56 protein-coding genes (1 of these 56 running past the window's edge) are annotated in these 57,671 nt (G+C 48.5%); 24 read left to right on the forward strand and 32 right to left on the reverse strand.

Features of this window, described 5'->3' with window-relative positions:
• The coding region (locus tag VHA_RS19115) for a hypothetical protein (RefSeq protein WP_040528239.1) at positions 1-208 on the forward strand (208 nt) is incomplete at its 5' end.
• 213 nt (positions 209-421) lie between these two features.
• Here the strand turns inward: VHA_RS19115 and VHA_RS04735 are convergent.
• Positions 422-1,465, reverse strand: a complete 1,044-nt coding sequence (locus VHA_RS04735; protein ID WP_005502324.1) for an IS110 family RNA-guided transposase — start codon at positions 1,463-1,465, stop codon at positions 422-424.
• Between the two features lie 232 nt (positions 1,466-1,697).
• Here VHA_RS04735 and VHA_RS04740 point away from each other — a divergent pair, with 232 nt between their 5' ends.
• On the forward strand, positions 1,698-2,288 hold the full coding sequence (locus VHA_RS04740) for a GNAT family N-acetyltransferase (RefSeq protein WP_040528242.1): 591 nt from the start codon (positions 1,698-1,700) through the stop codon (positions 2,286-2,288).
• A 251-nt stretch (positions 2,289-2,539) separates the two neighbouring features.
• Here VHA_RS04740 and VHA_RS04745 read toward each other — a convergent pair whose 3' ends face one another.
• Positions 2,540-2,815, reverse strand: coding sequence for a hypothetical protein (locus VHA_RS04745; RefSeq protein WP_005502326.1), 276 nt, complete (start codon positions 2,813-2,815; stop codon positions 2,540-2,542).
• A gap of 126 nt (positions 2,816-2,941) precedes the next feature.
• Positions 2,942-3,385 (reverse strand): peptide-methionine (R)-S-oxide reductase MsrB, encoded by a 444-nt coding sequence (gene msrB, locus VHA_RS04750; RefSeq protein WP_040528243.1) that lies wholly within the window; start codon positions 3,383-3,385, stop codon positions 2,942-2,944.
• Between the two features lie 143 nt (positions 3,386-3,528).
• Between msrB and VHA_RS04755 the strand changes: the two genes are divergently transcribed.
• The gene (locus tag VHA_RS04755) at positions 3,529-4,173 is read left to right on the forward strand and encodes a hypothetical protein (RefSeq protein WP_104439892.1); all 645 of its coding nucleotides are present in this window, start codon (positions 3,529-3,531) and stop codon (positions 4,171-4,173) included.
• A 12-nt stretch (positions 4,174-4,185) separates the two neighbouring features.
• Here the strand turns inward: VHA_RS04755 and VHA_RS04760 are convergent, their stop codons facing one another.
• The 5 genes from VHA_RS04760 to VHA_RS04780 form a co-directional block, all read right to left on the reverse strand.
• The gene (locus tag VHA_RS04760; protein WP_005502333.1) at positions 4,186-5,250 is read right to left on the reverse strand and encodes a succinylglutamate desuccinylase/aspartoacylase family protein; all 1,065 of its coding nucleotides are present in this window, start codon (positions 5,248-5,250) and stop codon (positions 4,186-4,188) included.
• Positions 5,234-6,142 carry a 30S ribosomal protein S6--L-glutamate ligase gene (gene rimK, locus VHA_RS04765; protein ID WP_005502335.1) on the reverse strand — a complete coding sequence of 303 codons (909 nt, stop codon included), beginning with the start codon at positions 6,140-6,142 and terminating at the stop codon, positions 5,234-5,236. The genes VHA_RS04760 and rimK overlap by 17 nt, the downstream gene beginning before the upstream one ends.
• A gap of 4 nt (positions 6,143-6,146) precedes the next feature.
• Positions 6,147-6,638: an ATP-dependent zinc protease family protein gene (locus VHA_RS04770; protein WP_040528244.1), complete on the reverse strand. Its 492-nt coding sequence runs from the start codon at positions 6,636-6,638 to the stop codon at positions 6,147-6,149.
• A 363-nt stretch (positions 6,639-7,001) separates the two neighbouring features.
• A complete protein-coding gene (locus tag VHA_RS04775) occupies positions 7,002-7,622 on the reverse strand; it encodes a GNAT family N-acetyltransferase (RefSeq protein WP_226926490.1) in 621 nt (206 codons plus the stop codon).
• Between the two features lie 44 nt (positions 7,623-7,666).
• The gene (locus VHA_RS04780) at positions 7,667-8,584 is read right to left on the reverse strand and encodes a DMT family transporter (protein WP_081455992.1); all 918 of its coding nucleotides are present in this window, start codon (positions 8,582-8,584) and stop codon (positions 7,667-7,669) included.
• Between the two features lie 119 nt (positions 8,585-8,703).
• On the opposite strand from VHA_RS04780, the gene VHA_RS04785 reads away from it, so the two are divergent.
• A complete protein-coding gene (locus tag VHA_RS04785; protein ID WP_005502345.1) occupies positions 8,704-9,186 on the forward strand; it encodes a MarR family winged helix-turn-helix transcriptional regulator in 483 nt (160 codons plus the stop codon).
• A gap of 49 nt (positions 9,187-9,235) precedes the next feature.
• On the opposite strand, the gene VHA_RS04790 is transcribed toward VHA_RS04785, so the two are convergent.
• The 7 genes from VHA_RS04790 to VHA_RS04820 all read right to left on the reverse strand — a co-directional run bounded on the left by VHA_RS04790 (position 9,236) and on the right by VHA_RS04820 (position 16,455).
• Positions 9,236-9,700 (reverse strand): helix-turn-helix domain-containing protein, encoded by a 465-nt coding sequence (locus VHA_RS04790; protein WP_005502347.1) that lies wholly within the window; start codon positions 9,698-9,700, stop codon positions 9,236-9,238.
• A gap of 230 nt (positions 9,701-9,930) precedes the next feature.
• Positions 9,931-10,830: a mechanosensitive ion channel family protein gene (locus VHA_RS04795; RefSeq protein ID WP_005502348.1), complete on the reverse strand. Its 900-nt coding sequence runs from the start codon at positions 10,828-10,830 to the stop codon at positions 9,931-9,933.
• A gap of 257 nt (positions 10,831-11,087) precedes the next feature.
• Positions 11,088-11,618 (reverse strand): DUF4136 domain-containing protein, encoded by a 531-nt coding sequence (locus VHA_RS04800; RefSeq protein WP_005502350.1) that lies wholly within the window; start codon positions 11,616-11,618, stop codon positions 11,088-11,090.
• Between the two features lie 138 nt (positions 11,619-11,756).
• Positions 11,757-12,425, reverse strand: a complete 669-nt coding sequence (locus tag VHA_RS04805) for a hypothetical protein (protein WP_005502351.1) — start codon at positions 12,423-12,425, stop codon at positions 11,757-11,759.
• 156 nt (positions 12,426-12,581) lie between these two features.
• Complete coding sequence (locus tag VHA_RS04810) at positions 12,582-13,331, reverse strand: LytR/AlgR family response regulator transcription factor (protein ID WP_040528245.1); 750 nt, start codon at positions 13,329-13,331, stop codon at positions 12,582-12,584.
• Positions 13,319-14,338 carry a sensor histidine kinase gene (locus tag VHA_RS04815; RefSeq protein WP_005502361.1) on the reverse strand — a complete coding sequence of 340 codons (1,020 nt, stop codon included), beginning with the start codon at positions 14,336-14,338 and terminating at the stop codon, positions 13,319-13,321. Before VHA_RS04815 ends, VHA_RS04810 begins: the two co-directional genes overlap by 13 nt.
• A gap of 317 nt (positions 14,339-14,655) precedes the next feature.
• The gene (locus VHA_RS04820) at positions 14,656-16,455 is read right to left on the reverse strand and encodes a diguanylate cyclase domain-containing protein (RefSeq protein ID WP_005502363.1); all 1,800 of its coding nucleotides are present in this window, start codon (positions 16,453-16,455) and stop codon (positions 14,656-14,658) included.
• 260 nt (positions 16,456-16,715) lie between these two features.
• On the opposite strand from VHA_RS04820, the gene VHA_RS04825 reads away from it, so the two are divergent.
• From VHA_RS04825 to VHA_RS04835, 3 genes are all read left to right on the forward strand, one after another.
• A complete protein-coding gene (locus VHA_RS04825) occupies positions 16,716-18,308 on the forward strand; it encodes an ABC-F family ATPase (protein ID WP_005502367.1) in 1,593 nt (530 codons plus the stop codon).
• Positions 18,309-18,688: 380 nt separating this feature from the next.
• Positions 18,689-19,210, forward strand: coding sequence for a DUF3332 domain-containing protein (locus VHA_RS04830; protein ID WP_005502368.1), 522 nt, complete (start codon positions 18,689-18,691; stop codon positions 19,208-19,210).
• A 139-nt stretch (positions 19,211-19,349) separates the two neighbouring features.
• Entirely contained in the window at positions 19,350-19,700 is a 351-nt protein-coding gene (locus VHA_RS04835; RefSeq protein ID WP_005502370.1) for a DMT family transporter, read from the forward strand.
• A gap of 12 nt (positions 19,701-19,712) precedes the next feature.
• Here VHA_RS04835 and VHA_RS04840 read toward each other — a convergent pair whose 3' ends face one another.
• The gene (locus VHA_RS04840) at positions 19,713-20,663 is read right to left on the reverse strand and encodes a GAF domain-containing protein (RefSeq protein ID WP_005502372.1); all 951 of its coding nucleotides are present in this window, start codon (positions 20,661-20,663) and stop codon (positions 19,713-19,715) included.
• Positions 20,664-20,879: 216 nt separating this feature from the next.
• Here VHA_RS04840 and VHA_RS04845 point away from each other — a divergent pair, with 216 nt between their 5' ends.
• The gene (locus VHA_RS04845) at positions 20,880-21,146 is read left to right on the forward strand and encodes a hypothetical protein (protein ID WP_005502374.1); all 267 of its coding nucleotides are present in this window, start codon (positions 20,880-20,882) and stop codon (positions 21,144-21,146) included.
• A 193-nt stretch (positions 21,147-21,339) separates the two neighbouring features.
• On the opposite strand, the gene VHA_RS04850 is transcribed toward VHA_RS04845, so the two are convergent.
• The 7 genes from VHA_RS04850 to tnaC form a co-directional block, all read right to left on the reverse strand.
• Positions 21,340-22,386, reverse strand: coding sequence for an endonuclease/exonuclease/phosphatase family protein (locus VHA_RS04850; protein ID WP_005502376.1), 1,047 nt, complete (start codon positions 22,384-22,386; stop codon positions 21,340-21,342).
• Positions 22,387-22,519: 133 nt separating this feature from the next.
• The gene (locus tag VHA_RS04855) at positions 22,520-23,782 is read right to left on the reverse strand and encodes a quaternary amine ABC transporter ATP-binding protein (protein ID WP_005502385.1); all 1,263 of its coding nucleotides are present in this window, start codon (positions 23,780-23,782) and stop codon (positions 22,520-22,522) included.
• Positions 23,775-24,674 (reverse strand): ABC transporter permease, encoded by a 900-nt coding sequence (locus VHA_RS04860; protein WP_005502387.1) that lies wholly within the window; start codon positions 24,672-24,674, stop codon positions 23,775-23,777. The genes VHA_RS04855 and VHA_RS04860 overlap by 8 nt, the downstream gene beginning before the upstream one ends.
• Positions 24,675-24,840: 166 nt before the next feature.
• Positions 24,841-25,833 carry an ABC transporter substrate-binding protein gene (locus VHA_RS04865; protein WP_005502389.1) on the reverse strand — a complete coding sequence of 331 codons (993 nt, stop codon included), beginning with the start codon at positions 25,831-25,833 and terminating at the stop codon, positions 24,841-24,843.
• A gap of 599 nt (positions 25,834-26,432) precedes the next feature.
• Positions 26,433-27,647: an aromatic amino acid transporter gene (locus tag VHA_RS04870; protein WP_040528248.1), complete on the reverse strand. Its 1,215-nt coding sequence runs from the start codon at positions 27,645-27,647 to the stop codon at positions 26,433-26,435.
• Positions 27,648-27,738: 91 nt separating this feature from the next.
• Positions 27,739-29,202 carry a tryptophanase gene (gene tnaA, locus VHA_RS04875; RefSeq protein ID WP_005502395.1) on the reverse strand — a complete coding sequence of 488 codons (1,464 nt, stop codon included), beginning with the start codon at positions 29,200-29,202 and terminating at the stop codon, positions 27,739-27,741.
• Between the two features lie 215 nt (positions 29,203-29,417).
• Positions 29,418-29,486, reverse strand: a complete 69-nt coding sequence (tnaC, locus tag VHA_RS19235) for a tryptophanase leader peptide (protein WP_081455996.1) — start codon at positions 29,484-29,486, stop codon at positions 29,418-29,420.
• 459 nt (positions 29,487-29,945) lie between these two features.
• Between tnaC and rbsD the strand changes: the two genes are divergently transcribed.
• From rbsD to ykgO, 13 genes are all read left to right on the forward strand, one after another.
• Entirely contained in the window at positions 29,946-30,365 is a 420-nt protein-coding gene (gene rbsD / locus VHA_RS04880) for a D-ribose pyranase (RefSeq protein ID WP_005502398.1), read from the forward strand.
• Between the two features lie 34 nt (positions 30,366-30,399).
• A complete protein-coding gene (rbsA, locus tag VHA_RS04885) occupies positions 30,400-31,905 on the forward strand; it encodes a ribose ABC transporter ATP-binding protein RbsA (RefSeq protein ID WP_040528250.1) in 1,506 nt (501 codons plus the stop codon).
• Positions 31,902-32,882: a ribose ABC transporter permease gene (rbsC, locus tag VHA_RS04890; RefSeq protein WP_005502400.1), complete on the forward strand. Its 981-nt coding sequence runs from the start codon at positions 31,902-31,904 to the stop codon at positions 32,880-32,882. Before rbsA ends, rbsC begins: the two co-directional genes overlap by 4 nt.
• 115 nt (positions 32,883-32,997) lie before the next feature.
• Positions 32,998-33,876: a ribose ABC transporter substrate-binding protein RbsB gene (gene rbsB / locus VHA_RS04895; RefSeq protein ID WP_005502401.1), complete on the forward strand. Its 879-nt coding sequence runs from the start codon at positions 32,998-33,000 to the stop codon at positions 33,874-33,876.
• 183 nt (positions 33,877-34,059) lie between these two features.
• Positions 34,060-34,980, forward strand: coding sequence for a ribokinase (rbsK, locus tag VHA_RS04900; RefSeq protein WP_005502403.1), 921 nt, complete (start codon positions 34,060-34,062; stop codon positions 34,978-34,980).
• A gap of 12 nt (positions 34,981-34,992) precedes the next feature.
• The gene (locus VHA_RS04905; RefSeq protein ID WP_005502404.1) at positions 34,993-36,006 is read left to right on the forward strand and encodes a substrate-binding domain-containing protein; all 1,014 of its coding nucleotides are present in this window, start codon (positions 34,993-34,995) and stop codon (positions 36,004-36,006) included.
• 225 nt (positions 36,007-36,231) lie between these two features.
• Complete coding sequence (locus tag VHA_RS04910) at positions 36,232-36,477, forward strand: hypothetical protein (protein WP_226926489.1); 246 nt, start codon at positions 36,232-36,234, stop codon at positions 36,475-36,477.
• A 316-nt stretch (positions 36,478-36,793) separates the two neighbouring features.
• Positions 36,794-37,942 (forward strand): L-threonine dehydrogenase, encoded by a 1,149-nt coding sequence (gene yiaY, locus VHA_RS04915; RefSeq protein ID WP_005502408.1) that lies wholly within the window; start codon positions 36,794-36,796, stop codon positions 37,940-37,942.
• Between the two features lie 104 nt (positions 37,943-38,046).
• Positions 38,047-38,352, forward strand: a complete 306-nt coding sequence (locus VHA_RS04920; RefSeq protein ID WP_005502409.1) for a DUF6482 family protein — start codon at positions 38,047-38,049, stop codon at positions 38,350-38,352.
• A gap of 156 nt (positions 38,353-38,508) precedes the next feature.
• The gene (locus VHA_RS04925) at positions 38,509-38,787 is read left to right on the forward strand and encodes a hypothetical protein (protein WP_005502410.1); all 279 of its coding nucleotides are present in this window, start codon (positions 38,509-38,511) and stop codon (positions 38,785-38,787) included.
• Positions 38,788-38,899: 112 nt separating this feature from the next.
• On the forward strand, positions 38,900-39,334 hold the full coding sequence (locus tag VHA_RS04930; RefSeq protein WP_005502412.1) for a DUF4156 domain-containing protein: 435 nt from the start codon (positions 38,900-38,902) through the stop codon (positions 39,332-39,334).
• Between the two features lie 198 nt (positions 39,335-39,532).
• Complete coding sequence (locus VHA_RS04935) at positions 39,533-39,793, forward strand: type B 50S ribosomal protein L31 (protein ID WP_005502414.1); 261 nt, start codon at positions 39,533-39,535, stop codon at positions 39,791-39,793.
• Positions 39,794-39,795: 2 nt separating this feature from the next.
• The gene (ykgO, locus tag VHA_RS04940; protein WP_040528252.1) at positions 39,796-39,939 is read left to right on the forward strand and encodes a type B 50S ribosomal protein L36; all 144 of its coding nucleotides are present in this window, start codon (positions 39,796-39,798) and stop codon (positions 39,937-39,939) included.
• An 84-nt stretch (positions 39,940-40,023) separates the two neighbouring features.
• Here ykgO and katG read toward each other — a convergent pair whose 3' ends face one another.
• The 9 genes from katG to VHA_RS04985 form a co-directional block, all read right to left on the reverse strand.
• A complete protein-coding gene (gene katG, locus VHA_RS04945; RefSeq protein WP_040528254.1) occupies positions 40,024-42,198 on the reverse strand; it encodes a catalase/peroxidase HPI in 2,175 nt (724 codons plus the stop codon).
• A 287-nt stretch (positions 42,199-42,485) separates the two neighbouring features.
• Positions 42,486-43,898 carry an aspartate aminotransferase family protein gene (locus VHA_RS04950; protein ID WP_005502418.1) on the reverse strand — a complete coding sequence of 471 codons (1,413 nt, stop codon included), beginning with the start codon at positions 43,896-43,898 and terminating at the stop codon, positions 42,486-42,488.
• A 17-nt stretch (positions 43,899-43,915) separates the two neighbouring features.
• Complete coding sequence (locus VHA_RS04955) at positions 43,916-45,430, reverse strand: NAD-dependent succinate-semialdehyde dehydrogenase (protein WP_005502419.1); 1,515 nt, start codon at positions 45,428-45,430, stop codon at positions 43,916-43,918.
• A gap of 159 nt (positions 45,431-45,589) precedes the next feature.
• Complete coding sequence (locus tag VHA_RS04960; RefSeq protein ID WP_005502420.1) at positions 45,590-46,075, reverse strand: Lrp/AsnC family transcriptional regulator; 486 nt, start codon at positions 46,073-46,075, stop codon at positions 45,590-45,592.
• Positions 46,076-46,184: 109 nt separating this feature from the next.
• Complete coding sequence (gene doeB, locus VHA_RS04965; RefSeq protein ID WP_005502422.1) at positions 46,185-47,195, reverse strand: N(2)-acetyl-L-2,4-diaminobutanoate deacetylase DoeB; 1,011 nt, start codon at positions 47,193-47,195, stop codon at positions 46,185-46,187.
• A gap of 20 nt (positions 47,196-47,215) precedes the next feature.
• Positions 47,216-48,403 (reverse strand): ectoine hydrolase DoeA, encoded by a 1,188-nt coding sequence (gene doeA / locus VHA_RS04970; protein ID WP_005502425.1) that lies wholly within the window; start codon positions 48,401-48,403, stop codon positions 47,216-47,218.
• Positions 48,404-48,824: 421 nt separating this feature from the next.
• Positions 48,825-50,162 (reverse strand): IS4 family transposase, encoded by a 1,338-nt coding sequence (locus VHA_RS04975; RefSeq protein WP_040528107.1) that lies wholly within the window; start codon positions 50,160-50,162, stop codon positions 48,825-48,827.
• A 156-nt stretch (positions 50,163-50,318) separates the two neighbouring features.
• Positions 50,319-51,740: an IS1182-like element ISGho1 family transposase gene (locus tag VHA_RS04980; RefSeq protein WP_005502426.1), complete on the reverse strand. Its 1,422-nt coding sequence runs from the start codon at positions 51,738-51,740 to the stop codon at positions 50,319-50,321.
• A gap of 128 nt (positions 51,741-51,868) precedes the next feature.
• A complete protein-coding gene (locus VHA_RS04985; RefSeq protein ID WP_005502428.1) occupies positions 51,869-52,042 on the reverse strand; it encodes an ATPase in 174 nt (57 codons plus the stop codon).
• A 284-nt stretch (positions 52,043-52,326) separates the two neighbouring features.
• Between VHA_RS04985 and VHA_RS04990 the strand changes: the two genes are divergently transcribed.
• The 3 genes from VHA_RS04990 to VHA_RS05000 form a co-directional block, all read left to right on the forward strand.
• Positions 52,327-53,211, forward strand: coding sequence for a PhzF family phenazine biosynthesis protein (locus tag VHA_RS04990; RefSeq protein WP_005502430.1), 885 nt, complete (start codon positions 52,327-52,329; stop codon positions 53,209-53,211).
• Positions 53,212-53,387: 176 nt separating this feature from the next.
• Positions 53,388-54,599: an EAL and HDOD domain-containing protein gene (locus VHA_RS04995; RefSeq protein WP_005502432.1), complete on the forward strand. Its 1,212-nt coding sequence runs from the start codon at positions 53,388-53,390 to the stop codon at positions 54,597-54,599.
• Between the two features lie 4 nt (positions 54,600-54,603).
• Positions 54,604-57,671, forward strand: partial view of a response regulator gene (locus VHA_RS05000; RefSeq protein ID WP_005502445.1) — the 5' portion only. 271 nt of this gene lie beyond the right edge of the window; 3,068 of the gene's 3,339 nt are visible here — the first part of the coding sequence; it begins with the start codon at positions 54,604-54,606; its stop codon lies off the right edge, out of view.

The raw sequence follows: 57,671 nt of genomic DNA on the forward strand, positions 1-57,671 counted from the left end.
CATTCTTTTGGCTGCGCCAGCAGCCAATACTCTCGAACAACAAATCTGTCTACTTCGTTCTGTCGCTTTCGCCGTTAAGTCGTCGCTTACGGCAAACACATATAGAAGGTCTCTTACTGCGGTCTCAGCGCTGCCTGCCAGTCGTGTGACAGGGCCATTAGACATTATTCGGTTAACCCAAGCTGGCACTATTCAAAAAGAAGGCTAAACAATGGTTTTCCAGTTATCTTCAGGCTCAGGTTGGGTGTAAGCAACTTTGTTGTTCGTTTGGGGGCGCAACAATGGGGCGGCTAATCAAAGCAAAGGGGCTTGGACAACCGTTGGCACAGCAGGCCATGAGGGCTTAATGCCCAGTGAACTCAGTCAGCAACGTGCTCCTTCTCAGCACCAGTTAGACGTTCAGCTCACCCCATTGTGCGACTTATTCAGGTAAGAACTTCTGTTCATCAAACACGGTTTTATTCCTCAACATAAAGTAAACACAGCGCCCCAGCTTGTGGGCGAGTGCAGACAAGGCTTTGGCTTTGCTCATGCGTTTTTGTAAACGTGTGAGGTATTTCTTCGCTTTTTCATTGCCACGAAGGTAAAGGACAGCAGCTTCGGAGAAGGCCCATTTAAGGTGTGCGTTGCCGATCTTATTGCCGCAGGTTCCATATTGCTTTCCCGCGGATTCAGCTTTGCATTTAATTAAACGGGAATAAGACGCGAACTGCTGAACGGTCGGAAAGCGTTGGATATTGCCGATTTCGTAAAGAATGGTCAGCGCCAGAATACGGCCAATGCCAGGGACGGTTTGCAGCAGTTGGTAATCCTGCGGGTTATGTTGTTTGGCGTTCTGTTCGATGAAGTGTTCAACGCTCGCAAGTTCTTTGGTGTAAAAGGCAATCACGTTCAAATCGAGATCAATGTTGCGGTTAATGGCAGGTTTATCGAATCGGTTGCGGACTTCCTCTCGGGCATACGGATAGCGCAGCTGAAGGTTAGGCGATGGATGATTGTATTGACTGAAAGTGTTAGAAACATGCGCTTTTAAGTCTGCGCCGTGACGCATGATCTTGGTTCGACGGCGAAGTAAGTCACGGGTGGCACGCATGGCTTTGGGGTAGACGTAAGCAAGTGGGAAGTTACCGCCCCTGAGAAGAGAAGCAATCTTATAGGAATCAATGCGGTCGTTTTTAGTTTTCCCGCCGTGAATCGCCTTCATGTAAAGCGCGTGACCAAGTACAAAATCAAAGGCGTAGTCGAGGCATAGGTCACTGACCCAATACCAGCAATGCATGCACTCGACGCCGACAACAATCTGGTCTTGGTAAGGCGCGATAACATCTAAAAGCGCGTCAGGATTGGCATCGATTTTCTTGTGAAGCAGCTTGTTGCCCGCAGAATCGAGGATGCAGACATAAAGAATGCGCGCATGCAGATCGATGCCGCAGTAATAATCATGCTGTTGGTTATAGAATCTCATTGAGTCTTCTCCGTTTGGTTTCGTCGCCTTCCAGCTTAGCCGGACGGTTAAGTTGGAGGAGAAGGCTCAATGAGTATCAAACGCTTTAAGACGGATTCGCAACGCGTGGCATTTTTACCATGCGTTGATTTTAGTGATTAAGGTGGTATGTGGTAGCATCGGTATTGCGTTGCTCACCACTTAAGCGGGCGTTAGCTGTATTCATTAAAGGCAGGCATACATGGAGAGTAAAATGTGGTTTAAAGACGTGGAGTTAGAAGCTGAAAATGTAAAACTTGTGCCCTTAACTATGGAGCATAAAGATGCATTAGTGGAAGCGGCAAGTGATGGTGAACTTTGGAAATTATGGTTCACATCTGTGCCAAGTGCAGAAAGTGTTGCTGATTATATTTCCACGGCGCTAAACCATAAAGCCAAAGGGTTATCTTTACCTTTTGTGGTTATCTCTAAATCAAGCGGTAAGGTTATCGGCTCAACTCGTTTTTGTAATGCAGACTCAATAAATCAGAGGGTAGAAATCGGTTACACTTGGTATAGCAAAAGCTATCAAAAAACATCATGTAACACAGAGTGTAAGTTACTTCTTCTAACTCACGCTTTTGAAAGTCTCGATGCCATTGCAGTTGAACTAAGAACAAGTTGGCATAATCAAGCTTCAAGAGCAGCTATTGCCCGTTTGGGAGCGAAGCAAGACGGAATACTTAGAAATCATCAGAAAATGCTAAATGGTGGTTATCGAGATACTGTTGTGTTCTCAATCATCAATACTGAATGGCTCTCAGTCAAAGCGGGTTTAGAGTTTAAGCTGTCAGCACACAGCTAACACATATGAGCCCTTTTCCGGTCAATAGGCAATAGCATTCTTTTGGCTGCATTCGCAGTCAATGCTTTCGAACAACAAAGTCGTCTACTTCGTTTTCCCCAATCTAAAGTTATCCGAAGTGGACGCTTTAGAGCATAAGGTCTAACTGGCTTCTGTCCCGAATCGACGTAATAGTGTTGAGGTACTGTTTTTAAGATTAGGTTAAGCAACACCAACGTACTGTCAGTTTGTGGATGAATCAGTGCAATTGATTACTGCTCTTCCAGATCGTCCTGCCACGGCATTTCCGGTAGCATGTCCAGGTGCTCTTCATAGCGCTTGAGGTTAAACTCCCCGCCACCTTTCGCCACATCATAGATTTCAACCATCAGGGCGCAGGCGATATATTCCATGGCTTCTTCCTGGGTTGAGCCTGTCATGCGAAGGCGCATCAGTGTTTCTTTCACTTTCTTCGGGTTGTTGTCTGCCAACTGGTTTTCAACGATCTCAATCAGGTTTTCACTGGTCAGGATGTCGTCATCATTCATTACGTTACGCCTTGCATTGGAATCGGTATCAAGGCGTATGGTAAGCGATATCAGTCTGCTTTCACAGGGCTTTTCGGTGTCGGTATCCGCTGTACTTAGTACGCTCAACTTAATGCAAGGTGCAGATTATTTTTCTTTTTCCAACGCGATAGCATTGATGCAGTAACGCAGACGTGTAGGTGGGGGCCCATCGGGAAAGACGTGCCCAAGGTGTGCATCACAGACATTGCAGGTGACTTCTATACGTGTCATCCCATGGGAAATGTCCATGTTGTATGCCACCACATTTTCTTCCAAAGGCGCGGTAAACGAAGGCCAGCCAGTGCCGGAATCAAATTTTTCGTTGGCATTAAACAACCGCTCACCGCAGCAGACACAGGTGTAAATGCCGGGTTCAAACAACCCGCACATTTCAGAACTGAATGGACGTTCTGTTCCGTGTTTCCGTGTTACGTAAAACTGCTCCGGGCTTAATTTTGCCTGCCAATCGACATCTGATTTTTCCACCCGTCGCGGTGGGGCAGGATTGCTTTTTTTAGCAGTGGTTATGACAACATCCCAGTTAAGCATACTTTTCATCTTCGACCTGTTAAAAGGAAACGTAAACGGCGCAACAGCCGCCAGTCAGTAAACTAATTGACCGCAGCACCCAGCGACGCATTTCATCTCACATCCAGAGCAGCAAATTGCCCAGCCTATACTAGAGTTGGATTATGACGTTCTTACCCTGTTTTTATCACCAATCCTGCCATCCTCCAGTTCTTGCTCTGGCTATTTACCGTGCGCTACTGCTGGCCGTTGGCCTTATTGTCTTTTCTGGGTGTGCATCGGACAACACCCGATCGGTTACGTTAAGTGATTTATCTCAGATCAAAGATGGTGAAGTGATGGTGGTCGGTAAGATGTCCAAACTACCGGCTGTTGTTGCGGCGGATTTAAAGCAGGAAACGGATATGTTTACACCGTTCAGCGGCGAACGGATCCTTCTCTGGCTTTCCGGAAGTGCGAAGAGTGATGGTGAACCCATCGGTTTGTTGGCTAAGTGGGGAGAGACCTTTTATTTTGCAGTCCCCAGAAAAACGATGCGATTAACCACACTGAAACGGCGCTCAGATGAAGGTGACACATTCACTTACCTTTCCATGCCACTTCCTGAACCCTTGATATTTCTGGTACGTGCGGACGACAGGGCAGTCTATATCGGCAACATCCGGCTTTACGTTGATGAGTTTGACCAGATAGTTGCGCTGGAAGTTGTGGATGAAACCAGCGAGATGAAGACGGCATTCCGACAGCGCTTTGGCGCCTCACTCCTCCCGCGGGTTTCATTGATTGCTCCAGAATACCACTTCCGTTGATACCATAGCGGTTTACGCTACGCCGATGCCCCATTTGATTTCGTTGTTGGCATCGTCAACAACTTCATCAAGATAGGTTTCAACCTGCTGCTCGACCAGTTTGTCTGGCTCTTCGAAGAATGCGATATGGTAGATAGCATCGCCCTCGTTCACCAGCGGCAGGGTTTGTTGACCAATGATGATCCCGCCTTGCGGTGCATAAATCTGGATCTCTTCGCTGCCGACTGGGCTGCTGATTGATGCCAGGGATTGCCCTTTACTGACCCGTTGGCCCAGCGAAACGTGTGAACGCAAAATACCATCCGCTTCTGCACGCACCCAGCGGGTTGCACGGGCGATAACAGGCTCAACGTTAGTTTTCTTGCTGGTTTTGCGGATCATGCCAAGGTACTGCATGACGCGTTTCACGCCTTTAACACCGGCAGTGATGGCATACGGTTCGAAGCGCAGTGCTTCCCCAGCTTCATACGTTAGCACCGGAATGCCAATTTTCTCTGCTTCAGAACGTAAAGAGCCTTCACGCAACGCAGCATCAATAACCACTGGCGTACCGAATGCCAATGCCATGTTGCAGGTTTGCTCGTTTGACAGGTTTGCACGGATCTGTGGCAAATTAGTGCGATAGATGGCAGCCGTGTGCAAGTCAATGATATGAGTACAACGACGAACAATTTGCTCGAAGATTTGAAACGCCATACGGCCAGCAATAGAGCCGCGCTCAGAACCCGGGAAGCAACGGTTCAGATCACGACGGTCTGGGAGGTAGCGGGATTTATGGATAAATCCGAATACGTTAACCACGGGGATTGCAATCACAGTGCCTTTCAACGTGGCAGGATTTAGACGTTCTAGGGTTTGACGAACCACTTCAACGCCGTTTAGCTCATCACCATGAATGGCGGCGTTTATCATCAATACGGGACCGGGTTTCTTTCCATGAACCACCTCTGCTGTCACAGACAGCGGAGAGTGTGTGTAAAGTTTAGCAACTTCAAATTCAACGCTTGCACGCTGACCTGGCGGGATGGTTACCCCGCCAATTTCGAAGGCACTGTTTTTATTATTGGCTTTTGACACGTGTCCTTGTCCTCGGAGAAGAGACTATTTTCTCTATATGATCAATGATCAGGCCTGCTACGTCTTTACCGGTAGCAGTCTCGATCCCTTCAAGACCCGGTGAAGAATTCACTTCCATTACCAGTGGTCCACGCTCGGAACGCAGCAAATCAACACCGGCCACATGAAGACCCATCGCCTTTGCTGCTGCAACCGCTGTTTTGCGTTCCTCTGGCGTAATACGTACCAGTGATGCACTACCGCCACGGTGCAGGTTTGACCGAAATTCACCCGGTAGCGCCTGGCGTTTCATCGCCGCTATCACTTTATCGCCGATAACGAAACAACGAATGTCTGCGCCCCCGGCTTCTTTGATGTATTCCTGAACCATGATGTTGGCTTTCAGGCCCATAAAGGCTTCAATAACACTCTCTGCTGCTTTACGGGTTTCGGCCAGTACGACGCCGATCCCTTGGGTACCTTCCAGCAATTTAATCACGACCGGTGTGCCCCCAACCATGTTCAGAAGGTCTTTAATATCGCCCGGTTTGCTCGCAAATCCTGTGATTGGCATACCAATATTCTTACGAGATAACAGTTGGAGGGAGCGTAACTTGTCACGTGAGCGTGAAATGGCCACAGAATCGTTCAGGGTGTAGACGCCCATCATTTCAAATTGGCGCAAAACGGCAGTGCCATAGAAAGTGACTGACGCGCCGATACGAGGAATGATGGCGTCGAAACCTACCAGATCTTCACCCATCAGGTGGATAGATGGCTGGGTAGAGTTGATGTTCATGTAGCAGCGCAGGGCATCGATAATTTTGTACTCATGGCCGCGTGCCTCACATGCCTCGATCAGGCGACGAGTGGAATAGAGATTTTCGTTTCGGGATAAAATGCCAATTTTCATACTATTAACCTTGTGGCGCCTGAACGAGGAAGGATTTCACGGGATCAACCACCAGTCTATTTTCCATTGCAGTGCGACCCAGCAACATTCTAAATACCATGGTGTCGCGCTTAGTCAGTGTCATCTCAATCGGGTATGACAAATCACCAATCACCAATGTTGTTTCAATGACATACCGTAAAGTCTCATGGCCACCAGAGTCCCTTACCTTACGCATGTCTTTGACTTTTGCGTGACATTCTTTTTGGGTCACGTTGTCGTCTTGAATAGGGTGAATCATAAATTTCACCCATTTCTCGTTATCTTTTTCATACTCTTTGATGCCAAAGGTATGCAGGCATGAGGTTCGAGCACCAGTGTCTACCTTTGCCTTAATCGCCGAGATACCAATATCTGGTAAGGCAACCCATTCACGCCAGCCCACAAGCAGTTTATCGTTAAAATTCGCTTGGTTCGTGTCCTCGACTGCTGGTCGAGCTGTGTTTTTGTCAGTCATCGCTGTCAATGCCCCAGGTAGTGAATTTCGTACGGATGGAGTGAGTGCATGCATCAATCGTTAACGTTAACCCAAATAAACGATAGTTGCTCAGTGGGATCGTGCCGCTCACATTTATAAGAACCGATTGAATAATCAAGACTATCGTTTATACCCAAACGACCTGATATTACAGGTGGTTTGGGTGAACTCCGACGGTGCGCAATATCAGCAACTTTCTCAGCACCGCTCCAAAAGAGCGCGCAAGTTACAGCTTTGCGAAGTCAGCGACAAGTCAAATTATTGCTTGTAACCATTAAGTTATTCGATTGGCGTTGACGGTGGAATAGACGAAATATCATGTGATTGATGTTAGTGAGAGAGTCAGCTGGCGGCATAGAGCAACATGTTGCGTTGCCATTCGTACAGAATATCCAGCAGCCCCTCTTCGTGGCAGTGTTGTCTCGCTTCTTTTTCTATAAACCCGTGTTTTTGCCAGAATGTGCGCGCTGTTTGGTTTATCTCGGACGTGTAAACGTGTAAATCCTGACGGGTCGTTTCTTTAGCAAGATCAACCAGTGCACTGCCGATCCCCTGGTGTTGGTAGTTTGGGTCGACATAAAGCTGGCTAATGAAGCGATCATCAAATGCAATCATTGCTAACACGCGTTCTGTGCGTTTTTCGATGGCCAGGTAAATATGATTGGTTGCTGCCAGTATGCGATTCAGATAATAACGGTGTTGGTCAAAATCATGGGACTCGGGTATCCCCAAGGCACTTTCTTTACTGGTGCGCCACATGGAAACTGTCTGGTCTGTGTAGCGCGGGTGGTAATCAATAATGTCAATTTTTGTATTCATAATCTTTGAGCGACGTTGTCCATAACGTTGTGTATTACCCGGAGGGAGACGGGGGTAAGGTTGGACTGAACCGATGTAGTCCCCCAGGATAGAAAACACTGTAGGGATCATCAGTGTCGTTACCGAAGAGGACGCGTGTTTCAAAGCCAAACCGCTCATACAAACGTCGGGCAGAGGGAATATTCGGTTCAGTACCTGTCTCTAAACTTAGACGTGCGTACGGATTTCTGAATGGCTTTTGGAGAATATGTGCGAGCAGGTTCGCAGGGTTTTTGCGTCTTTTGCTTGCTGTGCACCATCAGTAATAGGCTGGTTACCACCAGTGCGATACCCATCCACTGGAGCGGCCCCAGAATTTCTCCGACCAGAAATATCCCAAGGGCCACAGCGGCTAAGGGATTGAGCATGCTGATCATTGCCATGCTGTCGGCACCGATTTTCTTAATGGAACGGGAAAATGCCCAGTAGGCAAACGAGCTGTTCAACAGGGATATCCAGATAAGACCAGGCAGCTCGGCTATTGTGATGGCTTTTGGGGCTCCTTCTACCAGCAAAGCAAGCGGTACCAACAGCAGCCCCCCCAGCGTCAGTTGCCAGGCAGTAAGACGAAAAATATCAGTCACCGGCCAGTCTTTCAGCCATAGCGAAGAGCGTGCAACCAGTGCCGTTGCTGTTAGTGCAGCCCCCGCACCGATAGGGTCAATATCTGCGCTTGGATTCAGGATCAGAACAATGCCGGAGAAGCCGACGATAGCCAGCAGCAACATTTTCCACTCAGGCTTTTTGCCTTCAATCAACCACTGTATGAACATCAGCATCAGAGGAAGTGTTGCGCCTAGAGTGCCTGCCACTGAACCGGGTAAGCGATAGGCAGCGATAAACAGCAACGGAAAAAAAGCCCCAATATTAAAGACGCTCAGCAGTGACATTCTGAACCAAGGTAGGGGCGGTTTTCCTGGTTTTAATAGCAAAAGCAGCAAGCCAGCGGGCAGCGCGCGCCAGACAGCGACCCAAAATGGGGACATGTCGTGGAGGAACAGGCTGACGGCTGCGTAAGTGCTCCCCCATAAAAGTGGAACAAGGGCTGCTAACAGGTAATTTGCCACGCATGTCTCCAGTTGTTTTTGTGAAAAGTATCTTTTACAAAAGATAAACTATTCGCTTTGACCCATCAGATCAAGTATCTTTTACAAAAGATAAATACAATGATGAGCAAAAAGACAGGATGAAAACTGATCATGTTGACGCAATTCTTGCGCAGTGGGCAGAACAACGGCCGGATTTAGACTGCTCGCCGATGGGGGTGATTGGCCGTCTTAGTCGAATGAAGCAGTTGATGACACCAAAGCTTGATGACGTGTTTAAACAACACGGCCTCAGTAGCATTGAATTCGATATTCTTGCATCGCTGCGCCGGGCGGGAGGGCCTGTTACTCCAACGGAGCTTTATCAAACACTGATGCTTTCATCCGGCGCAATGAGTACGCGCGTGGATGGATTGGTCAAGCGTGGCCTGGTCGTCAGGCAAGCCAGTGAGACAGACAGAAGAAGTTGTTTGGTCTCGCTGACGGATGAAGGTAATGCGTTGATTAACCGAGCAGTAGAGCAACATTTTGAAAACGAACGACAGATCCTGTTTCCCTTTACGCAGGAGGAACAGATGCAACTCGCCAACCTGCTGAGAAAGTGGCTGATCGCCAATGAATAAGTATTTGCTGTTAAATGAATCATGTCAGGTGTAAACAACCCTGTTTCACTTAATTTATTCCTATTTGGGGTGCGTGTTTTTTGCGGTAAGCAAGTGGACTTAACCCTTTAATACGGCGGAATTGGCGTGAGAAGTTGGCAAGGTTGTGAAAGCCAACGGTTTGGCTAATCCCTGCGACGGCATCATAGGCTGCGTCAGTTTGGATTTCTTTCAGCCAGCCTTTCTCGCCCCAGATAGGGGTTTCGTACATGCCGATGGCCATCACATCGAACTGACCGCCTTTGGTTGCAATGTCGGTCGTGACACGTTGGCGAAGAACACCTTCTTCCAGTGTGACCCAGTTGAGTTTGATATCAGGATTTTGTTTTTCGAACGCTTTACTCAGTTTCTGCATTTCAATCATGTGGCCATTATTCACCGTTGCAATGGTGAGCTCCGTGGCGGCGTAAGCGGATGCAGAAAGTGCCGCAAAGGCAGCGGCAAAAATCGTTAGCGTTTTCCTTTTTGATAGCATTATTTCGTCCTCTTATTGAAAAGATGTACGCCGAATGTTTGGTAACATCTGCTTAACAATAAAAGATCAAAAAAAGGTAAGAGGGAATGAATGTGGTGCGTAAAAGTACTTTTATGCTGGGGAATGATGATTTTTTTACCTGATAGATTTAACAAAGTTAGAATATTGGACGGGAGATATAAGAGCCTGTCTTCAAAAACAGACAGGCTGAGGGGAAAGAATAAACAGGTTCAGCAATGCAGGGCGCTTGAGTCGGGATCTGTGAGCAGGTCTTCAACAAAATTGACCGGAGGCTGTTTCAGGACGCGCTCACAATACATGGTCATAAAGTCCTCACGGATAAGTTGCTCCAGTTCGGTTGCGCGCTCGGTCGGGCAGAAAATGCGGATATTCACCTGTGGATCGCCAAGGTCGCTTGACGTGACATGGATATGTGGGTCTGCACCAGGGAGATCGACACCGGCATGACGTTCGATGACATGGTTATACCGGGTTGCCACTTCATAGAAGTCTTCGCAATGGTCATCAATTCTTGCCAGGAGACTGGGTACCAAGGGGTAAAGATTAGCCGTCTCTTTTACGGTGATTGTAAATTCATGATAAACATAGCGTTTCATAAAGTTCAGGTTCTTCACTGGTGTGGTGAAAAACAAGCTGTTGGGGAAGGTGACGGTTTTTCCTGTGTAGTTGTAGGTACCGTGGTGTAAGTCAATTTCCTGGATTTTAGTCGCCATCAGGTTGTGTTCAATCACTTCACCGCACAGCGTGCCGACTTCAATCCATTCACCAATCTGGAAAGAGCGGGAACTGGCGCGCTGGATAGAACCGGTAAAGCAGAGAATGATTTCTTTTGACGCAACTACCACCGCGACCGCTATTGCTGTCAGTGACAGGGCAAATTCGTTGATCTCTGAACGCCATATCATGAACATGATCAACAAAAGCAAAGTAAAAGAGCCATTTTTGGTGCGGGAAATCCATTTTCGTTGGTCTTCGCTAAGAAAATTGGTGTCTCCCCAAATAAAGTTGATCAGCAATCTTCGAATCAGCACGAAAATGACAATCACCACCAGGGTGAGGAGAAATTTATTTTCCGTAAAGAAGGAGATAAGAAACTCTAGTTGTTGCACAACGATATCCTGATTGTTTTTTGATACCTTCCATCAGCAGTATGGTCCATGGGATCCCTATGTATCCAGTCATCTGAAACCCAGCACCCTGAGGTAGTTTTGATAAAGGTCTAAACAACCTGACATTCAGAACATTCAGGTTGTTTGGGTATACCACACTAAACACTATATCTGACTGGTGCAATAGTGAAACTCACCTAATTCTTTGCGAATTTCTGGTGGTTATGACGAGGTTGCTTGGGTATATAACGCTGTGGTTATTCAGGCACACTGCTTGGCGGAAAATGTTCAAACATCGCGTGAACCTGTTGATTAATGAATGCGTTTTTGCTTGCTGGGGTCATGCTGTCTGTTAATTTGCGGTTGGAGACTGCGCGCCAAACAACGTGATTGGATATCATATCCACCATTTCTACTACCAATTGTCCATAATCGCGTTGATCTATCCTGATGGGAGTATTGTAGAGGGTGCCAAATCGTCGTGAGCCATACCCAATGCTGAAAGTAGGACCATAGGCGATGCTTTCTGTTTTTGGTTCAATAAAATAACGCAGGGAGACATCGGGTGACTCCTCTGTTTCTGATAACCCTTTGGCACGCATTTCATTTTGCAGTGCGCGTTCAATGCGACTGCCGTCGAGCGAAATCGGAGACGTATTAACATTGGCTGCAATGTTATACGTCTCAATGTCCTGATAAGGGAACTGTTGATCAAAATCGGTATACACACTTTGGGCACATCCAGAGAGAATGGCAACAAAGAGCAGGGAGAGAAAGCGAGCGGACATCGTTAATGCCTCAAGTTTGGGGATACTGATGTTATAGACCCACGCTATCAGCAAAAAGTTGCTTTATTGGTTGCTATTGGCAGTAAATTGAAGAGTGTGAGTGACAGCATATTCTCCGTATTTTCAGGCAATAAGATCTTAGGAGAGGTCATGGCCAAGTAGCGCATGTGCCTCATAAGTATAGGGATGTGTCGGAGCCAATTTACGCATTTCGTCAGCCCATTTTTGAGCCATATCCTGATTGTTCATATTAATGGCCGCCTTCACGGCACCGATATGAATCCAAGCGCGGGGACCGAAGGGGTAATACCCCAGCTCATTCGATGTCATCATGCTTTTCAACATGTTAAATCCCCGCTCTTGCTGTTCAAGTGAATCGGGCATATTAGTGAAGGAAATGGCAGCAAGAGACTGTACATAGAGTCCTTCATTGAGCCCATAATAGGGTTTGTTAAACGACTCGTCTGAGAGTTGACTGAGTGATGTATTTAGCGAGTTGATGCCCATCCTGGAGAACTTTTCTTGATTCCAGGGTAGCCAGGCATCTCTTGCTTTTATCGACATACAACTGCCGTAATAGGCCGTGAGCAGAGGGTCTCCGGGATATTGAATAAGCAGGCTTTCGACAGCATCAAGCACATGATCGTTGGCATCGTTATCACCGGCGGTTGCATCCAGAAAGGTATCCTGTAGCGTCCGAGCCATTGTGGTTGCGTTGACCTTTGCCAACCAGGTTGGTGTGTCTATTGCAAAAGCGACTAGCCCACACAGTAAAATGCGGTACAACCATTTGTCCTTGAGTGGCATTGCATCTCCAGCATTTTTTATCCTTGAAGTGCTAACGTAAACCAGTTTGTGGGAAGTTGAAGCGTGATGAGACCAACGGCCGTTTTCACTGATGAATAGCCGTTGGTTGATATAAAGTGACGATGACACCACCGAAAGACTGAAATGTTTTTTGGGTTACATCTGTTTGAAAAGCGCATTTGCACTGCGGCTGACAGGGAGCTGGCTGCGCTTTGATGTTACTTCCACCACCATTCTTCCCGTTATGTCTTTGAACACTCTGTTAATCGCAGAGACTTTAACGATCACTGAACGATGGATCTGCCAGAATGTTTCTTGGCAAAGCATCTGTGACAGGTTTCTAAGTGGTGTCCGGATAATGTACTCAGCGTCTTTGGTACACACGGTGACGTATTTGTCTTCGGCTTTGAAATACTCAACATCATCGACATGGATGAGATGAATGTCATCACCTTTTGCTGCCTTCAGCCACGTTAAGAGCGTTTTCTGCTTCTCCTTCGCTTCTGTCAGGATTTGGCTCAGCTCATCAGGGTTCAGTGTTGGTTTTGTTCGGGTTTTAAGACGGTTGCAGGTTTTAGTCAGGCGTTTTTCATCGATAGGCTTGATGAGATAGTCGATCGCACCATGTTCAAACGCTTCAATAGCATAGTGATCATACGCGGTGACAAACACGATGCGAGGCGGTTTGCTGAGACCGTTGACGGCGTCAGCGACTTCCATTCCATCCAGCCCAGGCATTCGAATATCCAAAAAAACGATATCAGGTTGTAATGTTTTGGCCAGCTCAATGGCCTCCAGGCCGTCTTTCGCACAGCCTACAACGTCAATGTCTGAAGATACTGCACCTAGCAGGCGGCTTAAATGATGTCTGAGAATAGGTTCGTCATCAGCTATTATGGCTCGCATTGAAATGAAATCCTTGTCGTGAATCCCCCGCTATGATGGGGGGTGAGTGTAAGTTGGCCTTTTTCTCCGTATAGTGCGGATAAGCGCTCCCTGACGTTCTTCATGCTAACGCCATTTCCCTTAGAATTTTCGTTGAAGCCGATGCCGTTATCAGACACTTCTACCGTGATCGTATTTTCCTGCTTGGTGAAGTTAACGTGGATATAACCGCCTTTCACTGAAGGCTCAATACCGTGGACGACGGCGTTTTCTACTGCCGGTTGAATAAGAAAAGGCGGGATTCGGGTTTGTTTTGAAAGGGAAGGGTCTACGTTAATATCAAACCCCATGCGATCAGAGAGGCGTATTTGTTGGATAGAAAGGTAACTGTCGAGCAGCTTTAACTCGTCGTGAAGAGAAATGGTCTCTTTTCTCTGTTGCTTAAGGCTGGCTCTGAGCAAGTCGGTGATCTTTTCCAGTAACGCTTTGGCTTTAGATGGATCAATATCAATCAGTACTTGGATACTCGCCAGCGTGTTGAATAGAAAATGGGGTTCCATTTGTCCTTGCAGGCTGCGTAACTGGCTGTTTATAAGTGCCTTTTCTTGTTCTGCCTGACGAATTTGAACGTCTTTCAAATCGTTTTCTGCACGCCTTGCCCGTTCGCGGGTAATAAAGAAATAGGCTGTGAATGTCGCAAAGGAGACCGTGAAGATCAGCGTAGGAAACAGCACCTCGGTGCGAAGGTATCCACGGTATTGGTAAATCCAGAACAGCATGTTCATGGTGCCTAAGATAGAGCCAACAGAAATGGATATAGCAGTTCTTTTCAGGTTGCTCCAGGAGGGAAAGCTTTGGGAAGAAAAGAGATGGAGAAAATGGAATGTGATGCCATAACCCATGGAAATCGCTAAGTGGTAGTAGTAGGCGCCGCCAATTAGGAAGGAGGTAATATAGGCAATGACAGAACAAATTCCGACGACGATGATTATTCGAGTACGATCAAGATAATGGTTTGTAGGGTTCATTGTGCTTTATCTTTTCTAACTAATTGGATGTTAGTTTTTCTTGTTTTGTCTTGAAATACCTAACCTGCCTTGATTTGGTGAAGGCACTCGAGATTTTGATGCCCCAGTGCTTGTAGCGCCTTTGTGGATATAAAAAAGAGGCGCAGCATAATTCATGCGCGCCGTTCGATAAGGTATTTCGGATGCACAGTGGCTTTTCCGTTTCATTTGGAAAAACAACCAACGGAGCCACAATAACGCATTTTTTTCATGATGAAACCAGTATGCGACGAATGAACCGAATGATAGATGAGTGGCGTTATTGGGGTGTGAAGCGCTCAGCCTTGGCTGGATAAGGGCTGGGTGGCTATCACGTCGAATCGGGTACTGTTACCGCCTTTGCGTTCTGCTTCGATGCGCATCATTTCACTGGTATTGAACATATGTTGTGGGTTGATGCGCTCATCACTGGCATCAAGCGAAGACAGTCCAATACTAAAAGTGAGTGAGCCAGTTCGTGAAAGCATAAACGGCACGTTTTGTACTTTGAGGGCATCGTGGAGTTTCTGGCATACAATCTGGGCATTTTCCTGCGTTGTATGTGGAAGAATGACGGCAAATTTTTCATCCACCAGGTGTGCCACCACATCCGAAGAACGCTGGCAGGTACTGGATAACACCTGACTGACATCAGTCAAGGCTTTGTTTGCTTTCTCATTCCCTTGTGCTGCTTTATATTCCTCAAAATGATCAATTGAAAGCAACAATAAACTGAGCGGGGTTTTGTAGCGGCTGGCCCTGCGGAGTTCTTTATCAAGCATGTCATTGAAATACCGCAAATTGATAAGGCCGGTTAAGTCATCAATCGGATTCATTTCTTCCAGTTGATGGGTAGCATCTTCCAGAGCTTCCTGATTGAGATCCAATGCATGTGTGAGCTCCTCTTTTTCATCGCTTATCTGGTGAATGGTGTCACTCTGGCGCTTTGTCAGCAGTACAAATGCCAGTACCAGTGACGCGAGTCCGAAGATGATCACCAGTGTGGTGAGCGCTTCTATTTTGTATTCCTGCCAAATGGGGGGACGGTAATTGATAAAACGTGTGCCTTCGGGAAGGGCGTTGCGATCAATATTGTGTTTGTCTAGAGCCTCTAAATCAAAAAACAACGAAGAAGGTGCAGACTGGGCGTCAGGTAACGAAGCATTGATGCCTTTGTCCAGCACTTCTAACGCCAGTTGTGCAGCCGCTTTTCCCTGGCTGTAACCGGTGACAATTTGACCGCCAACGGCACCGTGCCCTATGTGTGAATGCCAGTAGGTGTAGAGTGGGAAAGGCGTGATGGAAGACAGTAACCGGGCAGTTTCTGCTGGACTGTATTGCGTGCCGTCTGCTTTCGGAAGGGTATTACTTAGCAGGAAAACCAACGTATTGGCTGGGAACTGGCTGAGCTCATCATCCAGTGTATCAATCGATAGATTGACAAAGATCTCAGTATCTATCACTCCTACATAAGCAGGTAGAACCTGATTTCTAACAATATCGACAACACGTTGGTTATGCCCTTCGGTGTTGGTACCAACAAAAACGACAGAACTTGCCTGCGGATGTAATAACAAGGCAAGATCGACGGCATCTTTGTAGTCGATGTATTCAGAAATACCGGTCGTATTGCCTGTAGCCTGCAATTTCCCAGGGGAGTAGTCCTTTACGGCGGTGTAGAGCAAGGGCTGGTTGGGAAACAGTACGGATTGATGTTGAAGCGCGAAATCAACCGCGGCATTGTCAGAGGCAATGACAAGATCGGTGGAGGCTGAGATATTTTTCGCCGCAAGCAACCCGGCCACTTTTTCGCTGACCGAAGCGCCTTGATAGCGCAGGGTATCAAGATAGACCACAGATAAATCAATCTTTGTGCCGGACGCATCAAAGGTATCGCGCAAGCCACTTTCAATTTCATCGCTCCATCCATAACCCCGGTGAAAGGCATTGATATACAAAACCCGCTTGGCGCCCGCTTCGACTGATGCATTCGACGGTGAAATAGAGGCTATAAACAGGGTAATGAGTACGCTCACTATCAGAATCAATGTGTAGACACTGGTGTGGTATGCAATGGCCCTTTTTATCTTGTTAGTCATACAGCTCTCATGTGCGTTCTTATTATGGGTTCGGATGCTCATAAAGTGAGATAAGGTCACCCAGTAAGTGTAGTTTGGAAATAGAGAATGAGAGGACGAATGACAGGCAATGTAAGAGCCTGAGACGCTGTGCAAATTTTTGCATAAATACAAGAAGAGGTAACAACTGGAATGTGACTTGTTCTGCTGTTTGCTTGAAGTAGTGGAACGAACTCTGTACCCTTGCCGCGTTTTCCCATTCTCTGTTCAGGATTAATACCTTGCTTAGTACTGCTAATATCACCCAGCAATTTGGCGCCAAGCCACTTTTCGAAAACATTTCCGTCAAGTTCGGAGAAGGCAACCGCTACGGCCTTATCGGCGCAAACGGCTGTGGTAAATCGACGTTTATGAAGATACTGAGCCGTGAATTGGAACCGACCAGTGGTAATGTCAGCGTGGACCCAAATGAGCGCGTCGCCAAGCTGAACCAGGATCAGTTCGCGTATGAAAACTTCACGGTGATTGACACGGTTATCATGGGCCACAAAGAACTGTGGGCGGTGAAGCAAGAGCGTGATCGCATCTATGCACTTCCGGAAATGAGCGAAGAAGACGGGATGCGTGTCGCTGACCTTGAAGTTCAGTTTGCTGAAATGGACGGTTACATGGCTGAAGCCAAGGCCGGTGAATTGCTGTTGGGGGTGGGCATTCCCGTTGAGCAGCATTATGGCCTGATGAGCGCGGTGGCACCGGGCTGGAAACTGCGTGTTCTTTTGGCACAGGTGCTGTTTGCCGATCCCGATATCATGCTGCTTGACGAACCAACGAACAACCTGGATATCGATACCATTCGCTGGCTGGAAGATACGCTGAACGAACGCAACTGCACCATGATCATCATTTCGCATGACCGTCATTTCCTGAACTCAGTTTGTACCCACATGGCGGATTTGGATTACGGAGAACTGCGTGTTTATCCGGGCAACTATGATGAGTACATGATAGCAGCGACACAGGCCCGTGAACGTCTGCTGGCAGACAATGCGAAGAAGAAAGCTCAGATTGCTGAGCTGCAAACCTTTGTGGCGCGTTTCTCGGCAAACGCATCAAAAGCGAAGCAGGCGACCTCACGTGCCAAGCAAATCGAAAAAATTCAGCTGAATGAAGTGAAGGCATCAAGCCGCCAGAGTCCTTTCATACGCTTTGAGCAGTCGAAAGAGCTGTTCCGCAATGCGCTTGAAATTGAAAACCTGAGTCAGGGTTTTGACCACGATTTATTTTCCAACTTCAGTGGTATTTTTGAAGTTGGTGAACGTGTAGCAATCATTGGTGAAAACGGCGTGGGTAAAACCACCTTGCTGAATACCCTCGCAGGTGTAATGGCGCCGCGTACCGGTTTCTACAAGTGGTCTGAAAATGCCAACATTGGTTACTATGCGCAGGATCATGCGGCTGACTTTAAACAAGACATGAACCTGATGGCGTGGATGAGCCAGTGGCAACAGGAAGGTGATGATGAGCAAACCGTGCGTGGTTTCCTTGGTCGTATGCTGTTTTCTCAAGACGATATCAAGAAATCAGTGAAAGTACTTTCCGGTGGTGAGCAAGGACGTATGTTGCTTGGCAAGATCATGATGCACAAACCCAATATCTTGCTGATGGATGAACCCACTAACCACATGGACATGGAATCGATCGAGGCGCTGAACACCGCCCTTGAGCACTACAAGGGAACGCTGTTCTTTGTGTCACATGACCGTGTGTTTGTTGATTCTCTGGCGACCCGGATTCTCGAAATCCGTGATGGCAAGATCACGGATTTCAAAGGTACGTATTCGGAGTTCCTGAAATCACGCGGTATTGAAGGTTAACCCAACGCCTTCCCCTTGAAGAAACACACCCGCATTTTTGCGGGTGTGTTTTATCTGGAGATGGTACCACTATAACGTGTGAGTCATGATTTTAGAGGCATGGTGGCATACCAACCTGTTGATTAAAAAGCAAGCAAACGAACGGGTGGCGCAATATTCTTGTTGTTATTTATAGCGTGAATGGTTGGTATTTGTGATAGCCGTAGATCGGGTGAATGTCAGGGTGCTTTAACGTCTGTTTAACTGGCTTGGCATTGCCTTTACAAGAGGGTGTGAATGAGGTGTTATTAAGCCTGTTTTCGTGCAAATCTACCTCTCTTTTTTTTCTGAAAATACGCTGTATACTTCGCCAACTTTTTCAACTCACAGTGTGTAAAACGATGAAAAAATTTGCAATTAAAGCTGTTGCAGCAGCAGTGCTGTCAGTGTCGCTGACAGGTTGTATCGGTCAAATGGCAACGTCTGGCCTGGTAATGAAACTGAACCTTTCTGCAGTAGATAACCGTTATGCACGTGCGGGGCTGTACGTACTGATGAGCCCTGTTTACGGTATTGCAGCGATGGCTGACCTGTTCATTTTCAACTCCATCGAGTTTTGGACTGGCACCAACCCAATTTCTGGTAAATCTCCAGCGGTGGCAGATACCCCAATGAGCGCTGTTATTCAGATCAACCAGAAGCTGGATAAAGATCTGACAACCGCACCAGTGAAGATTTCTTCTGCTGACATCAAGCAAGTGAACGACAAATCGCTGGAAATGTCAGTGGCTTATGCAGACGGTACAACCCAGGTTCTGCGTGGCGAAAAAGAAGGCGACATGGTTAACTTTTATCTGAACAACGAATTCATCACTGCTGTATCTGTTGATGAACTTAGCGAATACGCAGCAAATCGCGTATAATCGCCATTTCGGATGACGAGCCCTGCTTTGGCGGGGCTTCGTTATTTCTGGGGCAGGATGCCAACATATTCAAACCATTTGAAATTGCAGCTTGTGTAGTGATATCACCTAAACCTGACCCTGAGGATATTCTAGCCGTATGTTGAAATTGATCACCACCTTACCGCCTTTGGTCACGTTGTCGGCCGCGATTCTCTTTGAAATTGTGGCGACGTCTATGATGCCGAAAACCCAGTCATTCACTCAGCCAGTATCGACGGTATCTGTTTTGTTATGCTATGCGATCTCTTTTTATCTGCTATCTATTACGGTAAAAACCATGCCGTTGGGTATTGCTTACGCTATCTGGAGTGCAGCAGGTATATTGTTGGTGTCGATGGTGGCTTGGTTGATTTATGGTCAACAGTTGGATTTGGCTGCCATTGTAGGAATGACAATGATTGTCGGTGGCGTCGCCATTATTAACCTGTTTTCCAACGTGATGCATTGATTGCTGAGCTTGTTACACTTTAGCTTTACGTGCCAGGTTTCTGGCTATTTCCACTAGGTGGGAGATATCATATTCACCTTCCGGCTCCACCCAGGAGACCCCGACAGAATAGTTGAGTGTGTAGAGGAGGCTTTTTTCCTTTGCATCGCGTTCAACACGTTTCTTAAATCGGTTAAGAATGTCCTGGGTGTTGGAGATCGGTGTGTTTGTCATTAACACCGCAAACTTGCCGTGCTCCAACCTTGCCAGTACATCCGATCCTCTGAAACCAAACTTCAGCAATTCAGCAAAAAAGACCATTGCGTTGTCCCTTTCTCTTTTAGGAAGCGGGTTTATTCGTGTTATTCCACTTAGGTCGAAAAATGCCAGTGAGGCAGGCAGGTTGAGCCGCTCACACATATTCAGGCTGTTTTGGCTGAGTACTTCGAAACCATCTTCATTCAACAACCCCGTGAGCGGATCCTGCATAGTACAACTCTGCATGGATACCAGTTCGTTTTCCACCAACGCAGCGATGTCTTTCATACAATTTATCTCGTCGACATCAAAGCTTCTCGGTTCGTCATCAGCAAGGCTCAATGTGCCAATCAGGGCACCGTTGCGGTGGCGGATTGGGTAGCCGGCATAAAAGCGGATACCGGGCTTTCCGTTGACCATTGGATTATCGGAAAAACGCGAGTCGGCGTGAGTATCCTGCACCACAAGGGGAGTGTGCGCTAAAATCGTATGGGCGCAGAACGTGATGTCTCTGGGGATTTCCTTGTCTAAAGGGCCAATGGCGGATTTTACCCATTGGCGATTGGTGTCGATAAAACTGATAGCGGCAATTTTTGTTGCGAACATCTGCTTTGTCAGACGGGTCAGTCTGTCAAAACGCTCCTCATTAACGGTGTCCAGAATGTTGATATGTTCCAAAGACTGGAGACGCTGGCGTTCGTTGGCAGGTATGTCCGGTTTTTTCATTGTCGACCCAATGTACAATTGTTTTCATAAATATAGACAAGTGGTGGCAATCTGGAGACCTGGAGGTGGGTTAACTTGTCTCATAAACAACCATCTATAGCCACCGGGCGGGATTGGCGTAAATCAATGTAAATCCTACTTGATATTTGGTGGGATAACCCCCATCGTATTTTAATGTAGAAGCCAACACGTTTTTTTAATCCACGGGGAATGACTATGAAACAAATCCTGACTGGTGTGGTTACGCTTATTCTCGGCTTCTTTACCCTGGTGTTTGCCGCTTTTTTCGGCCTGATTCTCTCGGTGGGGGCGTTGATTGCAAAACCTTTTCTCATGAAGAAATTACGCAAAGTGCAAGCACAGCAGGCAGCACAATTTGAACAGGCATACGGTGAAACCAGAGAGCCCTCTTGGGGTTCTAAGAAAAAACATCACGGGCAGACCATTGAAGGTGACTATCAGGACGTTACTGACAGCCGTTAATGTGAGATAGTTCTAGTCGGATGGGCGTGAAGCGAAGACAAAATTAGCATTGAGAGTCCGGCAATGATCAGCAAATGTTGACTGAGCCTATGAATCATACTGGGTTACTTAATGGCGGAATATCAATAATGAGGCACCCCATTAAGCTTAATCAAGATACTGATTTTTGCGAGAATGATGACGTTGATAAGGGTTACTGGCGAAGTGAAATAGTGACGCTGACAATAGCGTGATCGCTGCTGTAAGTGTCATGATCGTACTTGGGGTTAACCAGGTGCGTATCTTCGCAATGGAAATCGCCCACTTCCGCAAGGCTGACAGGATCAGCACTGTTAAATTCACTGGAAAGCAGGATGTAATCAAGCACGGCTCCTTTTGCGTGAAAATAGTGGGTTGCAGGGCGTTCCAATGCGGTTTCCCCCATGTTCTTCGTATATAGATCCCAACTGTCGTGAAGCTGGTAGTGGGATAACGGCATATCTGCCATATCATCTGTGATGGAACGTAGTCCGGAGATGTGAAAGGCGCGTAAGACCTCTGAACGGAGGTCGTCATTAAAGTCCCCCATCACTATGGCAGGATTGTTGGTATGGGAACGGCGCTTAATAACACTGCTCATCAGGTGGCATGCTTCTGACCCCCTTTGAATCGCTGATGCCCATGAGCCAAAGATTTCTTCCTGCATGGAATCTGCCAATTTCTTGGGTTCGCTGTCTTCGGTTACTTCATCCATGACAGGGCGCTTGGATTTAAGGTGTACCACATACATGTCGGTTTGTCCCAGAGAGGGTAGCTCCAGCGTAGCAAATAGCGGTAGTCGACTGAACTGGAAATGCTCATGGATGCCCAACTTGGCAGAAACAGCGGGATCTGCCTGCAAGGGAAGGGCACTGAGAATGGGGTAACGGGACGCCAGACAAACAACCGGACTTTTATAGATGTATTCCTCCAGTGGTTCGGGTTCATCAACGACTGCAAAAAATCGATAACCTAACGGTTCAAGTAAGGCTTTTAGCGCTGATGCACTGAACACTTCCTGAAAGGCAATAATGTCAGGCTGGTAGCTACCAATATAACGGTTCAGCCAGGCACGCTTTTGACGCCATTGATCTTCGCTGTAGATATTGCAGAACTCATAATATGCCCCGGGCGGCTCGATAAAATTGAACAGGTTTATCGTCGCCAGCTTCAGGCCTAACGCACTGTGGGCATAGGAGCTTTTGCTGTTGGTCGCGAACACGGCACCGTCTCAGGAATTGTTATAAAGGTACGGACAGTATAGCGAAGTCTGTCATGAGGGGATGGCAGAGGTGCGTATTTTTCGAGGTGAGAACAAAGAAAAAGCGCTTCAGCAAGAAGCGCTTTGAATAAGGTTACGCGGATGCTTTCACATCATCAGACTTTCCTGCTGTCGTCCCTTCTCCGGTATTGTCTGATGATGTTTGATCACTGAGTATGTCAACCAGATGCTGGCGGGAAAGCTCACCCTGCAATTCGCCATCTTCACCTAGAACGGGAAGCGGTAGCTCGTTTTCAAGTGTATCTGGGATCACGTGCTCGATCAGTGCATCAGACTGGATACCTGGCACGATTTCAAGCACTTTGTCATCAATGGCATCGCCATGGCGGGCTGCGTCCAGGGATTCGAGTTTTTCCATGCTAAGCGCACCTTGGTAGCCATCATCGTTAACGTAGTAACCATGTTCGGCCTTCGCTTTACGCATTTCTGCCAGTGCTTCGCCGATCGTTTCAGAACTGATGCGTAGGCTCTGCGGTTTCATCACGGTATCGACTGTCAGGGCGCGTGCGCGGTTAACGTCTTTAACAAACGCTTCAACGTAGTCATCGGCCGGATGCAGCAGGATATCGACCGGACGGCCCTGTTGCACCAGCTTACCGTCACGAAGAATGGCGATGCGATCGCCCAGACGCAGCGCTTCATCAAGATCATGGGTGATAAAGATAATGGTCTTGTGCAGTTTTTCCTGCAAGCCAATCAACTGATCTTGCATTTCACTGCGGATCAAAGGGTCGAGCGCTGAGAAAGCCTCGTCCATCAGCAGGATTTCGGCATCGGTACATAAGGCGCGGGCGAGGCCGACGCGCTGTTGCTGACCGCCGGAAAGTTGTGAGGGATATTGTTGCTCGTAGCCACCGAGACCCACGGTTTCAAGCCAGTCTGCTGCCTTCTTTTCCCGCTCTGATTTGTTCACGCCCTGTACTTGCAGGCCATAAGCGACGTTTTGAAGCACAGTACGGTGAGGCATCAGGCCAAAACGTTGGAATACCATCGACATCTTGTGGCGGCGGAAATCCTGTAAGCCTTTCTCGTCAAGCTTCATGACATCTTCGCCTTCCACGATGATTTGGCCTTCAGTCGGCTCAATCAGGCGGTTGAAGTGACGGATCATGGTTGATTTTCCTGATCCGGAAAGCCCCATGATCACAAAGATTTCACCACGTGCAATGTCGAGGTTAATATCTTGCAGACCTATGGTATGGCCAGTCGTGGCCAGAATATCATCCTTGGATTTGCCTGCTTTAACCTCCGGCAACACCTTTTGTGGTGTATTCCCGAAGATTTTATAAAGGCCTTTAATCTGGATCAGCGGCATGCTGTTTTTAGTGTTACTCATTGTGGCCTCCGCTCAGGTGCTGCTGTGAACGTTTTGCATAACTTTGGGATACACGGTCAAAGATGATAGCCAGTGCAACAATCGCAAGGCCATTGATGAGACCTAAGGTAAAGTATTGGTTGGTGATCGACTTTAAGACGGGTTGCCCAAGCCCTTTCACGCCGATCATAGAAGCAATGACCACCATCGCCAGAGCCATCATAATGGTTTGGTTAATACCGGCCATGATGGTTGGCATCGCCAGTGGCAACTGAACACCGAAAAGGCGTTGCGTCGGGCTTGCGCCGTAAGCGGTGGCGGCTTCCAGCACTTCTTTATCAACCAGACGGATACCGAGATTTGTCAGGCGGATAACTGGTGGAATGGCATAAATCACCACGGCAATCACCCCCGGAATTTTGCCAATACCAAGTAGCATCACGACCGGGATCAGGTAAACAAATGCAGGCATGGTCTGCATCACGTCGAGCAGCGGTGTCACGGCTGACTGGACCCGGTTTGAACGCGCCATGGCAATGCCAATAGGAATGCCGAGGAAAATGGCGAGCATGGTACAGACCAAGATAATGCTCATGGTGCGCATGGTGTCTTCCCACATGCCGAAGTATCCGATGGCGAGGAACGACACCACGACGGCAACACCGAGTTTCCATGAACGGCTCGCCATGTAGGAAACGCCCGCGAGAATCGCGATCATCAGCCACCAAGGGGTACCGAGGAGAAGTTTTTCAAACCAGATAAGAAACTGGAGCAATGGGTCGAAGAAGGATTCGATGGTTTCTCCGTAGTTTCGTGAAAACTCGCGGTAAGCACCATCGAGCGTTTTGCGAATAGCCAGAAGGTCGGAGCGGGACATCTCCGGAAATTCTGTCAGCCAAGAATTGTCTGCCATAACAGTACAGCGTCCTCTGCATCTTTAGAATTAAAAACCATATACCTATCACAGGTAGATGGTTGGCAACGTTCTTTGTGTTTTAAAAAGAGACGTCGCAAATACTTTTCGTGTTGTCGAAAAAACAGCGAGCTGAAAGCGCCCGCCCGCAAACTGAGTCAGGCAACTACAGCGCCGATTTGATTTTCTTCGCCACGTCAGGGGTTACCCATCCGCCCCAGATGTCTTCATGGTTTTCCAGAAAGTACATGGCCGCGATTTCACCGTCGGCCTGATTATTTTCCATCCATGCCAGAAGACGGTTCAACTGTGCATTGGTGAAAGAGCGGTTAGAGAGATAGCTGACGGCTTTTGGCGCGTTTTGCGCGAAGCTTTCAGTGATGACAGTATCGACCGCAGAAGGTGGATACATGGTCACTTTAGGCTCAAGACAGTCTGGGTTGGTGGTACAGGTTTCAAAGTGTTCTTTGTCGATACCCGATCCGAAATCCACTTTTACCATTTCGTATTTACCCAATACTGCTGTTGGTGCCCAGTAATAACCAAACCAACCTTCACCGCGCTCATAGGCTTTGGCGATTGAGCCCGACAAGCCTGCACCTGAACCTGGGTCGATAAGCTCAAACCCTTTGTTTTCCAGTTTCAGGGCATTGAACAGGTTGCCTGATGAAATTTGGCAGTTCCAGCCAGCCGGACAGCCAAAAAATGCCGATTTGGATGGATCTTCCGGGTGCTCAAACAGTTTACGGTTAGCGACAATGCCTTCAATCGTGGCCAGACTTGGATTCTTTTCAACCAAGTATTTCGGTACCCAAAAACCTTCTTCACCCCCGTCAGATAAAACAGCACCGGCATAACGAAGACGGCCGTCTTCAACGCCGCGGTCCAGTGCTGCTTTCAAGGTATTACTCCAGAATTCAGGTGCAATGTCTGGTTCACCTTTTTCAATCATTGATGTCCCGGTCGGCATGGTGTCGCCCGGTACTAGCTCTGCATCACAGCCATAACCTTCGGCAAGGATAATGCGATCGACATTGGCGATGAGGCTTGCGGAGTTCCAGTTCATATCAGCAATGGTCACTTTGCCGCATTCAGCTGCAACGCCCGCCATTGGCAATGCCGACAGCAATAGGCTCGACGTGATCAGAAGTTTTTTCATGGAAGTTCCCTCTCATTTGAATAGTGACGATAAATGTGTACTCGTCTAATTATTTATTTTTTTAATGCTGCATTACGTCACCTGTCCGGTTTAGGTTTAACTGGCTGAAAAACAGGCATGCAACGACATAAATTATAACAAGTTTGCATCAGTTTTTCTCAATTCTCGTCACTTGCAAAGTGATAATTGATTTGAGCTCTAATCAATTATGCGACTTATTACTTAAAAACAACATCCAATAACGTAATGATTTGGCAAGTGAAAACGTTAGTAAGGATCCATCCCATGTATGAAATGTAAGAATTAGTGATCAGGTCAAAGATTTGTGCGGCCAAAGCCCGTTTTTTCGACGGTATTCTTCAGATATGCCACTCGTATTTTGGTTCTTGAGAGGTGATATCAAGTAACAGTACAACAGAGGGAATCGTGTATACTGGAACCTGTGTTGGTCTTTGAAGATGACGCGGATCTGATTGTCCTGCACCTTAGTGGAAATGGTTTATTTCGCGTTGATGCGTCTTGTTTCCGTGCAGAACCAGTGGCAACGGCTGCCAGTAATGAAAGGCCGGATAACCGGCCTTTTCCCACTAATAAGGTGATCAGCCAGCAAAGGCTGGCAGTATCCCTGCCATGGACAGAAAATGGAACAGGGCTGTCAGCAGACCAAATAGGATCACCGCACCAATCATAGCGTTGCCGCCAGGTGCCATAAAACCCTGGGTACCACCAGCCAGCGTCCGCGATTTCATCGCCAATAAGGCAGGAATGATACAGGCCCAGACGGTTGCCGCAGCACCGGCATAGCCAATCGCGATGATAAAACCGAAGGGAAACAGCAACGACATCACCAGTGGCGGTAGGAAAGTGACTGCCCAGCATTTGGTGCGTCCGGCTTTGGTATCGTCGAACTTGAAGAAATCAGCCAGAAAATCAAATACTCCAAGGCCAACCCCGATGAAAGAAGAGAGGATGGCAGCCATGGAGAACGCATTAATGGCCTTGGAGATACTTTTCGATGCGATCACCCCATCAAGCTGTTTCAGCAGGGCATCCACGTTGCCGCCCTGTTCAATCACAGGACCAAACTCATGGCGGGGAAGGTTGCCGAAAATACTGATTAGCCACAGGCAATACAACGTCAGCGCGATAACGGTGCCACCTAAGATGGCATACTTGGCTTTTCTTTCCTCGCCATAATAGGCGCGCATGGAAGAGACAGAGTGGTGGTAACCGAACGAGGTCAGGGCGACAGGCAGCATTGCCATGGCGTAAGGCGCATATTGTCGGTCAGGGTTTGCCACATCAAGCAGCACCGCGACATCCACATTAATCGCCAGACCGGAAACGCCAAAAACAAAACTCAGCACCATGAAGCTAATCAATACGACAGAAATGCGGTCAACCGCGCGGGTAGAGTGCCAGACAAACAGGGAGAAAACGGCGACAAATAAAATGGACGCTAACTGACTGCTTAGCCCTGTGATTTCCTGAATTATCAGACCAGATGATGTAATGTAGGCATAAAGTAAAATCCCTCCCACAAAATAAACGGTAATGTTATTAAAAATATTGATTTTGTTTCCAAGTAGATCTTTGGTAACCGAATTAAAAGAAACTTTCAGATCGTAATGTTTGAATGATTCAAGCAGCATCCAGCCTGAAATAGTCATCACAATCATTGTTATTGAAATAGCGAGTATTGACCAAATTGTCCATGCTCCCGCACCCGAACTGGGTAACCCCAACATTCCCGCACCAACACAGACGCTGGCGATAATGCAGGAGCCCCCGATTAACGATGGGCTTTTTTCCATAGTTATTTCTCTTAAGTTTCACGTTATTGGATTTATTTTTTGTTATTGGAATAGAAAAGAGCGCAATAAATATTGCGCTCTTAAAGTGGTTTTATACGGTTTCTAATTCAGTTGTTTCAGGCTTTTTTTCTTCCACGGACTCGACTTCTTTGAGACGTGCTGTGAAGTGACGAAGGACAGAAGGTTCATAAGTGAAGTCTAGCCCTTTTACCTTGTGCGCGTTTTTCTTCACTTCCCCAAACGCTTCAATAATAAAGTCCATGTGCGATTGCGTGTAGGTAGCGCGCGGAATGGTCAGGCGCAGCAATTCAGCTGGGCAGGGGTGTTGCTTGCCGGTAACCGGGTCACGGCCCAGAAGCAGGGACCCAATTTCTACTGAGCGGATGCCCGCTACCTTATAAAGCTCACAAGCCAAGGCATGCGCCGGGAACTGGTGGGGCGGAATGTGTGGCAGCAGTTTACCTGCATCAACAAACGCCGCGTGCCCCCCAGCTTGCTGGCAGACAATGCCAATCGCTTCCAGACCATCGACCAGATATTGCACTTGTTTAATGCGGTACTCTAGCCACTCCTGACGCATACCGTCGTAAAGGCCAACGGCCAGACGCTCCATCGCGCCACCTTCGAGGCCTCCGTATGTCGGGAAGCCTTCCTGCACCACACAAAGGGTGCGGCATTCCTGATAAACGTCCATAAAGGATTCGTCTTTAAAACACAGCAAGCCACCCATTTGCACCATGGCATCTTTCTTGGCAGACATCGCCAGCCCATCGGCGTATTTGTAGGCTTCTCGGGTAATTTCAGCAATGGTCCAGTCTTGGTAACCCGGTTCACGCTGTTGCACGAAGTAAGCGTTTTCAGCAAAGCGGGCTGAGTCCATGATCACAGGGATATCATAGCGTTTTGCAATCTCGTACACCGCTTTGAGGTTGGCGATTGACACCGGCTGGCCACCCGCAGAGTTACAGGTAATGGTGCTGACAATATAAGGCACGTTTTCCGGGCCGGCCTCGAGAATCGCCGCCTCCAGTTTTTGTAGGTCAAAGTTTCCTTTAAAATCAGCGGAAACGGAGGTATCGAACGCCTCTTTGGTGTAAACGTTTTTCGCCACACAACAGTTCACCTGAGTATGTCCCTGTGTGGTGTCGAAGAAGTAGTTGGACAGTGCTACCATTTTGCTGCGATCCAGCCCTTTTTCTTTTTCCCGTTTTTTAATCAACACCGGGATATAAATCTGCTCTGCGCCGCGGCCTTGGTGGGTAGGAATGGTCAGCTCGTAGCCAAAGATATCTTTCACTGCATCAGATAGGACGTAATAGCTACGGCTACCACTATACGCTTCGTCGCCACGCAACATGGCCGCCTGCATATCCTGTGTGATGGCACCGGTGCCGCTGTCAGTCAGCAGGTCGATAAACACATCTTCACTGTCGAGCAGGAAGGGGTTCATACCCGCCTTCAGGATGGCCTGTTCACGGTAAGCACGGGTGGTGCGTTTTACTGGCTCAATCACACGGATACGGAAAGGTTCTGGGAGATGTTTAAAATTTTCCATGATTTTATACCTTTTGTTTTTCTGGCAGGACTTGGCCATTTTATTTAATTAATTTAGGCACTATTAATCCGTCAGGAAATGAATCTGATTGAAATTATTTTTATGCGTTTAATTATCAAAATAACAGACGTGACAACACTAGGTTAATATTCATTAAACCGTGTAAGTCATACTGTTTATTGATAATGACGCACAGGGATGCGCAAGGGAAAAGCTTATGCAGGGAAAAAGAAAGCAATTTTGTAGTCTTGAGTAAACCAATGATTTAATTCATTCACATTCATATTTCACCAACCTGAAACTCAATAATTCAAGCTAACGATAATACTATCGATTAGAAAGTCTCAGCTGTCATCCATAAAAAAAGCAAATTGAGAACACGTAGGCAATTTTTATATGGGCGCATTTATGTTGTGTATCCAAGGGTAGCCATCTTTGTCAGGTTGCTTAGGCATTGCGCGCCGAGGTATCAGTTTCCGGCGGTTATTTCCTGAAAAGCACGGACGTCAGGCACTTTGCGGCGCAGTAACCAGAGAAAGACAGTGATTCAGTTCAAATTTCTTTTCCCAAAATGTTCAAGACCAGAGATCTGCATCACGCCTGAAATTTTCTTTTAGAGACGTATCGAAACGTTTCGATTATTGTCGGCGAAACGTTTCGATGAAGCTTTTCCCCAGTCCATATCTATATATAGAAAACACGGGAGAGCTATCGGGAATTAGCCGCTGTAAGAAGGTCAAAGAATGAAAAAAAGTGCCTTACTGAACTCGGGTATCGCGCATCTGGTTTCCACGCTGGGCCATACCGATGAATACACCATCTGCGATGCAGGTCTACCCATTCCCCCGCATGTCACCCGCCTTGATTTGGCGTTAACCCACGGTGTTCCAGGCTTTTTGGAAACGGTGCGTGTGGTGCTGAGCGAATCGCAAATTGAAGGCGTCATCCTGGCGGAAGAGTTCGCAACAGCCAGCCCTGAATGCCATGAAGCCCTGATTCAGGAAATCCATGCTGAAGAAGCGCGCAGCGGCAAATGCATTTCAATCCAGTACCTGTCGCATGAAGCGTTCAAAGCGCGCACCCATGACAGCCGTGCAGTGATTCGCACCGGTGAATGCACACCGTACGCAAACGTGATTTTCCAGGCTGGCGTGGTTTTCTAAGCGCGTTGGATATGAGTGAGACGAGGGCATTCCTATGACTCAGGCAATACTGCAACTCAGTGAGATTGAAAAGGCATTTCCCGGCGTAAAAGCGCTGGATAAAGCCAGCCTTAACGTTTATCCCGGCCGGGTGATGGCATTGATGGGAGAAAACGGTGCAGGTAAATCGACACTGATGAAGGTGCTGACTGGCATTTACACGCTGGATGGCGGTTCGATTCATTACGAAGGTAAAGCGGCGGCGTTTAAAGGCCCACGTGATTCACAACAGGCGGGTATCAGCATTATTCACCAGGAGCTGAACCTGATCCCTGAATTGACGATTGCTGAGAATATCTACCTTGGCCGTGAATTTACCGGGCCATTCGGTCGCGTGCAGTGGGACAGAATGTACGCAGAAGCGGATAAACTGCTGGCGCGCCTGAACGTGAAACACAGCTCCAAAACACCGCTGGGCGCGTTGAGCCTTGGCGAGCAGCAAATGGTGGAGATTGCCAAAGCGCTGTCGTTTGAGTCCAAAGTCATCATCATGGATGAGCCGACAGATGCGTTGACAGACACCGAAACCGAATCCCTGTTCAAGGTGATCAATGAGCTGCGTGCCGAAGGCTGCGGCATTGTATACATCTCCCACCGCCTGAAAGAAATCTTCACCATCTGCGATGACATTACCGTGCTGCGTGATGGCAAGTTTATTGGCGAGTGTCAGGTGAAAGATATCGACGAAGACCGCCTGATTGAGATGATGGTTGGCCGCAAACTGGAAGAACAGTATCCACGCATTGCAGTCACCCATGGCGATACCTGCCTTGAGGTGACAAACGTCTCTGGCGCGGGCGTGAAAGACGTCAGCTTTACCTTAAAACGCGGCGAAATCCTTGGCGTGTCGGGTCTTATGGGCGCAGGGCGCACTGAGCTGATGAAGGTGATTTATGGTGCGCTTCCGCGCGAGGGCGGCGACATCAAACTCAATGGCAAAACCGTTAATCCAACCAGTCCGCGTGAAGGGTTGGGCTGCGGCATTGCCTATATCTCCGAAGACCGCAAAGGCGATGGGTTGATCCTCGGCTTGTCGGTGAAAGAAAACATGTCGATTTGTTCGCTCGACAAGCTCAGCAAAGGCATGCAAATCCGCCACAACGACGAAGTGATCGCCGTTGACGATTTCATCAATCTTTTCAACATCAAAACGCCTACCCGTGAGCAGCTTATCGGTAACCTTTCCGGCGGTAACCAGCAGAAAGTGGCGATTGCCAAAGGCCTGATGACCAAGCCTCGTGTGCTGATCCTCGACGAGCCTACCCGGGGTGTCGATGTTGGGGCGAAGAAAGAGATTTATCAGCTGATTAACCGATTCAAGGCAGAAGGCATGAGCATCATTCTGGTGTCTTCCGATATGCCGGAAGTGCTGGGAATGAGCGACCGGATCATGGTGATGCACGAAGGCCGCATAACCGGTGAATTCGATGCCAAAGATGCCGATCAAGAAACATTACTGGCCTGCGCTGTAGGTAAACACGTTAAGAAGGATGCAGCATGAATAGTAACGCCGTAACCCAACCAAAAGCTGAAGGTAAAAAGCTGTTCAGCAAAGAATGGTTGATTGAACAGAAATCCTTGATTGCGCTTCTGTTCCTGATTGTCGTGGTGTCGTTTTTAAACCCTAACTTCTTTACCGTCGACAACATCCTGAACATCCTGCGCCAGACCTCAATCAACGCGATTATCGCAGTCGGTATGACGCTGGTGATCCTGACGGCCGGTATCGACCTGAGTGTCGGCTCGGTGCTTGCCCTTTGTGGTGCATTTGCAGCGACACTGATTGCAATGGAAGTCCCTGTGCTGGTGGCCGTGCCAACTGCCTTGTTTGCCGGTGCTGCGCTGGGTGCGATTTCCGGCATCATCATCGCCAAAGGCAAGGTGCAGGCATTTATCGCCACGCTCGTCACCATGACGCTGCTGCGCGGCGTGACCATGGTGTACACCGAAGGGCGTCCGATCTCTACCGGTTTTACCGACACCGCAGACGCATTTGCGTGGTTTGGTACCGGTTACGCGCTCGGCATTCCAGTGCCGGTCTGGATGATGGTGGTTGTATTCGCAGCGGTTTGGTATCTGCTGAACCACACCCGTTTTGGCCGCTATATCTATGCCGTGGGCGGCAATGAATCTGCTACCCGCCTGTCGGGTATCGACGTCGATAAAGTGAAGATTGGCGCCTACGCGATTTGTGGTTTGCTGGCGGCGCTGGCGGGCATTATCGTGACTTCCCGTCTTTCGTCTGCGCAACCTACAGCAGGTATGGGCTACGAGCTGGATGCGATTGCCGCAGTGGTGCTCGGTGGCACCAGCCTGATGGGCGGTAAAGGCCACATCATGGGCACCCTGATTGGCGCGCTGATCATTGGCTTTTTGAACAATGCCCTGAACCTGCTCGACGTGTCCTCCTACTACCAGATGATTGCCAAAGCGACAGTGATTCTGGCGGCAGTCATGGTCGACAACAAAAACAAGTAACCCTACTAACTTATTATTAAATCAAAGAGATAAATGCAATAAACCAACGATAACCGTGTAGAACGCGCCGGTGTTCCCCCTCATCGGCGCACCAAAAAACAAAAGGATGAAGACAATGAAAAAACTTTCCATGCTTATCTCTGCAGCCCTGCTTTCCTCCACCGTTTCTGTGGCCGCACAGGCGCAGGACACCATGGCGATTGTCGTATCGACACTGAACAACCCGTTCTTCGTGACCATGAAAGAAGGCGCGGAAAACAAAGCCAAAGAGCTGGGTTATGAGCTGATTGTGCTGGATTCGCAAAATGACCCAAGTAAAGAGCTGTCAAACGTGGAAGATCTGACCATTCGTGGCGTAAAAGCGATCCTTATCAACCCAACGGATTCTGCCGCTGTGTCCAATGCTATCCGCATTGCGAACCGCAGTGACATTCCGGTGCTGACCCTTGACCGTGGTGCACTGCGTGGTGAAGTGGTGAGCCACATTGCGTCTGACAACGTGGCAGGCGGTGAAATGGCTGGCAAATTCATCATGGAAAAAGTGGGTGAGAAAGCCAAAGTGATTCAGCTGGAAGGGATTGCGGGTACATCAGCGGCGCGTGAACGTGGTGAAGGTTTTATGAAGGTGGTGAAAGGCGGCGGTATGGAACTGCTGGCCAGTCAGCCTGCGGATTTTGATCGCACTAAGGGCCTGAACGTGATGGAAAACATGCTGGCAGCCAACCCGGATGTTCAGGCAGTTTTTGCGCAGAACGACGAAATGGCACTGGGCGCACTGCGTGCTATTCAGGCTTCAGGCAAAGACGTGATGATTGTTGGCTTTGATGGCACCGATGACGGTATTGCAGCGGTAAAACGTGGCAAAATGGCGGCGACCATTGCGCAGCAGCCTGAGCTGATTGGTGCGATTGGCGTGGAAACCGCAGACAAGATGCTAAAAGGCGAGCCCGTCGAGAAATTCATTCCTGTGCCGCTGAAAGTGGTGACCCAGTAAGTCTCCTGTCCCTCCCTCTTTAACCGGGGGAGGGAACAAAATATCAATCCAAAAGCCGATTGCTTTGGCGTCTTGATAAAGAAACCAAATCACTCAGTTTTTATAATCATACAATCAACAATACTGTTTTTAGTGCCAGCATCGTTCAACGTTTTGGCTGGCAGCTTGTCTGAGGATAACGCGATGAATAAGTTAGTGGTTTTAGGGAGCGTTAACGCAGATCATGTATTGCAGGTGCCTTCTTTTCCCCGTCCCGGTGAAACCCTGCATGGTCGTCATTATCAGGTGATCCCCGGTGGAAAGGGGGCGAATCAGGCCGTCGCTGCGGCGCGTTTAAACGCTGATATCGCCTTCATTGCCTGTGTCGGCGACGATCCGTTTGGCGTCAATATCCGCGAAAGTTTCAAGTGTGATGGCATCAATATCGGTGGCGTGAAAATGCAGCCAGATTGCCCGACCGGCATTGCCATGATCCAGGTTGCTGACAGCGGCGAGAACAGCATTTGTATTTCAGCAGAAGCCAACGCCAAACTGACGGCAGAAGCGGTTGAGCCGGAGCTTGAACGTATCCGTCAGGCCGATTATCTGCTAATGCAACTGGAAACCCCGCTGGACGGCATCGAGCTTGCCGCGCAAACGGCTAAACGCCATGGCACCAGAGTGATCCTGAACCCGGCTCCGGCGCGCGAGTTGCCTGAAAGCCTGCTGGCCTGTATCGACATTATCACGCCAAACGAAACCGAAGCAGAAGTGCTGACCGGTGTGAAAGTAGACGATGATGCGTCAGCGCGAGCAGCCGCAGATGTGCTGCATGGCAAAGGCATTGACACCGTGATGATCACCCTGGGTGCAAAAGGTGTGTATGTCAGCCAGAATGGCGAGGGACACATTGTGCCCGGATTCCGCGTGGAAGCGACAGACACCACCGCAGCAGGTGATACTTTCAACGGCGCATTCGTCACTGGTTTAATGGAATCCATGCCTTTAGAATCAGCGATTAAGTTTGCTCACGCCGCGGCGGCAATTTCTGTCACCCGCTTTGGCGCGCAAACGTCGATCCCGACCCGCGAAGAAGTGGATGCCTTCCTGAAAATCCACGCCTGATAAGGAGATGATATGGCAACAATGAAAGACATCGCGAAGTTAGCCGGTGTTTCCACCTCGACTGTTAGCCATGTCATCAACAAAACGCGCTTTGTCAGTGATGAAATTGCAGAGCGCGTAAGTAGCGCCGCGAAAGCGCTCAATTACACTGCGCCTTCCGCTCTGGCGCGCAGTTTCAAAACCAACCGCACCAACACCCTCGGCATGATAGTGACCACCTCCACCAATCCGTTTTTCGGCGAAGTGGTCAAAGGGGTAGAGCGAAGCTGCTATCATGCCGGGTATAACCTCATCCTTTGCAACACTGAAGGCGATGCCCAGCGCATGAAGGCCTCGATTGATACCCTGATGCAAAAGCGGGTCGATGGCTTCATCTTGATGTGCGCCACGCTGGAAGGGGAGTATTCGGAGATTCTCGAAAAGCTCAACACCGTGCCAGTGGTAGTGATGGACTGGGGACCGATTTCCTGGCCCTGTGACAAAATTCAGGATAACTCTCTGCGCGGTGGCTACCTTGCGACGAAATACCTTATCCAGCAGGGTCACCGGGAAATTGGCTGCATCACCGGGCCATTGGCAAGGCATCAGGCTCAAATGCGGTATCAGGGATTTAAGCGTGCGATGAAAGAAGCCGCGCTTGATATCAATCCCAAGTGGGTAGTGGAAGGGGATTTTGAATGTGAAAGTGGCTATCAGGCACTGGCGGCATTCAAACGCAGTGGCAAGTTGCCGTCCGCCATTTTTGCCGGGAATGACATGATGGCCATGGGGCTGATTAATGCTGCCAGTGAACAGGGGATTTCCGTTCCAGGTGCTCTTTCTGTGATGGGGTATGATGACATACATCTGGCAAAATACATGACACCTTCGCTCACCACGGTACACCAGCCGAAATACCGTCTTGGCAAAGCGGCAGTGGATGCATTGGTTCAGCGGATTAGCGACAGCGCCCGCGCCCCCCAGATTGTTGAATTGGAACCCACTGTGGTGGAACGTGGCTCGGTTGTCGCACTCAATGGCCAATAGATAGCTTAACTAAGGCGGCTATTTGCGATCTGGGATGTGCTGTCTCGTTAAAGGGGAAGTGGACAGTTTCTTCATGTCGCTATTTTCGCTATTACATGTATATAAACTCGCTGAACCTTGCATTTTCAGGTGGTGTGTAAAGTTTGAGATCAACGCTCTTGTTTAAGAAAAAACAAAGTGCTTATGAACCATGGTTGAGTTTTATACGGTCTGTTTAACAATTAAATGAAGAAGACAGTTTTCTTTGGTGAGATTGGTGAAGCAGAGCGACCTATCATGAAGATTCGGCCATATGAAGGAAAACAGGAAGAGAAGACGTTTGTAGCAGACACCACATTGGTTGATGGTGTCTATGTGATAGACAGGCGATCGCGAAGAGACAGGCGCAGGAATCGCTGCAAATACCAAGGGTACGACCGGCGGGTTAGTGCAGACCGTCGTGGCAAAGCAGACGTTGACGAATATATCTAATTCCCCTCCACAATCCTTTCTCGTCTGGTTTAATATACAAAATTTCGTGTTGCTCCGAACGTCTCATTCTGGTAGACGCTTTTGTGGTAACTCGAAGTTATAAGGAAAGATATTTGGTTGTTTCATAATTTTTGCGAGATATAACTTAAGATCTGCGTCAAAGTCTTATGCATTTATATCAGTATTGGTTTGTGTATTTGAACCAGGTCAAAGTTATGCGCGCGGTTAAGGTGTTACAAAAACTGGGCACGAAAAAAACGGGTTACACCATCGCCGTGTATCCTACATTGAAAAATAGACACCCAGGAGAATCGCCATGACAAGCGCATTTTTTATCCCTACTGTAAATCTGATGGGCGCAGGCTGCCTTGTCGATGCTGCCGACGCCATTAAGTCCCATGGCTTTAAACATGGCCTAATTGTCACTGACAAGGTATTGAGCGACATTGGCGTTGTAGAGAAAGTGGCAACCTTGCTGGCAGAGCGTGGTGTAAAAACTGCTGTGTTCGACGGCACCCAACCCAACCCGACGATGGGTAACGTGGAAGCAGGCCTTGCGATCTTGAAAGAAAACGGCTGTGACTTTGTTATCTCTTTGGGTGGTGGCTCACCTCACGATTGTGCAAAAGGTATCGCGCTGGTGGCAACCAACGGTGGCGAGATTGCGGATTATGAAGGTGTGGACCAATCAGCCAAAGCGCAACTTCCACTGATTGCGATTAACACCACCGCCGGCACGGCGTCTGAGATGACCCGTTTCTGTATTATCACCGACGAAGCGCGTCACATTAAAATGGCCATTGTGGATAAAAACACCACACCGCTGATTTCAGTGAACGATCCCGAATTGATGTTGGCAAAACCGGCGTCATTGACTGCTGCGACCGGTATGGATGCCTTGACCCACGCGGTGGAAGCATACGTTTCAACGGCGGCTACGCCTATCACCGATGCCGTCGCGATCAAAGCAATGGAGTTGATTCAGGCAAACCTCCGTACTGCGGTCAATGATGGCCAGAATCTGGAAGCCCGTGAACAAATGGCGTATGCACAGTTTATGGCTGGTATGGCGTTTAATAACGCATCGCTGGGTTACGTGCATGCAATGGCGCACCAACTGGGTGGCTTCTATGACCTGCCACACGGTGTATGTAATGCCGTATTGTTGCCACACGTTCAGCGCTACAACGCCCAAGTCTGTCCAAGCCGTTTGCGTGATGTGGCAAAAGCGATGGGTGTCGACGTTGAGGGTTTAACACCTGAACAGGGCGCAGATGCCGCAATCAAGGCGATTCAGGCATTGTCAAAAGATGTGGGTATTCCCGAGGGCCTTGAAGCGCTGGGGGTAAAAGCTGACGATATTCCCACTCTGGCAGAAAATGCCTTGAAAGATGCCTGTGGTTTCACCAACCCGAAACAGGCAACACACGAAGAAATCTGTGAAATTTTCCGCAACGCAATGTAAGCCGTACATCCTTTCTCTGCATAAGCCGTTTTTCGAAGCGGCTTTTTTTTTGAACCATAAAGAAGGGGTTGCCGTAGATTTCTGGTGACAGCAAGGAGATCACGATGAAAATATCCCTTACCAAGCTCGAAAAATGCGTTGCTATCGATAAGCTGATCATCCATTCACTGGATTTGTGCCTGTATCAGGCTTCCGTGATTATTGACGGTGACGAATATTTCGTATGCCACGATGATGGCAATTTCCTTCGTACTCACTCCCTTATTGACATCCAAAAATACTGTAGAAACCTGAAGGTGAGAGAAAGAGTGCTTCGACAGGAAAGTGCGTACGATGAAATGGTCGGCGGACCGTCTAAAACCGAAAGCAATGCAATGGAAGTGCCGTTGAAAGATCATGAGCTTTACTAGTCCCAGAGAGCCTTTTTGGCTCCGCAATGTCTGACTATTTTTGTGTTGCGTCTCACCCCAGTTCAAATAGGATTTGAATCCCGGTTCGTACCGTATATTCTCCAGACGTTAACCATTCAAATCTTCAAGGATTTACTCGAAGGACGGCTAAATACGATGAGTACATTTTGGGGTAAAGTTAATGCGTCGCTTTCCGAGACGCTCAAGGATCTTTCTGAGTATCAGGAAAGGGTATGGATTGTGAGTATCCGTGACAATCTATTGTTGAATGATTCTTTTGTTGTCTCTGAAGATACTTTTCGAGAGCCGATGGATTGGATGATCGACCAAGGGTATCCAGACGATGTGCTTGAAGCGCTGGAATACCAAAAGCTATCTCAAACCATCAGTGTTAAGGTTGGCAATGTTGAGCACTGTATCATGCGCGTAAAGTAGCGTAATGGCGTCAAACTCCCTCAAAGATACAATGCGTAACCAGTATTTTTCTTGATTTTTCAATGGGTAACGATACACTTCGTGCCATTGATGACGTTGTATATTCATTTTTATGAAAAAAATCATGCTGGCGGCTGCTGTGGCAGCATTACTTTCCGGTTGTGTTACCTTTCCAACCCAAGAATCAGAGCAAGTGAAAGTCATCTGGGACGATGTGAATGCGATTCAGGGGTGCAAACATTTAGGAACAGTGATTGGCTCTGAAGGTCATTTCTATGATTACTGGCTGCATGCAGACAAAGACATGGTGTGGGGCACACTAAACCAGATGCGCATCAAAGCCGCTGAAAAAGGTGCCGACTTACTGTATCTTTACCAGCCTTTTGGTTTCCTGAGCTCAGTCACCATGTTTGGTAATGCCTATGCGTGCGGTGAGAAGCTGGCAGATGCTGAAGTGGTTGCTGAAGACGTTACAGCCGAAGATCCTGCTGCCGAAGAGACGAGCACTGAAGTCACAACAGATACCAGCATAAGTGACGTGAAGTAATTTACCGCAATCCAAACAACTTTAACGCGCCTTGCGAAATGATAAAAAGCCATGGTTCTGCTGCCATGGCTTTTTGTTTTCTCGGGTTTTTTCCTTACTGATATTCCAAATATCCATTATTGATAACAATTCGCGTTTGACTGAAAGGATTAAAATGTTATGTTATAACATATCGATTATAGGAAGGAGAGCGTTACCATGAAACCAGGCATTCATCCGGAATACCGAACTGTGGCATTTCATGACACAGGTGCGAACGAATATATTCTTGTGGGATCGACCGTGCAAACGAAACGCACTGTTGAGTTAAATGGAAAAACGTATCCGTATGTCACTCTGGATGTTTCGTCATACTCCCATCCTTTCTACACAGGTAAACAGAAAATGACCAAGCAGGATGGACGTGTCGCACGTTTCAATCAACGTTTTGGTGCCAAGAATCTTAAGGTAGGGAAATAACAATGCAGGTATTAAGTTCTTTGAAAAGCGCCAAGAAGCGCAGTAAAGATTGCCAGGTGGTGAAACGCCGCGGACGCCTTTACGTTATTTGTAAATCCAATCCCCGTTTTAACGCGGTGCAGGGTAAGGTGAAGAAAAAGAAATAATGTGTTGTATCCAAGTGGCTGGATAAAAAATGCCGCTCGGATGAGCGGCATTGTAAGTCGGATTAATGCTTAACTGACAGCGCGTTACGCGATATCAAAGCGGTCTGCATTCATTACCTTGGTCCACGCGGCAACAAAGTCTTTCACGAATTTCTCTTTGTTGTCGTCCTGAGCGTAGACTTCGGCATATGCCCGTAGGATAGAGTTAGAACCGAATACCAAATCAACACGGGTCGCTGTCCATTTCACTTCACCACTGTTGCGTGAAACGATGTCGTAGGAGTTGCGGCCGGTTGGTTTCCAGCTGTGATTCATGTCCGTAAGGCCAACGAAGAAATCGTTGCTCAGAGTGCCAACGCGGTCAGTAAACACACCGTGTTTTGAACCGCCGTAGTTGGTGCCAAGCACGCGCAGTCCGCCGATAAGTACGGTCATTTCCGGTGCTGTCAGGCCAAGCAGTTGGGCACGGTCCAGCAACATTTCTTCTGGTGCAACCGCATAGTGCTTCTTCTGCCAGTTACGGAAACCATCAGCGACAGGCTCAAGTACCGCGAATGATTCAGCATCGGTCTGTTCCTGGCTTGCATCACCACGGCCCGGTGCGAAGGGGACGGTGATTTCAACGCCTGCGGCTTTCGCCGCCTGCTCAACACCCAGGTTACCGGCCAGCACGATAACATCGGCTACGCTGACACCGCTTTCCTCGGCAATGGTTTCAAGTACATTCAGTACGTTGGCCAGTCGCTCCGGCTCGTTACCTTCCCAAGCGTTTTGTGGTGCCAGACGAATACGGGCTCCATTTGCGCCGCCACGTTTGTCAGAACCACGGAATGTACGTGCGCTGTCCCATGCGGTGGCGACCAGTTCGCTGACAGACAGGCCACTTGCTGCGATTTTCGCTTTGACTGCATCAACATCGTAGTCTGTGCGTCCCGCAGGGATTGGATCTTGCCAGAGCAAGTCTTCTGCTGGCACATCAGGACCAAAGTAACGGGATTTAGGGCCCATATCGCGGTGGGTCAGTTTGAACCATGCACGGGCAAACACCTCAGAAAAGTACGCAGGATCCTGATAGAATTTCTGAGAAATTTTCAGGTAGTCCGGGTCCATTTTCAACGCCATGTCGGCATCTGTCATCATTGGGTTGTGACGGATGCTTGGGTCTTCAACGTCGACAGGTTTGTTCTCTTCTTTGATGTCGACAGGTTCCCACTGCCATGCACCCGCAGGGCTCTTGGTCAGTTGCCATTCGTGGTTGAGCAGCATGTCAAAGAAACCGTTGTCCCATTGGATAGGGTTGGTTGTCCATGCGCCCTCGATGCCACTGGTCATGGTATCGCGACCAATGCTACGTGTGGTGTGGTTTTGCCAACCAAGGCCTTGCTCAGAGATATCTGCGCCTTCTGGGTCAGGGCCGATATTTTCAACGTTGCCGTTACCGTGTGCTTTGCCAACGGTGTGACCACCTGCGGTGAGGGCAACCGTTTCTTCATCGTCCATACCCATGCGGGCGAAGGTGACGCGCATATCCTGTGCGGTTTTCAGCGGATCCGGATTACCGTCAACCCCTTCTGGGTTCACGTAAATCAGACCCATCATTACTGCGGCCAGCGGATTTTCCAGATCGCGTTCTTCTTTTGCATATCGACTGTTTTCGCCGCCGCTTGGAGCCAGCCACTCTTGCTCTGACCCCCAGTAAATGTCTTTTTCTGGATGCCAGATATCTTCACGACCGAAAGCAAAGCCAAAGGTTTTAAGACCCATTGACTCATAAGCCATGTTACCGGCAAGGATTATCAAATCTGCCCAGCTGATCTTGTTGCCATATTTTTGTTTGATTGGCCAAAGCAAGCGGCGTGCTTTGTCAAGGTTAGCATTGTCTGGCCAGGAGTTGAGGGGCGCAAAGCGCTGGTTACCTGTGCTCGCACCACCGCGACCATCACCAATCCGATAAGAGCCTGCGGAGTGCCACGCCATACGAATCATCAGACCGCCATAGTGACCCCAGTCTGCCGGCCACCAATCCTGGCTGTCAGTCATTAATGCTTTGAGGTCGTTTTTCAGTGCGTCAACGTCTAATGTTTTGAGGGCTTCCCGATAATTGAAATCGGCACCGAGAGGGTTGGATTTGGTGTCGTGTTGGTGAAGGATGTCGAGGTTGAGGGCATTTGGCCACCAGGCGACATTAGAACTGCTGGATGATGTCATTGCACCGTGCATAACTGGGCATTTGCCCGCGCTTCCATTTGTGTTGTCCATGCTTTGCACCTTGTTATTGTGTTTCCAGTTCGTGTTTAAAGATGTTGTGTTCTCTACGTTTTCTTAACATTGACAATAATCCCAATTGGCAAAAAAGGACAATGGCTTTGTTCTATGAATGCAATAGGACTGATCTATCAACAGTTTTTATAACCAGTGAGCCCTGCAGGCTGTTACTGCCATTCCGTTTGACTCTCACACTTAGATAGACCACCCACCATAGAAAAGCTTTCGCGGAATTGTTTGGGTGAGCAGGCAGGGACACACATGGCCCCCGCCTTTGGATGTTATGCGGCTTTCCAGCACCCGCTGTTGATCAGGGTATTGGTGACTTTATCGACGGCTTTTCTGGCACGAGTGACAATCTCATCGATGTCTGTGCGGTTAACAACCAACGGCGGTGCAAAGCCGAGGATGTCACCGTGGGGCATAGCTCGGGCAATCAATCCCTGCTCCAGACACGCTGCCGCAACTTGCGGGCCGACTTTCAGGTTAGGATCGAAATGTTCACGTTTGTGCTTGTTGCTGGAGAACTCAAGGGCATGAAGTAAACCAATGCCGCGGCTGTCACCGACAAGAGGATGATCAGCAAAAGCAGCTTTCATCTGCTGCTGGAAGTATGCGCCGGTGTCACGGGCGTTTGCCGTCAGGCCTTCCCGTTCAATGATGTCAAGGTTACACAGGGCAGATGCCGCGCCGAGTGGGTGACCGGAATAAGTATAACCATGGCCGATCGCCCCCCATTGGTCAGTGCCATCTTCGAGCACGTTCCATACTTTCTCGCCGATCATGACACCGGACAACGGTTGATAGGCGGAGGTGAGGCCTTTGGCAACGGTGATAAGGTCTGGCTTCATCTCATACATGATGGATCCGAAATCGGCCCCCAGACGGCCAAACCCGCATACCACTTCGTCAGAGATCAGCAGGATGTCGTATTTATCAAGCACCTTTCGGATTTCTTGCCAGTAACCCTGCGGTGGCGGAACAATACCGCCTGTGCCAAGTACAGGCTCGGCAATCATGGCTGCCACTGTTTCCGGGCCTTCGGCGAGGATCATTTTTTCCAGCTCATCGGCGCAGTGTTTGGCGAACTCGCACTCGTTCATGCCATCATCTTCCCGGCGGTAGTAGTAGGGCGCAATGGTGTGTTTGATACGCTGAAGTGGCAGGTCAAAGTGTGCGTGGAAGAGGGGCAGTCCGGTCAATGAGCCGGAAGCGATACTTGAACCGTGATAACCACGGTCACGGGAAATGATTTTTTTCTTCTCCGGCAAACCGCGTGCATTGTTGTAGTACCAGACCAATTTGAGCTGGGTTTCATTGGCGTCGCTGCCGGACATGCCGTAGTAGACCTTGCTCATGCCTTGCCCTGCCATCTTGAGGATACGTTCAGACAGGGTGATCAGGGCTTCATTGGTGTGGCCGACATAAGTGTGGTAGTAGGCGAGCTTTTTCGCCTGCTCGTAAATGGCTTCTGCCATCTCTTCGCGTCCATAGCCGATATTGACGCAATAGAGCCCGGCAAAGCCATCAATCAGCTCAACACCCTCGGAATCTCGAATGCGGATACCTTTGGCGCCGGTAATGATGCGACCCGCCATTTCGCCATGGGCATATTGTTTGAGATGGGTAGAGGCGTGAAACACGTTCTGGCGGTCTGTCTCAAGCAGGTTTTTGGTATCAATGTTCTGAGTCATAACACACTCCTTTTCCGTTAGCAGCCGCTGGCTGTGGGTAAACCGCCGAGGCAGCAGTATTTTATTTCGCTGTATTCATCGAATCCGTGGCGACTGCCTTCACGGCCGAGACCGGATTGCTTCATGCCACCGAAGGGAATGGGGTGACCCGTCATCTTCACGCTGTTAACACTCACCATGCCAAACTCCAAACCACGCATCAGCTTCCAGATGTCGCGGATGTCGTGACCATAGAGATAAGCGGCGAGGCCGTATTCGGTGTCGTTGGCCTGTGCGATCACCTGATCCAAATCGTCATATGCCAGCACGCCTGCAACCGGGCAGAAGTTTTCTTCGCGGTAAACGGCCATATCCGGTGTGACATGGGTCAGCAGCACAGGGTTGAAAAAGTTATTGCCCGGTGGTGTTTTGCGGTTTGTGGTAATCAGGTTTGCGCCTTTTTCCAGAGCGTCATCCACCAGTTTTTGCGCCTTTTCGACGGCCTGTCGGTTGATCAGTGGCCCGATATCGACGTTTTTATGCATGCCGTTACCCACCCGCAGTTTCTGCATGCCGGATGCAAAGGCATCGATAAACGCGTTATAACGATCTCTTGGCACAAAAATCCGGTTCGCGGCAAGGCAATCCTGTCCCGAGGTCTGGAATTTGGCATCAACTGCCGCTTTTGCCGCGAGTTTGATGTCCATATCAGGCAGCACAATGAAAGGGGCATTGCCGCCGAGTTCCATTGAGCATTTCTTGACGGTGTCTGCACACTGGCGAAGCAGTATCTTGCCGACACGGGTTGAGCCGGTGAAAGAGAGCGCTTTGACTTTTTCTGATGCGCAGAGTGTTTCAGAGATCATGGGTGCGTCACCGGTCACCACGTTAAACACACCGGGCGGAATACCGGCACGCTCGGCAAGTTCGGCCAATGCCAGTGCTGAAAAGGGGGTTTCATTGGCTGGCTTTACGACCACGGTACAGCCAATTGCCAGCGCTGCCGCGGCTTTTCGTGTGATCATCGCGTTGGGAAAATTCCAGGGCGTGATGAGTGCAGCAACACCGATGGGTTCACGAATGGTGGCCAGTTGCGCATTGGGGATGTGGCTGGGAATGGTTTCGCCATAGGCGCGGCGTGCTTCTTCGGCAAACCAACTGACAAATGACGCGCCATACCCGATTTCGCCCCGGGCTTCTTCACGTGTTTTGCCTTGTTCCAACACCAGTAAGCTCGCCAGGTCTTCTTTGTTTTCCAACAACAGGTGATGCCAGGCCATTAGCTTCATGGCGCGGTGTTCTGCGGAAAGCGCCCGCCATGTGGTAAACGCCCTGTCTGCGGCGTAAATGGCATTGCCGATTTGTGTTTCTGTCAGTGAGGTGACATAACCTATCACATCGTCGTTGGCTGGGTTGGTGACGGCAATGTCCTGCTTTCCCGTAACCCATTTTCCGTTGATATAGGCAAGCTGGCGAAACAGGCGGGCATCGTCCAGATGTTCCAGAACCGCATGGCTTGCTTTTCCTTCATGTGGCAGATTTAGCGCGGCCATAACATGACCTCCCCGGTTGAGTAAATGTGTTCTCCCACTGAAAAGGTATGTCAGCCAGCGCAAAATTGTTTTCTGTTAGGCAGGGGCAATCATGCTGTTTTTTTTATTTCTGGCTGGAAGAGTGGCTGTTTTTTCTGTCAGATATCTTTGAACAACGAATCAGGAGCACCGAATCAGGTTTTCGTCGATCTCTATCACTTCCTGTTGGTGCTTGATGGTCTTGGTCACAATGTAGGTGTAGTAACGCTCAATCCCAAGGTCTGACATCAACCAGCTGTCGACCAGGCGTTGATATTGGTCGATGTCTTTTGCCATTACGCGGAGGATGTAATCCACACCGCCGCCGGTTGCAAAGCAGTCTACAACCTCTGGACATGCCTGCATGGCTTGCTCGAAACGCCCAAAGCTTTCTGCATCATGTTTTCCCAGCGTGACTTCAACCAGTACCGGTGTTTTCTTTGCCAAAATACCGGGATTGATTTTGGCGCCATAGCCTTCAATGATCCCGGCTTCTTCTAGGCGTCTGACCCGCTCCCAGCATGGGCTGACCGACAGGTTGATGGCTTCGGCAAGGTGTGACTTGGTGATGCGTCCCTGAGTGGCCAGAATGTGAAGGATTTTGGTGTCGTAACGATCAAGCCGCATTGCGTTCTCCAAATGGCATAGGTGGGGAAGCCAACGTGCAGTGAATCCCGCTGTTTAAATGTCCTCCTGTAAGCGTGGCATAGCGTTGGGAATAATGAAAATTCAGAGATTATTGAGAAACGGGTTTCGCCAGCACAGCGAAGGTATCACCGATATTAATTAAAGCCATGTGCCGCCGGGCGGCAAGGGTACCGTCTGTTTGGGCACGGTACTCGGTCGGACATTCCCCGGTCCGTTCTGTGGAATAGACGCGGGCAATAAGATCGCCTTGTCTGATTTTCTCTCCCAGTGAAACACACATTTCGAGGATGCCGCTGTGCTCGCTCTGCAAATAGCATTGGGCAGTGGGGATCTCCAGATATTGAGGTTCGGCGTGTGGGTCAATATAAGGTTTTTGTAAGATGCCGCTGTAGACCAGGAAGTTGTGGATGCCACGGTCGGCGATTTCGATAGTGTCAGGTGTCGTTGTGCCGCCTCCGCGCAATTCGGTGGTGACAAACACTTTCCCCTGATTCTCTACGGCGGTGTCATAGAGCTGGGCTGGGTCCATTTCTTCCATGTAAAAGCAATAAGGCGCGCCAAACAGCCTGGCACCTTCCAAACAACGCTGTTCCTGGGCTTTGTCGCGCAACCGGTGTGCGGCAGCGAAAGGCAGGATGTCCAGCGTCTTGCCACCGGAATGGATATCCAGTGCGGTGTCGCACATCGGGATAAGATAACGGTTGAAATAGTCCGCCATGCGTTCGGTCATTCCGCCGTAGGGATGGCCGGGAAACGCACGGTTCATGTTGCCATTATCAATGGGGGAAACCCGGCTGCCTGCCTTTACCGCAGGCTGGTTCATCATAGGGATGATAATGACCCTGCCTTTCATCTGGTTGGGGCTGAGCGAATGACAAAGCTTTAGCAGTGAGGTAATGCCTTCGTATTCATCGCCATGGTTACCACCGGTCAAAAGGGCTGTATTCCCTTCGCCATTTTTGATGACAGTGATTGGTGTCATAATGGCGCCCCACGCGGAACCATCATGGGAATAGGGCAATGTCAAAAAGCCATGTTGGATTCCGTCGGCCTCAAAATTCACGGTGGCAGATACTGAACTTGGCGGAAGCGTTGCCATAATCTTTTCGTCCCTACGTTTTAGTGCTTAACAAATAGCTGTCGGGGAAAATTACACAGAGTTTCTGCACCGTATTTTGTGATCACAATACTTTCCGTGGTCTCCATGCCCCAGTCGTCCATCCACAGGCCCGGCATAAAGTGAAAGGTCATGCCTTCTTTCAGCACTGTGTTATCCGTCGGGCGCAGGCTCATGGTGCGCTCGCCCCAGTCTGGTGGATAGCTGATACCAATAGGGTATCCACAGCGTGAACCACCACGGTCAAACCCATATTTTTCCATGGTGGCATTAAGGGCGGCGGCAATGTCACCACAGGTGTTACCGGGTTTGGCAACCATAAGCCCTGCCTCAAGACCTTCATTCAATGCATCGTTAGCCCGTTTGAAGTGATCTGCTGGCTCACCAAGATAAATGGTGCGTGATAGCGGGCAGTGATAACGACGATGCACGCCTGCCATTTCAATGAAAGTGCCTTCGCCTTTCTTGAAGGGTTTATCGTCCCAGGTGAGGTGCGGGGCTGACGCATCAATCCCTGATGGTAACAGGGGGACGATGGCTGCGTAATCGCCAAAATGACCGTCATGGCCGATCACAGAATGCTTGTTAATTTCAGCCACCAGAATATGTTTTGGCAAACCTGGTTCAATTAATTCGTAGGCGACCCGATGCATGTTCTCGACAATACGGGCGGCGGCGCGCATGTAATAAAGCTCCTGATCTGATTTTTCTGCCCGGCACCAGTTAACAAGCCCGGTTGCATCAACAAACGACGCGTTAGGCAGGTTTTCCTGTAATGATTCATAGGCGGTGGCGCTAAAATAGTAATTGTCTTTCTCTACGCCAATGCGTCCTCTATCCCAAAGTCTTTCATATAAGATTGTATTGGCAAGGTATTCCATGGGGTGGAGAGGAGGATTCATCACATAGTGATCGGGGTAGCCAATGACGTTTTCGCGATGCATATACACAGTGCGGCGTGCGCCGTTGGCATCCTGTCCACGGCCGAACCAGATTGGTTCGCCGGTATGACCGATGACAACACACTGGGGCACGTAAAACGACCAACCGTCATAACCTGTCAGCCATGACATATTGGACGGATCATGGACGATCAATAAATCCAGTTCATGGTGTTCCATGACTGCGCGGACTTTCGCCAGCCGGACGCCGAACTCATCAAGCGTAAAATTAAGCACAACGTCACTCATGCCCCTTTCTCCTTATATACCGCCCCTGTAGGACGAACGTTGACATCACAAGAGTCATCGCCAGTCATCAACTGCTATAAGTGGTGGAATTTGGGGTCAATATTCCGCCTTGGTCAGCAAGATGAATGTTTTGCCTCTCAGCTTTGTTTTGTCACGGCCAGCTCGTGTTGTTAGATGGCTTGACATGCCTCATTAAGAACTGTGAACAACCCACAAATGTAAAGCAATATGCTCAAATGCAACAAAAGTGTTTACAAAACAGTTTACTTTACACTTACACCATTGGTTTCAAATTGGTCAATAAAAATATTGAACTATGACTTTCGGGCTAACTTTCAATATGGGGCGAGAAAACAAAAACGCGCCATAGAAGGGCGCGTCAGATTGCTGACTAACCCCGCTTTTTCAAGCGCAATGCAGTTCACTTAAGCGGAGCCGCTTTGCGATTAATCGGATAACGGGTCTTTGACATTTTAACTGCCCTAGGTCTTGATGGTCTGGGGCGTTTTTCTATGAACAGGACAGATAAGTCTCCTCTCAATGCCTTAAGCCTCTTAGGCGTATTGCCCGGAGATAAAGCTTTGCTCATTATCCTTAGTTGACTCGCAATATACTGGCAAGCGTATTTGAAGCTTATTTCATTTGGTGCACGACCATGAGCTACCGCGGCTTGGCTGGCCTCTCGTCTCACCAGGTTGTATCCAAGAAGCAGTCCCCATAACTCCTGATAAACAAGCTCGACTGTCTTACTTCTCAACGTCATGGCATTGTGCTGCATAGAGCTTTTGATGTCTCGATATCCCAACTCTATCTCCCACCGCTCATGATAGAGCGTGGCCACTTGCTCAGCGCTGTACTTCTCTCGTGGCAGTGAAGTAAACACGGTCTTCTCTTTTCCATCCACTTCATAAGTCACCGCCCTGACTTGCCACTTCTCAGGTAGACTCGGATTCTTTTTTCTGGCCTGAGGGGAGACTTTCATTTCGATAAGATTGTCATTGGTTTCTTCCTCATCGAGAATCGTGTACACCAATCCCTTTCGAGCCGGAATGAGCCAGTGACGGTTTACACCGCTAGCCGATAGGCTCAGCAACAAATCTGCGCCATAGAACCCTTTATCCAACAGCGTTACCGAGTTATCAGGAAGCGAACTAATGAAGGGCTGAGCGAGGGGGATTTCACCTCGACGGTAGGGACTGATATCCGCATCAATGATGATATGAGAACGCACATTCATCATGGTAACAAGTCGGAGAACTGGGTAGGGTGTTTGACGTTTACCCGAGGTGTTCCCAGAGCCGAAGTGTTCGCGAAGCTCTGGAGTGTCTGCCGTTCTGAATAATGCACCATCAACAGCAAAAACCTGGAGGCCATGCCAATCATCCTCTGGGTATCTTTCTTTGCCCCATCCCTCACTACACTTTTTAAACAACCATTTAGGTGCTTCAGAGCCGAGTCGTTGACGAGCCTGAGTCAGCGCACTTTTGGCGAGAAGCGCTTCGTCAGCAAGCCCTTCAGCACAGATGTTCATCCGACGGGCTACCTCAGCAATCGGTTCATTTCTGAAGAATGCCATCCCCACGATTAACCACAGGACCATATCGCTGGGTAATCTTCTACGCCTGATGGTGGCTTGAGTAGAGAGGGATGCGGCTGCAGCAACCCATTCTGAAGGGACATGCTCAGCAAACGTCGTGAGTTGGGAAACATCAACGGGTGATTCTTCGAGAAAATCACTTAGATATGAGGTAATAGGCATAAAAAATCTGAAATCAATGAATGATTTCAGATTCTGACTCATCAGAAGGATCGGTCAACCGATCCTTAACTGATCAGCATTGCGCTTTTTCAAGCGGGGTTTTCTTTTGTTAGCGGCCGAAGGCCGCGATCACGCTATTTTTCCATATTGTTATGTTCAGGCTGCTTTTAGCCCATAGACGCTAAATTGCGTCACTATCTGGACTATTTGGCGCGCATTGAGCCCAGTTTTGCGAAGATAAGCCTCCATCAGGGCTATCTTCTTGATGTTCTGTGCCGCTGCCGCCAGAAAGCACTGGATTTGTACTTTCAACAAGCCTCGGAATCTCGCATAGCGATGACCATGGTGCTGTTTGGCATCCGCGAAGCTGCGCTCCACCGTCTCTGCCCGTCGTCGGTACACTTTCTTTCCCCAGGCAGTCAGTCTCAGAGCGTTGGCATTCTCAACCGATTTCTCGAACAGGTGCCGGGTTATCACCCGTTTGTGGTTTTTACTCTTGGTGCAATCCTCACGCAGTGGGCAGGTTTTGCATGTCTGCGGATCAGAGTGATATTCACGGTATGCCTGACGGTTGGTGGTCTTGTAAATCAGCTCCTGTCCCTGAGGACAGAGATAGCGGTCCGTCTCTTTATCGTAATGAAAGTGCTTTTTCTTGATAGGATTCTTCGTACGGTGAGGCCGGCGGTATCCCATCACCGGCAGGATTTGGCGCTGCTCCAGTTCATGGCAGATAGTCGCGGTGAAGTAACCAGCATCAAGCCCGGCGGCAACAGGCGAGAGCGTAAAGCGCGCTAACGTGGTATCCAGACGAGCGATATACGGTTGGGCATCATTCACATTGCCTGGCGTGACATGGGTGTCGAGGATGATGCCGTGTTTGCCGTCGACGGTGCGATGGTCAAGGTAGAAGAAGCCCTGTGGTTTTTGGTCCCGTGTCATGAACCCGCTGTCTGGGTCGGTGGTGCTGACTTTGGTGTTTTTCTCAATGTGACCATCTTTCGGCTTGAGTGGGCGTTTTCCTTCTGCTGCGCGGTCAGCGTCAACCGCTTCATCCAACAGCTCGGCATAAGCACTGACGTTTTGTTTCACTAGTTCGTTACGGTATTTACGCTTGTTGGCATTGGCTTTCAGGTGAGTGCTGTCGGTAAACAAGGTACGTCCATCGACCATGCCTTTGCTCATCGCCTGTTCGACGATACGGATGAAGATGCGTTCGAACACGTCGGTATCGTTGAAGCGACGGCGGCGATTCTGGCTCAAGGTGGACGCATCAATCACCTTTTCAGTGAGTGACATTCGCAGGAACCAGCGGTAAGCGACATTGACCTCGATGTCTTTGACGAGCTGGCGTTCACTTTTGGCGCCGAAGAGGAAGCCAAGGAGCAGGATTTTGAACAGGCGAACGGGGTCTATCGCAGGGCGGCCATTGTAGTGGCAATAGAGGTGGGCGACCTCGTCGCGGATAAATTCAAAGTCGACGGCAGCATCGATTTTGCGAACGAGATGGTTTTTGGGGACCAACTGTTCGAGTGTCACCATCTCGATTTCATATTGCTGAGGGCCAGGGTCTTTAAGCATGTCACCACATCCATGATTGGTTTGCTTATCCCTTATTAGATCAAAGCCCCAGCCAAATAGCCAGGGCTTTGTCAGCAGTCTGACGCGCCATAGAAGGGCGCGTATACTCTCAGATAAGTCTGTCAAGATCAGTGCGTTTTCTTGCCACCAAAATACTTTTCCAGAATCTCAGGTGTTAATTCACCTTTGGCTTCAAGCGCTTTAAGCTCTGCTGCAATGCGCTTTTGCTCTTCCATTGAAGGTAAAGGAATATCCGGTTCGCGTTCTGGCGCATGTTTAATCAGGTTTTCTATATCGATCATGCCGTCTTTCACCTATTAAGCGTTTAAGGTCATTTTAATGAAAAAGCGCAAGTGCTAGCAAGTTTGCGAGTTTCATATCTGTGGGGTGACGAATCTTAATCAATGTCTTGTGTTTTGCGCTAATTTATAACACTGTAACAAATAGAAAATAAACGTTACATGTTCAGGTGCCGTACTTCATTGATGTTAATAACGAAAATGATGCCGAGAATATGCAAGCCTGATAAAACCAGTGAACTTGGTTGCTTGTGTATCACTATAATAAGAATGAAGGGAAGGTAGCTATGTCAGATTATATTGAAGTCTACGTTGTGAATGCATTTGTCGCTGACAATCAGGGGGGGAATCCTGCTGGAGTAGTTCTTAACGGCGAGAATCTCAGTGCCAAACAAATGCAGTCCATTGCCGCAGATTTAGGCTATTCTGAAACTGCGTTTGTTTTACCCTCCCAAAAAGCAGATTATCACGTCCGCTTTTTCACGCCGACTGAAGAGGTCAATCTCTGTGGTCATGCAACTGTCGGTACATTTTCGACGCTGTATAAAGTTGGGAAAATTGAAGCCGGTGACTATACCCAGGAAACAGGTGCTGGCGTGCTGGGCGTGTCTATTACTCCGGAAGGCCGTATCAACATGCAGCAGGCATTACCGACGTTCGGCAACTCGTTCAATGCAGAGGACATTGCGCCACTGCTTGGTCTTACCGCTGAAGATATTCTTGCAACTGGCCTACCAGTCAAGTCTGTCTCGACTGGGCTGTGGGATGTCATTGTACCTGTGAATAACGAAAACCGTTTGTTGCAGATCACGCCGGATTTTGACGCGATTTCTGCCTTCAATCACAAGTCTAAAACTGGTGCTATCCACGTATTTGCGCTAACACCTACTGAGTCTGATATTTCCGCACGCTGCAGGAATTTTGCCCCGTTGCTGGGTATCAATGAAGAGTCTGCAACGGGTAGTGCGGCAGGGGCACTGGCATCTTACCTTCACGTGTATCAAGGTGGTAAATACCGCTATCTGTTCGAGCAAGGTGAGGTGTTAAACAGGCGCTCTCGGCTTTGGGCAAGTGTTGAATCTGATGATGAAAAGATCACGGCAGTATTTGTCGGCGGAATGAGCGATAAGCCCCTGCGAATTCCATATCGGCTGAGTGAAGTCACGACGTAATAGTCAAAAGGCGCGAAACCGCTCTTTTTTATGCCATTGAACGGGCAGGCATGTGACTTATACCTAAACAACCTGAACCCTGGATAGATTGAGTATATTTAGCGGAAAAAGAAGGAAAAATACCACCAGTAGTCTAATTTTTAATTAGGGTTTCTTACAAGTGGGACGTGTACTGCGTGGCCGAAATATTCTTTTCCTGTCAGCCGGTTTTCGACAACGACCTCGAACAATGGGGGAGTGAATTGCTCTTTCGCGAGGGGTTGGAAAACAAATTCCCATCCATTGACGAGGATACGGCAACGTCCCGTATCCTCAGTGCAAACTTTTTGGCGTGTGGTGGTAAGCCGGGAGATACCCGTTACATTGTCAGCTTCGGCGAATCTTCGCTGGTAGACGAAATTCCTCTAGCAATGCCACCACAGAGCCTGATTATCTCTATTACTGATGATTGCACGCCCAAACCAGAGGTTGTCAGTAAACTGCGCATCTATCGAACAGAAGGTTACCGGATCCTGATGGACGGTCAGGCTATGGTGAATGAATGGCGAAATTATCTGGAACTGGTGGATATATTCAGTATCAGTATGGAGCGTTCAAAACCATCCGAATGGGAGGAGGCGATTGAGCAGTATTCACAACAAGTTTTCCTGGCAAGAAAAGTAGAAAAACAAGAAGAATTGGTTGCTGCGCAAAGCAGTGGATTTGCATTGTTTCAGGGATACTTTTTTGAGAGGCCACAAATTAAACGCTCTGAAGACATTGCCCCCTCAGTAATGTCCCTTTTGGATGTCTACATCACTGTCAATCGTAACCCGGATGATATTGATACGTTGACAAAAATCATCTCGAAAGACGTTTCACTGTTTTACAAGGTGGTGGCTAGCGCCAACATTCTGGCGAAAACCAAAGCCAATAAAATCTCCAACCCAAGGCAGGCCGTGGTGTATCTTGGGGTTCAGGCGTTACGTCGGCTTGTTTCTTTATTGATCATGTCAAATCTGAATCATCAACATGCCCACCAACTGCAAAGTGTCTCCCTTACCCGGGCAACATTTCTTTCTTCACTGAACATCTATGGCGGCGGTGCTTTCAACAAAGATGAGGCGTTCATTGTGGGAGCTTTTTCCATGCTTAATGTTATGCTCAGTAAGCCGATGGCAGACATTGTTGGAGACTTGGATCTCTCCAATGATGTCAAGCGTGCTTTAATCGGTAAGGAGGGCATCTACGGGCAATTGTTAAGCCTGTGCCATGATATAGAACATGCGAATTGGAACGGCGTGGTTCACTGGTGTAACCAAATGAAGTTGAATGACAGAGCCGTTTTGAAAGAGTTCGAACAGGCTCGCAGTAGCACGGCGGAAATCACCGCCAGCATGCAGGTGTAACAGTATGCTGATGATGCGGACAAAACTCGCCATCATTCTGTTGATCTGCGGCACGTTGATCCTCGGTGTATTTGGCGTCTTCAATTATCACAAAACCCATGAACGTCTCTATGGCCAGATGGACTATAAACTTTCTGCGATCGCCACACGCCTTGCCTATCGGCTTCCTGAAAATATGTGGAATTATGATTTTGATACCGTTATAAAAGATTTGGAAAGTGAGTCCACTTCCCGGTTTGTTTATCGCATTGAGGTCATATCAAAAGACGATAATTTTCGCCATATTACCGCTCCCAAAGATGGTGAGTTTGACAACGAATTCCGGTTGCGCAGTATTCCTCTTATTTATAACGGATTAGACGACGAGACCAAAGTCGGTGATTTGATCATCTATGAAGACCCCAGATCGGTTGAAAGTACGCTGACCTCTGAAATTGTCTCCGGTATCGTACAGGTTTTCTTGCTCGATCTGATTATTATGTTCCTGATCTGGAAATATGCGCGGGCAATTAAAGAAATAGAATCGAGCAAGAACTACCTCAACACTATCATTCACAGTTACAAAGATGGCCTATTGGTTCTGGGAGAGAATCACCAAGTTTCCACGTTGAATGAAGCAGCAAAGCGAATGTTTGAGCTGGATGATGTGCCGTTGGAGGATATCACGTTGTCGAAGATCATCGCCAAAGTGGTACCAGATTCACGCGCCTACTTCTCCCAGTCACTCTATGGGTTTAATACTAAAAACATAAACTACGAACTGATCCGAACCCATGACCGGCAGATTGTGCAGGTGCGTTCCAACAAAATAGATGTTAACGAAAAAACGCTTCAGGTCGCCATTATCCGGGATATTACTGAACAACACCTCGACAAGATGAAAGTGTCAAAAGGCGCTGAGCTCTTTTCCGCTGTAAAAACCCTGCAAGATAAATTTCTGGTCAGTGATGACTTCCATAACAGTTTCCGTGAGGTGCTGAAAATCCTGTTGAAGATAGGAGAGAGCAACCACGGCATTATTGTTGAACTTGATCACGGGGAGCCAGACAGGTATCGGGTGTTGGCGCAAACAAGACTTATCGCCAATGGCTATGTGTCGGAAGATTTTGTCCGTGACGTAGTGGGACGGGTTATCGATACCAAAAAAGGCGACAGGAGTCTTCAGTTGATGGGACTTTCGGCCAACAGTGGAAAACTGATTATTAATGCACTCAGCATGCCTCTCTATCTCTCTAACCAGTTGGTGGGCGTTGTTTGCTTATTTGATGAGTCTACCAATTATGAAGACGATCTGGTGTCCTGGTTAGAGCCAGTGCTTTCCAGTTTGAGTGCTATGGTGAACTTTGTTCGCCAGAAAAAGCTCAATGACATGATTTCAGAGGAAATGGTTCGAGCCAAAGAAGACGCTGAGCGAGCGAACGAGGCCAAAACCAATTTTCTGGCAATGATGAGCCATGAGATCCGTACCCCGATGAATGGGATCGTGGGTATGTCGAATTTGCTAAAGGAAACGGATCTCAACCAACAGCAATCCTACTTCGTCGATACGCTTATTCACTCTTCTAACGCGTTACTCAATATCATCAACGATGTGCTTGATCTCACCAAAATTGAAGCAGGGAAAATGCGTCTGATTGAACAGGAAAGCGAATTGACAGATCTGGTGCATGATGCACTTGTTGTGTTTCACGCTAAAGCAGTGGAAAAGAGCCTGCGTTTGCATTGCCTGATTGATCCCCATTTACCGCGCTGGTTAATACTGGATCCTGTCCGCTATACCCAAATCATCCTTAATTTGGTGGGGAATGCGCTCAAATTTACCAAGCATGGTTCAGTGATGGTGCATTTAAGTCTGGTGACGGAAGGGGGATCAGACATGCTGCGGCTGGAAGTGAAAGACTCGGGTATAGGCATTCCCGAAGACAAGCTGCATAACATCTTTGAGAACTTTACTCAGGTGGATAATTCCTATTCCCGCTCTTATCAGGGAACTGGGTTAGGTTTACCCGTCTGTCGTAAGTTTATTGAGTTGATGGATGGCGACATACGTGTCGTCAGTAAAGAAGCTGTCGGTACCACATTTACGGCCGATGTGCCGCTTGTTGTGACACCGAAGCGCCCGCATACATTGCTGGAAGGGTTGGTTGTCAATCCAGATGTCCGGGATATGAAGGTGTTGGTGGTCACCGAGGATGCCCAACTCTACATGGTGCTCAGCACTTACCTGGAAAGCATGGGTATGGCTGTTGAGCAGCTTTATGGTAAAAGCGTATTGTCGGAAAGCATAGACGGTTCGAGCTTACTGATCATCGATGACAACATGATGAGCGATGTCCGGCCCGCGATTAGCCGAGCGGCGAATACCATTTTGATCAGTCATAACGGTATTGTAGAGCAGATGGGGATGCCTTGTCTGATCAACCCAATCAACCCATATGCCCTTGCTCATGCTTTAACGTATGATTCGCCAATCGAAAACAACCTGCAGGAAGAGAATGTTGAACCAGTCCATTTTGGTGGTTTGAAAGTATTGATTGCAGAAGACCATTTGGTTAACCAAGATTTGATGGTATTGGTACTCAATAGCCTTGGGTGTGAATCTACGTTGGCAGATAATGGGTTACAGGCGCTCGAACAACACAAAGCCAATCCTTTCGATTTAATTCTGATGGATTGTCAGATGCCAGAAATGGATGGCTTTGAAGCGACCCGTAACATCCGTGATTTCGATCAAAACGTCCCCATCATTGCGGTGACAGCCAATGCGTTGTCAGGGGATGCAGAACGTTGTCTGGAAGCGGGGATGAACGCACATTTGGCGAAGCCTTTTACTAAAGATCAATTGGTTAACCTGATGATGTTGTACGTATCTGATGCCAAAAGAAACCCGGTGTCGGAGGAATGGACGTTTCAGCGCGAGACCAGTGTTGAAGCGGAAGACCATACTAAAGGGGAGCGGCTGTCTCCCGCCATTGTAGCGTGTACCAGTTTCGATCTTGATCAGCTTAAAGATCAGGTAGGGGATAGTGCCGAGCTGTTAACCCATATTCTCACCAAATACCTTTCAACCCA

Origin of the sequence: Grimontia hollisae CIP 101886 (assembly GCF_000176515.1) — a bacterium.
GTDB classification, from domain to species: domain Bacteria; phylum Pseudomonadota; class Gammaproteobacteria; order Enterobacterales; family Vibrionaceae; genus Enterovibrio; species Enterovibrio hollisae.

Bases quoted from the DNA above. Each gene is read 5' to 3' on its own strand.
- VHA_RS04830 (WP_005502368.1), top strand. From the start codon at position 18,689: ATGAAAAAATTTGCAATTAAAGCTGTTGCAGCAGCAGTGCTGTCAGTG.
- doeA (WP_005502425.1), bottom strand. From the start codon at position 48,403: ATGAGTGACGTTGTGCTTAATTTTACGCTTGATGAGTTCGGCGTCCGG.
- rbsA (WP_040528250.1), top strand. From the start codon at position 30,400: ATGACTCAGGCAATACTGCAACTCAGTGAGATTGAAAAGGCATTTCCC.
- VHA_RS04975 (WP_040528107.1), bottom strand. From the start codon at position 50,162: ATGCCTATTACCTCATATCTAAGTGATTTTCTCGAAGAATCACCCGTT.
- VHA_RS04785 (WP_005502345.1), top strand. From the start codon at position 8,704: ATGAAAACTGATCATGTTGACGCAATTCTTGCGCAGTGGGCAGAACAA.
- VHA_RS04735 (WP_005502324.1), bottom strand. From the start codon at position 1,465: ATGAGATTCTATAACCAACAGCATGATTATTACTGCGGCATCGATCTG.
- msrB (WP_040528243.1), bottom strand. From the start codon at position 3,385: ATGCTTAACTGGGATGTTGTCATAACCACTGCTAAAAAAAGCAATCCT.
- VHA_RS04815 (WP_005502361.1), bottom strand. From the start codon at position 14,338: ATGAACCCTACAAACCATTATCTTGATCGTACTCGAATAATCATCGTC.
- VHA_RS04860 (WP_005502387.1), bottom strand. From the start codon at position 24,674: ATGGCAGACAATTCTTGGCTGACAGAATTTCCGGAGATGTCCCGCTCC.
- yiaY (WP_005502408.1), top strand. From the start codon at position 36,794: ATGACAAGCGCATTTTTTATCCCTACTGTAAATCTGATGGGCGCAGGC.
- VHA_RS04955 (WP_005502419.1), bottom strand. From the start codon at position 45,430: ATGGCCGCGCTAAATCTGCCACATGAAGGAAAAGCAAGCCATGCGGTT.
- VHA_RS04835 (WP_005502370.1), top strand. From the start codon at position 19,350: ATGTTGAAATTGATCACCACCTTACCGCCTTTGGTCACGTTGTCGGCC.
- rbsC (WP_005502400.1), top strand. From the start codon at position 31,902: ATGAATAGTAACGCCGTAACCCAACCAAAAGCTGAAGGTAAAAAGCTG.
- VHA_RS04960 (WP_005502420.1), bottom strand. From the start codon at position 46,075: ATGCGGCTTGATCGTTACGACACCAAAATCCTTCACATTCTGGCCACT.
- katG (WP_040528254.1), bottom strand. From the start codon at position 42,198: ATGGACAACACAAATGGAAGCGCGGGCAAATGCCCAGTTATGCACGGT.
- ykgO (WP_040528252.1), top strand. From the start codon at position 39,796: ATGCAGGTATTAAGTTCTTTGAAAAGCGCCAAGAAGCGCAGTAAAGAT.
- rbsD (WP_005502398.1), top strand. From the start codon at position 29,946: ATGAAAAAAAGTGCCTTACTGAACTCGGGTATCGCGCATCTGGTTTCC.
- VHA_RS04790 (WP_005502347.1), bottom strand. From the start codon at position 9,700: ATGCTATCAAAAAGGAAAACGCTAACGATTTTTGCCGCTGCCTTTGCG.
- VHA_RS04930 (WP_005502412.1), top strand. From the start codon at position 38,900: ATGAAAAAAATCATGCTGGCGGCTGCTGTGGCAGCATTACTTTCCGGT.
- VHA_RS04920 (WP_005502409.1), top strand. From the start codon at position 38,047: ATGAAAATATCCCTTACCAAGCTCGAAAAATGCGTTGCTATCGATAAG.
- VHA_RS04950 (WP_005502418.1), bottom strand. From the start codon at position 43,898: ATGACTCAGAACATTGATACCAAAAACCTGCTTGAGACAGACCGCCAG.
- VHA_RS04865 (WP_005502389.1), bottom strand. From the start codon at position 25,833: ATGAAAAAACTTCTGATCACGTCGAGCCTATTGCTGTCGGCATTGCCA.
- VHA_RS04805 (WP_005502351.1), bottom strand. From the start codon at position 12,425: ATGCCACTCAAGGACAAATGGTTGTACCGCATTTTACTGTGTGGGCTA.
- doeB (WP_005502422.1), bottom strand. From the start codon at position 47,195: ATGGCAACGCTTCCGCCAAGTTCAGTATCTGCCACCGTGAATTTTGAG.
- rbsK (WP_005502403.1), top strand. From the start codon at position 34,060: ATGAATAAGTTAGTGGTTTTAGGGAGCGTTAACGCAGATCATGTATTG.
- VHA_RS04820 (WP_005502363.1), bottom strand. From the start codon at position 16,455: ATGACTAACAAGATAAAAAGGGCCATTGCATACCACACCAGTGTCTAC.
- VHA_RS04770 (WP_040528244.1), bottom strand. From the start codon at position 6,638: ATGACTGACAAAAACACAGCTCGACCAGCAGTCGAGGACACGAACCAA.
- VHA_RS04985 (WP_005502428.1), bottom strand. From the start codon at position 52,042: ATGATCGATATAGAAAACCTGATTAAACATGCGCCAGAACGCGAACCG.
- VHA_RS04740 (WP_040528242.1), top strand. From the start codon at position 1,698: ATGTGGTTTAAAGACGTGGAGTTAGAAGCTGAAAATGTAAAACTTGTG.
- VHA_RS04840 (WP_005502372.1), bottom strand. From the start codon at position 20,663: ATGAAAAAACCGGACATACCTGCCAACGAACGCCAGCGTCTCCAGTCT.
- VHA_RS04935 (WP_005502414.1), top strand. From the start codon at position 39,533: ATGAAACCAGGCATTCATCCGGAATACCGAACTGTGGCATTTCATGAC.
- VHA_RS04745 (WP_005502326.1), bottom strand. From the start codon at position 2,815: ATGAATGATGACGACATCCTGACCAGTGAAAACCTGATTGAGATCGTT.
- VHA_RS04755 (WP_104439892.1), top strand. From the start codon at position 3,529: ATGACGTTCTTACCCTGTTTTTATCACCAATCCTGCCATCCTCCAGTT.
- VHA_RS04990 (WP_005502430.1), top strand. From the start codon at position 52,327: ATGTCAGATTATATTGAAGTCTACGTTGTGAATGCATTTGTCGCTGAC.
- VHA_RS04910 (WP_226926489.1), top strand. From the start codon at position 36,232: ATGAAGAAGACAGTTTTCTTTGGTGAGATTGGTGAAGCAGAGCGACCT.
- VHA_RS04905 (WP_005502404.1), top strand. From the start codon at position 34,993: ATGGCAACAATGAAAGACATCGCGAAGTTAGCCGGTGTTTCCACCTCG.
- rbsB (WP_005502401.1), top strand. From the start codon at position 32,998: ATGAAAAAACTTTCCATGCTTATCTCTGCAGCCCTGCTTTCCTCCACC.
- VHA_RS04810 (WP_040528245.1), bottom strand. From the start codon at position 13,331: ATGCGAGCCATAATAGCTGATGACGAACCTATTCTCAGACATCATTTA.
- VHA_RS04925 (WP_005502410.1), top strand. From the start codon at position 38,509: ATGAGTACATTTTGGGGTAAAGTTAATGCGTCGCTTTCCGAGACGCTC.
- VHA_RS04855 (WP_005502385.1), bottom strand. From the start codon at position 23,782: ATGAGTAACACTAAAAACAGCATGCCGCTGATCCAGATTAAAGGCCTT.
- tnaA (WP_005502395.1), bottom strand. From the start codon at position 29,202: ATGGAAAATTTTAAACATCTCCCAGAACCTTTCCGTATCCGTGTGATT.
- VHA_RS04845 (WP_005502374.1), top strand. From the start codon at position 20,880: ATGAAACAAATCCTGACTGGTGTGGTTACGCTTATTCTCGGCTTCTTT.
- VHA_RS04980 (WP_005502426.1), bottom strand. From the start codon at position 51,740: ATGCTTAAAGACCCTGGCCCTCAGCAATATGAAATCGAGATGGTGACA.
- VHA_RS04800 (WP_005502350.1), bottom strand. From the start codon at position 11,618: ATGTCCGCTCGCTTTCTCTCCCTGCTCTTTGTTGCCATTCTCTCTGGA.
- VHA_RS04870 (WP_040528248.1), bottom strand. From the start codon at position 27,647: ATGGAAAAAAGCCCATCGTTAATCGGGGGCTCCTGCATTATCGCCAGC.
- rimK (WP_005502335.1), bottom strand. From the start codon at position 6,142: ATGAAAATTGGCATTTTATCCCGAAACGAAAATCTCTATTCCACTCGT.